The following is a 57671-nucleotide window of genomic DNA, read 5'->3' on the forward strand; positions in this document are numbered from 1 at the left end:
CCGTGGGCGGGCAGCGCCTCGGTGACGTGGTCGGTGCGCGTGCCGAGGTTCTCGCGGTTCCACAGGTCGCGGACTTTCGCCTTGCCGGTGAAGCCGAGCGTGGAGAAGTCGGCGCTCACGGAGGCGGGACGGTCGGCGAGGTTGAACAGGGCCACGGTGTAGGTGCCGTCGTGGTTCTTGGCGGCCCACACCTGCTGCGGGTCGGAGGGGGTGACGGGCGCGGCGGGCGGGTTGGGGCCCTGGTCGACGGCGAGGACCTCGGGGTTGGTCAGCAGGGAGACGCCGTAGGAGTCGAGCTTTGTCAGGTCGTCGCCGGTGTAGAGCGGGGACTTGGCGATGGACCACAGGGTGGCGTAGGTCTGGCGCTCGGCCTTGGTCAGGCCGTCCATCTCGCCGTTGCCGACATCGAGGGAGTCGAGGTCGTTCCAGCCGCCGGAGCCCGCGTGCCGGGTCCAGGCCGGGGTGTCGTCGAAGCGGTCGTCGACAGAGTTCTCCCAGCTCACCAGGGTGTTGCAGTAACACTCGACGTCGGTGTCCACGCGCCAGCCGTTGGAGTACTTCTTCCAGTCGGCGGCGTGGCCGATGTCCAGCGACCAGGATATTTCCAGGTGGATCGGGCGACCGACGGCGGCGATTGCCTGGTGCCAGGCGGCGACATCGGCAACGTTGTCGTAGTTGTCGCCGCTCTTGAAGGAGCCGGGACCGACGCCGTCGAGCTTGAGGAAGTCGTAGCCCCAGTCGGCGAACATCTGCGCCTGGGAGTCGATGTACTTCTGGGCGCACGGATCGGCGAAGTCCAGCTTGTACGCGCTGTCCCAGCCGTTGGTGGTACGCAGGTCGCCGTAGACGATGTCGGCAGTGGTGCAGCCAGGGGCGTTCCAGACCGGCGCCTTGCCGTCGTCGTACGCCTCCTTCTCCAGACCGACCGGCAGGTAGATGCCCGCCTTCAGCCCCTTGGCGTGGATGTGGTCGGCGACGGCCTTCATGCCCCGCGGGAAGCGGCCGGGGTCGGCCTTCTGTCGCGCGTACTGGTCGAACTCGGGTTTCCAGGCGTTGTCCCGCCACCAGCCGGCGTCGATGTTGACGTGGTCGTAGCCGTACTTCTTCAGCTTGAGGGCGAGGGCGTCCGTCTGTTTGAGGACGTTGGCCTCGGTCAGCCAGCTGTAGTCGCCGTCGGTGTTGAGGCCGGGGTACTTGGAGGACTGCATGCTCCAGCTCGACCAGCCCATGTAGGGCTTGGCCGCGAGCGGACCGGTGCTGGTGCCGGAGGTGGTGGGTGCCGCCTCGGCGGTGGTGGCGACGCCGATGGTGCCCGCGCAGAGGGCGAGGGCGGCCAGGGTTCTCAGGACGCGTCGGGGCGTGGCGGAGTACGAGGGTGACCGCATGGGTCGGGCCTCCTGGGGTTTGGGTGGGGGGGTGGGGCGGGGGCGGCTCAGCCCTTGCCCGAGCCGATGGTGAGTCCACTGGGGAACTGGTGGTTCGCGCTGATGAAGGACTGGATGGCGGTCGCGGCGGCGCCGCGTGCCCACTGCTCGAAGGGCAGCGGGCGGGTGTGCACCTCGCACCGGACGGCGGATCCGAAGGCCGCCGCGGCGAAGGCGTCGCGGATCTGGTCGGCGAACAGGTCGTAGGCGGCGAGGCCCTCGCCGGAGATGATCACGCGGGCGGGTCCGAGCAGGTTGGCGACGGTGGCGATGCCCTTGCCGATCGCGTCGCCCGCCGCCGCGTAGACGGCTCGGACTCTCTCGTCGCCCCCGCGGGCGAGGTCGATGGCCTGCGCGATGTCGGCGACATCCACGCCGGTGACCTCTCGTACGCGGGTGAGGATCGCCCCGTCCGCCGCGATCGCCTCCACGCAGCCGCGGTTGCCGCAGTGGCAGAGCGGGCCCGCCGGGTCGACGGTGACATGGCCGATCTCGCCGGCGACGCCGTGCGCGCCGGCGACGACCGTGCCGTGCACCACGAGACCGCAGCCGATGCCGGCGCCCACCGTGACGACGGCGAAGTCCGAGAGTCCGGCGCCGCCGCCGAACCACTGCTCGGCGACGGTGAGCGCACGCACATCGTTGTCCAGGGTGACCGGCAACCCGCAGGACAGGAAGGCGAGTTCGGCGAGTGGCACGTCGCGCCAGTCCAGGAAGGGCGAGTAGCGCACGGTGCCCTCGGCGCGGTCCACGTCTCCGGACACGGCGATCCCGAGTCCGAGTACCGGGACACCGAACTGCGCTGCCTCGGCCAGCAGTTCGCGCACCAGTTCCGCCGCCGAGGAGAGGACGTCCTCCGGGGCGCGGCCGTCGAGCGGAAGGCGCCGGTGGGCCCGTACCCGGCAGCGCAGGTCCGCCAGTACGCCGATGATCTCGTCACCGGTGACCTTCAGACCGATGAAGAAGGCCCGTCCGCCGTCCACCCTCAGGAGGTTGGCGGGTCGGCCGAGTGCGGGGGGTGCCTCCTCGTTGGCGTCCTCCTGGAGATAGCCGGCCTCCAGCAGGGGCCGAACCGCTTTGGTGACGGCGGCCGGTGACAGGCCGGAACGTCCGGCCGCCTCAAGCCGGGTGAGGGGGCCGTGCACGAGAACCGTGGTGAAGACCTGGGCGGCGGCCGGCGTGTTGGCCGGGAACGTCTCCACAGCGGTGGGCGACTGCATGGCCGGGAACCTATGGCTGTTAATTTCCGGTGTCAATGAAAGAAGTCAGATCCGTTGGACCAGACCGTGAAACACCATCTCGGCTTCAAATCTCCTCCGTGCGGGAGGGGTTGACAGCCAATCCAAGGAGGAGCTTGGCTTCGGTGCGCGTTAGCCACCTTCTGAATCGTGAGGCCCATGCCGTCGCCCATCTCCCAGTCCCCGGCCACCGGCGTCTGGCTGCTGACCACTCCGCGCACGTCGTACGCCCTGCGGATCGACGAGACCGGCGCTCCCTGCCATGTGGCCTGGGGGCCCCGTCTGACCATCGAGGAGGCCGACGCGCTGGTCGAGCCGGCCCAGGAACCGCCCAGTAGTTTCGAGGGCCGGCCCACGGTGGGCGAGGAGCTGCCCGTCGACGGAGGCACCCGCTACGGGCCGCCGTCCCTGCAACTCCGCTACGCCGACGGCTCCCGCGGCTTCGAATGGCTGCCGACGGAGCACCAGGTCACACAGGACGGCTCCACCGCAGAACTCGTCCTCGGCTTCCGTGACCGCCTCCACCCGGTCCACGTCGCCCTGCACTACCGGGTGCACGCCGACACGGACGTGATCGAGCGATGGACCGTGGTGCGCAACGCCGGAGGCAGCCCGGTGGAGCTGCTGCGCGCCGACGCCGCGGCGTGGACGCTGCCGCCGCTGGCGGACTACCGCCTCAGCCACGTCACCGGGCAGTGGTCCGCCGAGACCCAGCTGCGTCGGGAACCGGCGCCGTACGGCGAAACGGTGCTGACCAGTCGGCGCGGGATCACCAGTCACCACGCCAACCCCTGGGCCATGCTCGACGACGGGAGGGCCGAGGAGGATCACGGACGGGTGTGGAGCACGGTCCTCGCCTGGAGCGGGAACTGGCGGCTGACCGTGCAGCGCACCCCGGACGGGCGCGCGGGCCTGACCGGCGGCGCGGGAAACGACGGTACGCGCGTGCCGCTGGGGCCGGGCGAGGAGTACACGACGCCCGTCCTCGCCGGACTGTGCAGCGACGGCGGGTTCGGTGCCACGAGCCGCGCCTGGCACGCCTACATACGCACCCGCGTTCTCCGGCACGCGGACGAGACCGCTCCCGTGCTCTACAACTCGTGGGAGGCCACCGGCTTCGACGTGACCGAGGCCGGCCAGCTCGACCTGGCCGAGCGCGCGGCCCGGCTGGGGGTCGAGTTGTACGTCGTGGACGACGGCTGGTTCGGCGCCCGGCGCAGCGACCGGGCCGGCCTCGGCGACTGGACACCGGCGCCGGACCGTTTCCCCGCCGGCCTCGGCCCGTTGGCGCGAGCCGTGCACGACCTCGGTATGCGCTTCGGCGTCTGGGTCGAACCGGAGATGGTCAACCCCGACAGCGACCTGTACCGCGCCCACCCCGACTGGGTCCTGCACGTGCCCGGCCGCGCCCGTACCGAGATGCGCAACCAGCTCGTCCTCAACTTCGCCCGGCAGGACGTGGCCGACTGGGCGTACGGGTGGCTGACCCGCCTGGTCGCCGACAACGCGATCGACTTCCTCAAGTGGGACATGAACCGCGCCGTCGGCGAGGCCGGCTGGCCGGGCGAACCGGGCGGCGACGACCGACTGTGGACCCGGTACGTCACCGGCCTCTACGACGTCCTCGACCGGCTCCGCGCCGACCACCCCGGACTTCGCATCGAAGCGTGCAGCGGCGGCGGGGGCCGCGTCGATCCGGGCATCCTCGCGCGCACCGACCAGGCCTGGGTCTCGGACAACACCGACGCCGTGGACCGGCTGGCGATCCAGCACGGGTTCGGCCAGGTCTACCCGGCCCGGGTGATGTCGGCCTGGGTGACCGACGTACCGAACCAGCTCACCGGGCACTCGGTCCCCCTGAGGTTCCGCTTCCATGTCGCCTGGGCCGGACTGCTGGGCATCGGCGGCGACCTGGCCCACTGGCCGGACGAGGACCTCGCCGAGGCGGCCACGCTCGTCGCTGAGTACAAGGAGGTACGGCATCTGGTCCAGCGGGGACACCAGTTCCGGCTCGGTGAACCGCTCGGGGACGCCGTGTCGGCCGTGCAGTATCTCGCCGACGACGCGGGCGAACTCCTGCTGCTCGCCTACCGGCGCAGCCCGCGCCACGGCGCCCCCCGACTGCCCGTCCGACTGCGCGGCCTGCCCCCGGGCACTCGCTACCGGGACGTCGCGACCGGCACGGTGCACCACGCGACCGTACTCACCGAGTACGGACTGGACATCGACCTGCCGAGCGGAGACTGGGCGAGCGCGGCGCTACGCCTGGTCCGGGTGCCGGACGGGCAGTGAGCAACCTGAGCACGTCGTGCGACCGGTGGGTCGCGCAGGGCTTCGCCACCGGGGGCGGCAAGGACGGCTGGGTCTCCGCGATCCAGGCACCGGGCGGGATCGACGTGAGCGCCACGGCCCGGATGACCGGCATCCAGTCGCGGTACCTCTGGAACAAGGAGATCGACTTCCCCCGCGGGGTGCAGGGCGGATACATCGAGGGCGCGTGCCAGTACCACTGGGCCGGACAGGAGCCTGAGACGAACGCGAACACCTACAAGAACCCGGGCTGCCTCAGGAACAAGCACTTCCGCCCTGCCGAAAACCACCGAGCGGTCCCGGCCCCGTCCCACTGAGAGTGCGCGACGGGACCGGACCCGGCACACACCGGTTCCGGTCGCGCCCGCGTCAATCGGCGGCCAGCAGGTGGGCCGGGGCGATCTGGGACAGTTTGCGGATGGGAACCGTCAGGGCGGCGCTGACCAGGGCTGTGGCGGCCAGCGTGGCCAGGAGCGCGGCGCCGGCGATCGCGGGGAGATGTCCGTGCAGGACACCCTGCCCGAGTGCCAGTACCGCTCCAAGGCCGAGGACCGCCCCCGACAGGCCGCCGAGCAGGGCCAGTCCGATCCCCTCGTAGAGGGTCAGCAGAGCGAGTTCGCGGTTGGTCCAGCCGGTGGCCCGCAGTACCGCGAGATCGGCCGCGCGTTCGCGCTGTGAGAGCACGAGGACGTCGACCGCCCCCGCGGCGCCGAGCACCAGGGACAGCGCGACGCTGAGATAGTCGGCGCCGCGCGCGTGTGCCACCACCGCGTTGCCGAGGAGCGATCCCGCCACTTCCCCCTGGAAGGCCAGGGTCAGGGCGAGCAGGACGGTGAAAGCGGCCACTCCGAGGGCCAGCCCCGCCGCGCCGAGCAGGGTACGGCCCCGAACCCGCAGCAGGTTGAGCATGGCCAGCCCGGCCACTGAGCGCACCGGGCGGCTTCGACGGGCGGCCTTGACCGGCGGCAGGACGGCCTGCATGGGGCCCAGCCGGGTGGCGAGCCAGGCCGGGATCAGACCGGCGACGGTCGCCAGGAGCAGCGCCACGGGAAGAACCAGGAGCGACTTGGCTCCGGCGTCCGGCTGTCCCAGCAGTGTGCCGAGCCCGTACGTGAGGAGCGATCCCGCGACTCCCGCCGCGAGGCCGATCGCGGCCAGCTCGCCCAGGATGAGCCGCAGCACCTCTGTACCGCTCCAGCCCACGCAGCGCAGCGTGCCGATCTCGGTGCGCCGGGAGCGCACCGAGGCCAGCGCGGCCTGGCCGAGGAAGAGGGCACAGACCACCAGGACCAGGGTGAAGAGGATGGCGCTCTTGGTGTCGACCGCTTTGAGGATCCGCAGGGCCACGCCCTTGTCCACCCAACGTTCCGTCACGTGTGCCGTGGCGTTGAGCGCGACGGTCTGAGGCGTGGGTGAGCTGCCCACGGTCACGTCGACCTGGAGCCTGGGGTAGGCGGTACGGATGGCGCCGGCCACGGCGTTGACCCGCGCGCGGGAGGCGGCGTCGACCCCGGTCACTCCGGCCACGCGCAGCCTGATCGCACTGACCGGTGCCTTGTCCTGCAGGCTCGGGGTGCGGCGGCTCTTGATGAGCGCGGTGGCGGAGTCCATCGTCGTGAGCATGGTGGGGGGCGGAGCGAGGTAGCCGCCCAGGTTGCGGTCGGGCCGTAGCGGCTTGTCGTTCAGCGTCGCGCGGGTGGCCTTGTCCTCACCGGTTACCTGAGGAGGCTGGTAGGTCTCCAGCGGGGCCTCGGTCAGCGGTGAGAAGCCGGGCAGTTCGGCGGTGTCGAAGCGGCCGACCACGTGGATGCTCGGGTCGGGCGCGCGACCGTAGTCGAGCTCCTCGCACTGGCCCAGGGGGCCGCAGAAGGTGGAGGCGTGGTTGGTCACCTTCCGGTACTGCGGCCCCGTGTTCTCCTCGGGAACGTCCGGGACCGGCTGTCGGTTCAGGTTGCTCACCCACAGGTCGGGCTTCTGGGGCGGCTGCGGCTGTACGGCCAGCTCGCCGCCGGAGGTCCGGCGGTAGGTCACCGGGCCGACCGTCCAGTAGTTGATGCTGTCGACCCCGAACCTGGGCACCGCCTTGCGGAACCCCTCGCTGAGGTCGGCGGCGACACGGCCCACGGGGGTGCCGCGCAGGTTCTTGACGAAGGTGTCGGCTGTCGGGTTGCCCAGCCGGGAAGGCAGCTCGGCCGGGTCTCCGGTGTCGAGTCGCTCGACGGTGGCGCTGATCTTCCCCGCTGTCAGTGGGCGGCTGCTGAGCACCACCGGCACGATCGTCTCCCGCTGCCCGTTGGGGTTCTTCGAGGGCGGCACCACCGTCGGCTTGTCCTGCTCTGTGAGCATCCGACCCGAGGTGACGGTGCGTCGCAGGCCCACGAGTTGGTCCTCGGCCCGCGGATCGACGGCGGACAGCAGGACCGGATACGCGACGGGGATGTCGACGACGGCTTTCCCCTGCCCGGACCGGCAGGTGAGCCGGGAGTGCAGGTCGGGGTCGAAGGCGGACCTGTCGCTGAGGTCCTCGCCGATCATGTTCTCCATCAACGGCAGTTCGACGTTGAAGTTGGTCTGCCCCGTCTTGTCTCCGTTGAAGTAGAAGCACACGTTGTACTTCCCGTTCATCACGTACTGCCGTGTGCTCTTGTCGATCGCCCCCTTCTCCAGGGTGTCGGACTCGAACAGGTCGTCCTTTCCCGAGGTGATGGGGCTGCGGGTGAGGTAGACGTACTGATCGGCGGCACGATGGGTCTTCAGGCCCGCGGAGAGCGTCGGGACGATACGCAGGATCTGCCGGGGCGCCTTGCTGTCGAGGAAGCGGGACACGTCGACGGAGACCGTGTTGTGGACCATCAGGTAGCCGATGTTGGCGACCGGCGCCGCCACCTCGACGCCGGTCAGCCCCTTGACGTGACGGTACTGCTCCATGGTGATACCGCCGAACGTGCCGGACAGGAAGTTCGGCGCGACCAGGCCGCTCTCCCGCTCGACGTCCGTCTGCGAGTTCGGCGGCCTCACGAGCACGTCGTACGCTGACCTCGCGTTCTCGCGCACCGTGCCCACGGTGGCCGCCTGGCTGGTGTGCACGGTCGACGTGAGCAGGGTGAAGCTGGTCGCCGCCACGAGGATTCCGGCGGCCAGCGCCATCGCGCGTCCGCGCCGACGCCGGAGCTGACCGATGATCATGGCTATCACGGGCGCAGGCCCCCCAGCCGGTCGAGCACGTCGCCGGATGCCGTGATGCGCTGGTCCGAGATGATCCTGCCGTCCTGGAGGCGCACCACCCGGTCGCCGTTCGCGGCGACCTCGGGGTCGTGGGTGGCGATGAGCATGGTCATTCCGTACCGCTCGCGCAGGGACATCAACAGGTCGATGATCTCTCGCCCGATGACGCTGTCGAGGTTGCCCGTCGGCTCGTCGGCCAGCAGCAGCCCCGGCCGGTTGATCAACGCGCGTGCAACGGCGACGCGTTGCTGCTGGCCGCCCGACAACTCTCCCGGCAGCGCGTCCGCCCGCCCGCTCAGGCCGACCGCTTCCAGCAGTTCCATGCCGCGCTCGCGACGGTCGAAGTCGACTCTGCGCGGGAGCACGGGCGCCAGGACGTTGTCCAACACGGTGAGAGCGGGCAGCAGATGGAAGCGCTGGAAGACGAACCCGATGCGCCGCCGATGGGCGTCGAGGTCCCGGTGGAGCAGCTTCTCCCCGTCGATCTCGACGCTGCCCTCGTCGGGCAGGTCCATCCCGCCGGTCACGTGCAGCACCGTGGACTTGCCCGCACCGGACGCGCCGGTCAGCACCACGGCCTCACCGGGCGCGACCTCCAGGTCGACGTCGTCCAGGGCAATCAGCCCCGGGTACCGCCGGCTCACCCCTCGCAAAGCAACACTCACCGCCATAGAAGCAGCCCCCACTCCCCTACATTGCCGCAATTCAACGGTACATTGTCACAATGCAGGAGGGATGTATATGCCGCTTCACCACGCCGTGCTCGCGCTCCTGACGCAGCGACCGAGTCACGGCTACGAGCTCAAGGCCCAGTTCGAGGAGACCATCGGGCCCCAGTGGGGAGGCCTCAACATCGGCCACCTGTACCAGATCCTCGACCGGCTCGTCCGGGACGGATACGTCACGCGCTCGCAGGTCGCGCAGAGCGACCGGCCCGACAAGAACCTGTACACGCTGACTCCCGCAGGCAGCGCCGAGGTGGCCGACTGGGCGACCACCGCTTGTGTACGCACCGGCGGCTTTCGCGACGAGGTCTTCCTCAAGCTCCTCGGAGCCGTCGCCCTGGGGACTCAGGCGCTGACCACCCTGGTCGAGGCCCAGCGGCAGACGTACCTCTCCGAACTCGCGGGCCTCGCACAGCAGCGCAGGGCGCACACCGATGACCCGCTGGTCGCCCTTCTGATCGACGCCGCCATCGCGCACACCAAGGCCGACCTGGGGTTGCTCGACAGCGCCGAGCGGCACCTGAGCCCGCTGGCCGCGGCGCGGAGCGAGCACAACCGGCGGCAGCCGGTGGAACCGGACCGCGGGCCGGAGCACGGTACCGGGACCGGCGGTGGCAAGGATCAGGAGAGAGAGGCGTGGTCGGACTCCGCGTGAGGAGTCCGGGTGGTGGCTGACCTTTCCGACAAGGGGTGACACCCGCGTGGACGTCACCATGCCGATCGCGGAGGGCCGTTCAGGCTGCGCCGCGCTTCAGACGGACCACGACGGGGGCGCTGAAGGGATCGCCGCTCTGATTCACCTCGACCTGGCCCGCGCCCAGCCACTCGTCGGTACCGGGCACCCGGTGGATCTCCTTCAGCCACAGGGACTGGTGCGACCCCTTACCCGCCCCGGTCGACGTCGGCAGGCGGTGCCGCCCGATCTTCACGCAGCGGCCGTCGTCGGTCAGGTACCAGTTGCCGTCCAGGAACAGCCCGTTGCCGTCACGTCCCACGGGCGTCCGCCAGTCGCATCCGCCGGGTGCGGGATCCTGCTCGGCCCACTTCGACCCGTCCCAGCGGAGTTGGATGAACTCGTCCGCGGGTTCGTTGTCGACCTCGCCGTGGTTGAAGCTGTTGCTGCCGTAGGCACGTACGTCGTCCCCCGCGAAGGCAAAGACGTGGAGGAGACCGGCGCCGGGCTCCGGCGGCAGCGGTTCGTCGAAGCGGGCCTGTGGCGTGTCCACCGGTTTCCAGGACGCGCCGTCCCAGTGTGCGGAGGCGGGTTGACTGTAGCGCTCGCCTCCGCCCAGTTCGGTCCCCGGGCCGGTGTCGCGGCCGCCGACCGCCCACACGTCCTTCGGTCCCGCCACGGCGAGGTCGACCATGCCGAACGGCAGTCGGGTCGCCGACCACCGGCTGCCGTCCCAGTGCTGAGCCGACTGCTCACCCACGAGGGTCCAGATGTCGTCCGGACCTGTCGCCTCGAAGTCCCCGACCTTGCCCGGCGGCGGGTTCGGCACGGCGGACCATCGGGTGCCGTCCCACCGTGCCCAGTTCTCGTCGGTGCCGCTTCCGTCGTTCTGCGGCCGCAGCCACAGCTCCCCCTCCCCGACTTCCTCGAACCTGGGCGCATAGAGACTCTCGCCCAGAGCGTCGGGGAGGGACTCCTGCTTCCAGCTCTTGCCGTCGTAGTGCAGCAGGTGGGCCGTGGCCCGACCGTCGTTCTCCGTCGCCACCGCCCAGATGTCGTCCGCGGCGAGACCGGCGACATCCTCGAACTTTCCGCTGAAGTCGGCTATGTGCTCGAACTCCCATGTCAGGGTGCCCGTTGAGACCTTGGACGAGCTGTCCGTGGGTCCGGAGAGCGACGCATGCGCCGAGGCCGTGGCAGCGGGATCCGTCGAGCCGTGGACGCCATCGCATCCGGAGGCCGTGAGCAGGCCGGCCAGGACGACGGCGGTCACCGCTCGCCCGCGCGTCCTGTTTCCGCTTGATACCAGCATGCTCGCTCCCCCTCGCCGCACTGCGTGTCGGCTCCCATCCTCGCCGACCGCACCGGACGGAGCGCACCCGGTGGGCCCGCTGCGTCGCGAACGACCGACCGGCGGCGGCGGCGCGCCCGCGTGCCCCGGCCCGGAGGCCAGGACGCACGGGCACGCGATGGGCGGAACCGGCCCGGTGGAGGGTGGCGCTACCGGCGCCGAGGGCTCACGTCGGCAGCTTCCAGTTCTGGGCAGCTGAGCCATTGCAGGTGTAGAGCTGGAGTTGGGTGCCGTTGGTGGTCGCGGAGTTGGGATCGTCCAGGCACAGCTTGGACTGGGGGTTGACGAGGGATCCGTTGGCTCCTCCGGTCCATTGCTGGGCGCCACTGCCGTTGCACGTCCACAGCTGGATCAGCGTGCCGTTGGTGGTCCCACTGTGGTCGGCGTCCAGGCACTTGCCGAGGGTCCGGATCGTTCCGTCTCCGGCGACGATCCAGTCCTGGGCGTAGGTGTTGTTGCAGCCCCAGATCTGCACATGGGTCCCGTCCGTGGTGGTCGAACCCGCGTCGTCCACGCACAGGTTCGCCGCCACCGCTGAGGTGATGCCGCCGATGCGTGGCGAGGCGGGTGCCGTCGTGTCACCGGCATAGGAGGGCGGCGCCGCGGACGCGGACGCTGCCCAGGAGGTGTTGGCGCTGGTGCCGAGGGTGTAGTTCAGCGTGCCGCCGGCAGTGATCGCCGTGCCGGGGGCGAAGGCGTTGTTCCACGCGGAACCGTTCCACGTCGCCGACTGCACATAGGGGGCGTTGTCGGCGGCGCCGTTGCCGTTGATCGTCAGTGTCTTGCCCGAGGGAAGCGTGACCACGGCCTGGGTGAACAGGGGTGAGCCCAGGGCGAGGTCGGAGGTGCCCGGGGTCTCCGGGAACATGCCGAGGGCGGACCACACGTACCAGGCGCTCATCGCGCCGAGGTCGTCGTTGCCGTCGGCCAGTCCTGCGGGGGTGTTGGCCCAGATCTGGTCCTGGATCGCCCGTACGGTGCCCTGCGTCTTGTACGGCTGCCCGGTGTAGTCGTATTCCCAGGGCAGTTCGATGCTGGGCTCGTTGCCGACCCACGCGTAGCCCTTGTCACCGGTGTAGCTGCGGAGCACGGTGTCCAGGTAGTGGTTCATCGCGGTGTTGCCGCCCTTGGCACGCGCGAGACCGCCGATGTTGAAGGGGACCATCCCGGTGTAGATCCACGAGTCGGCTTCGACCATGTCGGTGCCGCTGGTGGGGTCGAAGCCGCCCGTCCAGGAGCCGCCGGCGTTACGCGGTTCGACGAAGCCGGAGGCGGGGTTGAGTACGTTCCGCCAGCCTTGCGCGCGGTTGGCGTAGGTCTTCTGGTGGCTGGTGTCGCCGAGGGCTCCGGCCAGTGCGGAGATGGCGAAGTCGGCGGTGTTGTACTCCAGTGTCGTGGCCACCGGGCCGTAGAAGTTGCAGCAGCCGTAGTTGCCGTCGTGCGGCATGTATCCGGGTGAGTCCAGGTAGTTGAGACCCGGCCGGTCGTTGTTGGCCGTGCTCGCCTGTTTGATCATGTCGGCGAGTGCGGCCGTGGTGTCGAAGTCCTTGGCACCGAAGGCGTAGTAGTCGGCAATGATGGCGTCCGCCGGGTCGCCCACCATGACGTAGGACTCGCCGTTGTTCTCCGACCACTTGGGGAAGACTCCGGTCTGAGCGTAGTCGTCGACCATCGACTGCGCGGTGTCCGAGGCGACTTGGGGCGCCACGAGGGCCTCGAGTTGGGCCTGCGAGCGGTAGATGTCCCAGCCGGAGTAGTTGGCGTACGCGGCTTTGTGACCGGCGTCCACGGTGTGGGTCCTGCCGTCGAAACCGTAGTACTGGCCGTTGGTGTCGCTGATGACGTTAGGGTGCAGCAGCGAATGGTAGAGCGCGGTGTAGAAGGTCTCCTGCTGCGCGGTCGTCCCGCCGGCTGTCTGAATCTTGCCGAGGGCGCTGTTCCAGGCGTTCTGCGCGGCGGTGCGGGTCGCGTTGAAGTCCCACCCGGGGTTCTCCGCGGCCCGGTTGGCAGTCGCGTTCGCGACGGAGACGTAGGAGACGCCGACTTTGGCCTGCACCACCGGGTTGCTGGTGGTGTTGAAGGTGACGTAGCCGTTCGAGGCGGCGGCGGTCGGGGCCGCGCCGCCCTTCGCCGCCTTCGGAGCCGCCGCCGTGGGGATCTTGCCGTGGAGCACCGGCTTGTTCGGCTTCTCGGCGGCGTTCTTCGATGCAGTGGGAGGCCTCGACGGGGTGGCGGCCGACGTCTTCGTGAGCGAGGCGCCCTGCGAGGTGAACGGCTGGTCGAAGACCATGTCGAAGTAGACGCTGTAGGTGTTGCCCGCACCGCAGAAGTGGCCGCTGGTGACCTGTCCGCTGACCTCGGTGTTCGAGACCTTGGTGAACTGTGTCGAGGTGGCGCCGTTCTGGCTTCCGGCGAGCTTGAAGACCAGGTTGGCCTGACTGCTCGCGGGGAAGGTGAAGCGCCCCATGCCGCTACGGGTCGTGGTGGTCAGTTCCGTGGTCACCTGATTGTTGAGGGCGACCTTGTACGAGCCTGCTGACGCCGACTCGTTGGCGTGCGAGAAGGCGTCGGTCGCACCGGTGTTGACCGTGCCGACCGTGGGCAGCACGGGAATGTCGCCGGCCGCTCCGCAGCCGGGTCCTGCGATGTGGGTGAGGCTGAAGCCGGTGATCGACGAGTCGTTGTACTCGTATCCGCCGCCGGGGGGACGCGACGGTGTGTCCGGGCTCCACTGGACCATGCCGAACGGGACATCGGCCCCGGGGAAGTCGTTGGCCTGGTTCGACGTCCCGATGAACGGGTTGACCACCGTGGCCGGTGAGGTGACGAGCGCGGCCTTCTCGGCCGCCGCCGCGGGGGCGCACAGCCCGACCCCGACCAGTGCCGCGGTCGCGAGTAAGCCGATCATGCTGGTGCCGCTGGATCTCAACCGCCGTGTCATCACGGGGTTTCTCCTCTGGTCGAGAGCGGGAAGCTTGACAACGTTGTCGCACACGCGAGAGCCGACATCTGGGCAAGAAGCGAACCTGACAACGTTGTCGCACACTCACATGAGGCGCCGAACTGTCCGAACGCCTTGAGGGGCCCCCGAAGTTGTGGACCTGGGGGCGCAGACGAGAACTCCCGGTGAAGCTAGCCACAGGGCAGGAACATGTCAACGCATCGCGCAAGGCTTGGGAATCCTTGAACGTTGGGCCGTGAGACCGTCCCACCTCCCACCCCAGCCGTGACGGTCCGAACGGCGCACTACGCTGCCGCACTCGACGCAGTCGTGGCGGCGGCGCGGGAGCGGCAGACATACAACAAGCCCCGCCTCCAGTGTTCTGGAGGCGGGGCCGTGAGAGCGCCGGGCAGGCCTTGCACCTGCATCTCCCCGCAGGAAGCGGGACGTCTTTCCTTGGACCACCAACGCGCGTCGCCCCTACCCGAGTTCAGGCGGACCGCTCAAGATCGATCGTAGCGCACCAAGGGGACCCGTCCAAACTCGCGTGCGAGGGAGCTTCCATGGGCCATCGGCCCGCCAACACCCGTCCGAACCAGCGGCAGTGCGCTCCTGCCTTCTGCAGGCAGGCACACAGAAGGCAGTCACCGTGAAGAGGCCCCTGCCCCGGCGAGGTAGAACTCGCCGGGGCAGGGACCAAGCAGGCATGGCGAGATGAACGCCGCCCAGTGTGTGCTGTATCGGCTGTTCCGGGGGCCGTGGGCGGCGCCGTCGAACCCAGCGGTGCGGAGCTGGCAGTCGCTACCAGCCGACGGCGACCAGCAGCCACTGCGGGCTGCCGTGGGAGATGAAGGAGGACTGACCCGCCACGTCGTCGTAGGGGAAGCCGTAGGCGAGCCCGTTGATGGCGTTGTCGTGCCAGAACTTGGCGTAGTAGTTCGCGGGCGTGGCCTTGTAGTACTGAGCCGGATCGCCTTGCTGCGAGGCCGGCAGGGTGGCCACGTGGCGGTTGAGCGCGGCGCACATGTCGGGGTTGCCGGCCAGGGCGGCCGCGCAGCCGAAGATGTCGGAGGTGGCGGCGTTGACGCCGACGGACTGGGCGTACGCGGTGAAGTAGTTGGCGTTGGCGCCGCCCGCCCGGAAGCTCGGGTCGCTGCCGGGGGCGATGATCCGGTACGGGGCCTGCGTCTGGGCCAGCACCTTGAACGGGGTGGGAACGGCGTCGGTGAACCGTTGGAACGTCGCGGTGCGGTCTTCGGCGAAGGTCTGCCGGTTCTCGCCGACCTCGGCGTCGTACCCGTCCTTGCTGTGCAGCCGCATGGCCAGCTTGAGGCCGAAGGCGTCGACCCGGGTGGTGTTGCCGTTGAACACGTTGCCGCCGACGGTGAACTCGATGAAGTCGTAGTAGGCGCTGTTCGGTGAGCCCAGGTAGAAGTACATGCGCCCTGCGGAGTTGGCCGGCATGTCGAGGTAGGGCTGCTCGGCAATGGAGTGGACCTGACCGTTGAAGCTCCAGTACACCTGGCTGTCCGGGTACTTGCCGTTGGTGCGGTTGAGGATCTTCACCTCCACCGCGTTGTTGGCGGCAGGGATGTCGCTCGTGCTGCCCCAGAAGCTGTCGGGCGGGGTCGTGGCACCGGGGCCGTAGACCTGGAATTCCCAGAGGGAGTAGCCGTAGGGGGTGGCCCGGGTCGTCCCGGTGAGGCGCACGTATCTGCCGCTGCCGGTGATGTTGACGGTCTGGGTGCCGCCAGCGGCGGTCGTCGTGGAGTACACGGTGGACCAGTTGTTGGCGTCGGCGGAGGTCTGGATCTGGAAGGACTTGGCGTAGGCGGCCTCCCAGTTCAGGGAGACGCGCGTGAGTTGCTGGACGGATCCGAGATCGACCTGGAGCCACTGCGGGTCGGCGAAGGCCGAGGACCAGCGGGTTCCGGAGTTGCCGTCGACGGCGGCGCTTGCGGGGAAGCTTCCGTTCTCCGTCGACGAGGCGGTGGCGGGCCGTCCCTGGGACAGCAGTTGGTCCGCGGCGTGCGCCGGTGACGGATTCAGGGCGGCGAAGCAGGCGACGAGCAGGACGAGTACCAGACCAAGAGCGGTGCGTGTTCGGACGGTTGCTCTGGCTGGTCTGGAAATGGGCACGCTGGCGCTGGACTGCATGCGGGTTCTCCTCAGGCCGAGGCGGCGTGGTGGGGGTGGAGCAACAGCAGACTGAGAGCGCTCTCCCGGGTTGTATCCCCGCTCGTTGCGGGCGTCAACAACTGAAGCCGAATTGGGGGAGATTCAGGCACCGGAGTCGGTACGGGGCTGCCGCCGACGCCTGTGGCACCACTCAAGGGTTGGCTTGTTCGGACCTTGATCGGTCGGGAACCCTCGCGCCGAGGCTCGCATTCAACACTTGACGAGCTGGAGTTCACCCGTGGGCCGGGTGCACGCGACGACGGCCGGCGGAACAGCGCTGGCGGCCTGGGCAGTTGATCGCCCCGACTCGGGCCGTTCGGTGTCCTGGCTCGCCGCGGCGGACGGATTCAGGACCGAGGACGTCCATGACTTCCGAGCCGAGCGAACCGCGGTCGCGTCGACGCCCCCTGCCGGCACGAAGGCGTACTCGTGAGTCCGTCCGGCCCGGTCTCGCCCCTCCGCCGCACCGCGACGGCCGGGTCACACCTGTCGAACGGTTACCCCCGCCGCGACCAGGGCCTCTGTCTGCTCCCGGGGCGCGCGCTCGTCCGTGACGACCGCGTCGAGTGCGGAGACCGGCGCGACGACGGCCAGGGCCGTGCGGGCCAGTTTGGACCCCTCGGTGACGGCGATGACCCGACGTGAGGCGGCGATGGCCGCGCGTTTGACGGCGGCGTCGTCCAGGTCGTAGGCGGTCAGGCCGTTCACCGCGTCGAGTCCGCAGCAGCCGATGAGGGCGGTGTCGAAGCGGAGCGAGGCCAGCGACGCCTCGGTCAGGGGACCGGTGAGCGCCAGTTCGCCCTGTCTCGGCCGGCCACCCGGAACCAGCAGTGTCAGCTGGGGAGCCTCGGTCAGGGCGTTGACCGCGTGCAGCGACAACGGCATCACCGTGATCCGCCGGCCCTTCAGCGCGCGGGCCACTTCGAGGCAGGTCGTCCCGCTGTCGAGGACGACCGACTCGCCGTCCGTGATGAGCTTCGCCGCCTCGGCGGCGATGCGCCGCTTCACCTCCAGGCCGTCATGGACGCGCATCGCGAACGGCGGCTCGTCGCCGCGCAGCAGCAGACTGCGCGCGCCACCGCGGTAGCGCTCCAGTACCCCCTGGGCCGCCAGAGCCTCCAGGTCCCGACGGATGGTCATCTCCGATGCGCCCGTCAGCTCGGCCAGCTCGGCGACACCCACACTGCCCGCGGCCTGTACGGCGTCGGTGATCTGCCTCAGTCGGTCGATGCCAGCCATGCCAGCTATTGAACACGATGATTGTTCGAATTGCCACCTTTCGAAAGCAGAAATTGTTCGTTACGTTTGAAACGTGGAAAGACATCTGCGGGCCGCTCGGCTGGCCACCTTCGCCTACTTCGTCCTGAACGGCTTCCTCATGGGGATGTGGATCGTCCACATCCCCACCGTCGAGCAACGCGTCGGGATCGATCACGCCATGCTCGGCTGGCTTCTGCTGCTCCTCGGGGCGGGAGCCTTCGCGGGCATGCAGGCCGTCGGGCCACTGACCGATCGCTTCGGCGCCCGCACGGTCGTTCCGCTCAGCGCGGCGCTGTGCAGCGCCACCGTCGCTCTGCCCGGACTGGCCGGGAACGTGTGGACCCTCGGCGCGGCGCTCCTCGCGCTCGGCGTCGGCAACGGCTGTCTGGACGTGAGCATGAACGCCCACGCCGTCCAGGTGGAGCACGCCTACCGGCGGCCCGTCATGTCCGCGTTCCACGCCACCTTCTCCATAGGCGGGGTCTTCGCCGCGCTGGCCGGCGCCGGCACGCTCGGTTGGGGATGGAGTCCCGCGACCACCTTGTCGGCCGTCGCGGCCCTCGGCCTCGCCGCCTCCGTCCTGGCGGCCCCCCTGCTCCTGGCCTCTGAGCGGCGGCAAGCCCCGGAACCCGCCGCTCACGTAGCGAAGTCCAGGCGCAGGACGCCCCGGCACATCTGGATGCTCGCTGCACTGGCTCTGATGATCATGCTGTGCGAAGGCGTCGCCAACGACTGGAGCACGCTCCACCTGCGCCGGGTCCTGGACGCGCCTCCGGCGACGGCTGCCCTCGCGTACGGAGCCTTCGCCACCGCCATGACCGTCGGCCGCCTGCTCGCCGACCGGTTCGCGGCGCGCTACGGCCCCACGGCCATCCTCCGGTACGGAGCGTCCATCGCGGCTCTCGGGCTCTCCACGGCCGCGCTGTCCGACTGGATCCCGCTGGCACTGGCCGGCTGGGCCGTGTTCGGCGCGGGACTGTCCGGCTGCGTACCGCAGCTCTTCAGCGCCGCCGGGCACGCCGACACGGATGCCGCGGGCGTCAACGTCTCCCGTGTCGCGGGCCTCGGCTACCTCGGCATGCTCGCCGGCCCGGCCGTGATCGGGCCGCTGACCCGGTTCGTGCCCCTCGACGTCACCTTCTTCCTCCCCGTGGCGTTCTGCGTCGTCGCCGCCTGCTCGGCCGGCATCGTCCGGCCGCGCCCGCGCGTCTCCGGGCGGGTCGAGCTGGAGACAGCGGGGTGACGCGGCCCCCAAGGGGGTTGGCGCGCAGGGCAAGGTGAAGGTGCGGCCCCGCGTTCACCGTCCGGGCGCCGGCTCCCCGGCGCCGGACGTCGGCAGGGCGTGCACCGCTCCGTGGGAGGCGGTGGCGTAGATCGTGCGGCCGACGGGCGCGTAGGTGGTCGCGAGGATCTGGCCGCCGAGGTCGAGGCTCTGCAACGAGGAGCCGTCCTGGGCGTCGAGGAGTTGCAGCCGTCCGTTCCAACCACCGGCATAGATGGCCGATCCGTCGGTGCACAGCGCGAAGAACTCCTCGCCCTCGGCGTGTTCGACACGCCAGAGCATCTCTCCGGTGGCGGCGCTGCGGCAGTGCACGACGCCCGCGCTGTCTCCGATGATCAGCCTGTCGCCGATACGCAGGGGCGGGGTCACGACCGGCGCGCCCAGTTCCGTCTCCCACCGGGTGGAGCCGTCGGCCGCCGCCAGGGATCGCAGGCCGCCGTCCGCGTCGGCGACGACGAGCGCGTCCTCCAGGGCGAGGGGCGTGGTGAGGAGAGCGGCGGGGAGTCGTACGGCCCGCTTCCAGCGGACGCTGCCGTTCTCGTCGTCGACCGCGAGGAGTTCGCGGCCCTCTCCGGCCGAGAGGTAGACCTGGCGGGCATCGGCCGCGACCGGCTCGGCCGGGCCGCCTCCGTCGTCGGTGAGCGGCTCGGTCCGCCACCAGACGCGCCGGGTGACGGCGTCGAAGTGGTGGAGACAGCCGGTGCTGTCCCCGAGGAACACGCTCTGTCCGCGCAGGAGTACTCGGGCGTCGGTGAGACTGCCCGCGGGGACGGACCACCAGCGGGTACGGGAGCGGGTGTCCCACGACTCCACCCGGCCTCCGGAGTCACTGATCAGCAACAGGGCTCCTTGGGCGTGCAGTTGAACGGGCGCGGTGAAGTCACGCAGATGTTCCTCCTGCTTTCCCGTCGCCCCGTCCAGCCAGCGCACGCCACTGTTGTCCGCGACGACCACGCCGCCCTGTTCCGTGGCGACCGCCGAGTGCGGCCACTCCCCCACGTCGGTGCGCCAGCTGCGTCGGCCGGGACGGAACGGGACCGTCAGGTCCGCCGCGTTGCCGACACCGGCGAGGAACTGACCCAGTTCGGAGCGGTAGCCGGCGAGAGTGCGGCCGATGCCGTCCGGGAGCCGCAGCGTGCCGGGTTCGCCGAAGCATTCGGCGACCTGGCCGAGGGTGGGACGGTCCGCCGGATCCTCTGCCAGGCAGGACCGGATCATCCCGCCCGTCGCGTCGTCCGGCAGTCCTGTCAGGTCGGGTGCTGTGCCGGACACACGGCGCATGAGCATCGCGCGCGCGTTGTTCTCGCCGGTGTAGGGCGGGTGCCCGGTGAGTGCGTAGAGGACGATCCCGCCGATGCCGAAGACGTCGGTCGCGCTGGTCGTCTTCGAGAGCCCGAGGATCTGCTCGGGTGCGCAGAAGTGGGGATGGCCGATCACCGTGTCCAGGGAGACCGTGACCCGCTGGCCGCGGATGCGCGTCAGTCCGAAGTCGATGATCCAGGGGCCGTCCGGGGTGAGCAGGACGTTCCCCGGATGCAGGTCGCGGTGCAACAGGCCTTTCCCGTGCGCCGTGTTGAGTGTGTCGACCAGTTCGGCGGCGATGGCGTGGACCGTGTGGCGGGGCAGTCCTCCGTCGTGCGACTCGATGATCTGGTGCAGCGACAGCCCGGGAATGAATCGGGTCGCCAGGGTGGGTTGGCGTCCGCTGCCGAAGTCGAAGACCAGCAGTTCGGGGATGCGGGCGCCCTTGCAGCGGTCCAGGGCCTTGCTCTCCTGGTGGAAGCGCTGCAGGTGCTGGGTGTCGTCGGCGAACTCGGGTTTGAGGAGTTTGACGGCCCCCAGCGTGTCGAGTCCGCGGTGTTCCCCGACGGGCCGACCGAGGTAGACGGTGCCGAACCCGCCCGCGCCCAGCTTGCCCAGGAGACGGAATCCACCGGCCTCCGCCGGGTCCACGGCCGGGTCCAACGGCTTCACCATGAAGAGTCCTTTCCTGGGCGGGCGGGGACGCGGCCGTGAGCCGGGCCGCCGGCGACACAGCGGCCTGCGCCCCGACGTTCGGGCGGGGCGGATCTCAGTGCAGGGCGACAGCCGGTTGGCTCTGTGTCTCGTGGGAGAAGCCGATCCCGCACAGCACCGTCGACTTGCCGATTTCGCAGGTGCCGCTGTCGCGCAGCCGGTCGTCGCCGGGCCTCGGTGCCTCCCGGACGCATTGCAGGGCGAGGACGAGACGGCCTCCCTCGTGCCGGCCGCGCACGGAGATCCGGGCCCGCACGTTTCCGGCGTCGGTGTCCTTGCTGACCTCCCTGCCGCCGAGCAGGATCGTCTGTCGCTCGCCGGAGCGCAGATCCGTCACGACCAGCGCCCCGGACAGCTTCGGGTTGCGTCGCTTGTACGAGCGCCAGGCGGCCGCCGAGCCCAGCAGGACGACGAGCAGGATCAGCGGGTACAGCCAGCCGGGGGTGCGGGCGGGGACCGTACCCACCAGGTCGACGTCGGTGACGGTGGGACGGCCGGTGGTGAACTTCGCGTACCCGATCGAGCTGCGCACGGTCCGTGTCCACGGCGAGGTGACCTCCGCGCGGATCCTCACTCCGGCGCGAAAGTCCCGGGTGCCCGGCAGCAGGCCGAACTCGGCCTCCTGGGGCCAGGTCAGCGTCGCCTCGACGGTCCGGCTCCGTCCGGGCTGGACCGTCACCGGCGCGGTCGGAGCGGCGAGGTGGACCGTCGCGTCCCCCGGAGCCGCTTCGGCCTCTAGGTCGACGTGCAGCGGTACGTGCCGGGCGTGCGAGGTCAGCGTGACCCGCACGGTCGCGGACCGCTTTCCGGTGTCGCCTCCGGCAGACAGGGTGACCTTCCCCGCACCGCGCCGTTCGACGCCGTCGCCCTGGACGGAGACCGCGATCTGTTCGCCCTGGTCGGCACGGAGCACGCTTTCGGCCTTCTCCGCGCGCACCCGTTCCTTGGCGTCGTTGAGTTGCGAACCCAAAGCTGCGGGGTCGACGGGCAGGATGCGCGGAGCCCCGAAGGCGCTGCCGAGGACCTGCGACACCTGGGTGCCGTCGGCGAGAGGCAGACCGTAGCCGATGACGTCGCGGTTGGCCCCCAGGGCGTCGTATCGCTGTCTGAGCTGTTTCCAGGCGGGAGTGCCGAGGCGGGCGTAGGGACTGTCGGGTGCGTTGACGGCGCCGTCGGTGAGCATGAGGACCGCTCCGACGGGCGCCGTGCTGCGGTCGAGCTGGTCGGCGGCGACGTCCAGGGCGGCTCCGTGGTCGCTTGCCGTCTCCTCGGCGGAACGCGGGAGTTCCTTGCTCAGCAGCTTGTCCGTCCGGTTCGCCGGGGACATGGGGTGGACGACGCTCGTGGCGCGCCCGAAGGTGACGACGGCGACCTCGTCGGCGGGAGTGAGGGTCTTGAGAAAGGAACCGAGGCGCTTCTTGACGGTTGTGTAGAGCGGCTCTCCGTCGGGGCCTTTGTCCTGCATGGAACTGGAGGTGTCGACGAGGACGACGTATGCCGCGGGGACGTCGTCGACCTTGAGTGACCGGTAGATGCCGTCGCGGGGCAGGGGCTTGTCGGAGGCGGCGGCAGATGTGGCGCCCGGGGCGGCGAGGACGCCGGCCGTGGCCAGCAGCAGGGCGAGGCGCGCGGAGGCACGGAAGGTGTGCATGAAGTGTCCCCCCAAGGACGTGCGTGTACGGGTTCGGATTCGAGGTCCTGGCGAGCTCCGGCGCTCCGGAGAGGAGTTCCAGGAATGCCGTCGGAGCGGGGTCAGTGCCTACGGACGGGTGTGGGAGGCACCGGCGTCGAGTCTTCGCAGCCGTTCCACCTCCAGGTCCATTTGCTTCTGTTGGCCGGCCAGATCCTGGATCTGACGGGCGTTGTCGGCCCGTCGCCTCTTCAAGCAGTCGAGGGCGTGGCGGATGTAGGCCTGCCACAGTTCGGGGTCCGGGCCCCGGCCGAAGGCCAGTTCGAGTCGGCGGGTTTCCTCGCCTGCCAGGTGTGGGCCGGCCTGCGCCGTCCACGTGGTGCGGTAGGCGGTGAGGATGCCCAGAATCCGTTCGCCGACCGGGCCCTTGGCGGCCCAGGACCGCAGGGGTGCGCAGAGTTGGTCGGAGTCGGCGCCCGCACGGTGTGCGTCGAGCAGTTGGACGGCGAGTGTGCGGCGGTCCTCGACGGAGTTCCCGACCACGCGAGCGGTGCGGTACAGCGTGCGCAGTGAGAGAGCCGGCACGAGTTCCGGCCGATGGCGGGCGATCCGGTCGAGCCAGTGGGTGTCCTGGTCCGTCTCCTTCCAGAGGGGATTCCGCGTCAGCCGTCCCACGGCCTCGACGACTAGGTGGGTGTGCGAGCCGGGCCCCTCCAGTAGCCGCAGGGTGAGTTCGCGGCCGGTGTCCTCGGGGCCCTCGCCTGTTTCCTGGTCGACGGAGAGAATCTCCTCCAGCAGCCCTTCCACGATCGTGGGCACGTGCTCGCGGACGAGGGGCAGGCCGAGTTCGGCCTGCAGGGTCGAGGCGTAGCCCGCGAGCCGGGTGGTGACGCCCGCGGAGCCGGGCAGCTCAGGAGTGCGCGTCAAGGCGAAGAAGGCCTCGGGAAGTCGGCCGGTGAGCGCGCACAGCATGTCCCAGCGTGCGGCTGTCTCGGCTCGCACCTGGTACGGCGGACGGTCCAGTGCGCGGTGGAGCAGTGCCGCTGGGGTCTCTTCGGACAGGTCGGTCGGAGTGCTCCGGCACGCGCAGGCCACGAGTCCCTCGAAGAAGCCGCCCCTCAGGAGCCGGTCGGCGTACCCGCACGCTGCGGCGGCCGCCAACAACCGTGTGGCCGGACCGGGGTGAGCCTCGGTCCACTTCCTCGAGGGGTCCACGGTCGCGTTCCCCGATGCCAACAGCCCGTACAGCGGCGTGAGTTCCGGGCCTCCCGCGACATCGGGCACCGAGTCGTCGCAGAGCCAGCGCAGCCAGGCGAGGACGTGCGGGGCGGGGTCGCGCCGCTGTGCGCACACGGCCTGAACCAGCCGCCCCGCCAAGCCCGGGATGTCCAGCAGTTGGGACTGGGTGAAGGCCATCGTGCCAGGGCTGAACGCGGCGATGGTGGGCAGCAACCGGTCGACGACGGGATCCTGCGCGTCCACCGCGGAGCGCTGCCGCACCTCGTCGCCCACGCAGGCCAGGGCGCGGTCGAGTGGATCGCGGCCTTCACGCGTGTCGGGAGTCGCCTCGCGCAGGGACTCGAACCGGCCGCGGGCGCTGTCGAAGCGTCCGTCGAACAGGTCCTCCACGAGCTGGTTCCAGAACGCCTGGGACACATCGGGCTGAGGGAGATGGCGGGCCATGGCACTCAGGTCGGTGGACCGTCCGGCCAGTTTGGCCGCGGAGAGCACGGCGACGGACTGGGCGTCGAAGACGTCGTGGCGCAGGGCGTCGTCGATCAGCCGGTCGTCCACCGTACGTCCCTGGAGCACCTCCTGTGCGAGAGCCAGCCCCGGGTTGAGCCCGGACAGAATGTGCAGGGCGTCGGCGTGCACGTGCGCCGAGTCGAGGTCGAGCGGTTCGCGGGAGCGCGCGAGGTGCGCGACGACGGTCTCGCCTCCGTGGGTGTGCCATGCCTCGATGAGGAGGTCGAAGTAGGCACGGGCCCCTGGGGACAGCCGGTCGAGGTCGGGGAGGCCGCCGTCCCAGACCAGGGCGGTGACGCCCGGCGACTCATCGGCGACGCCCCAGTACAGGCGCATGGGCACCTGCGATCCGGAGGAGCTGCCTGTCGCGGCGGACAGCGTGGCGCGTACCCCGAAGGGGAGCATCGCGGCGACGCAGTCCAGGACCTGGAGCAGTTCGAGGGGCTTGTAGTCGCGGGCGCCCGTCACCACGACGGGGCCGTCGAGGAGACAGGCCGCGGCTGCGGCGAGCCAGTGACTGACCGCGGTCACCCGGTCGGAGATGCCGCTGTCCACGTGGGCGAGGAGGCCGCCGCCTTCCCCGACGGGCAGGTGGACCGGCCCGACGCCGGACGCCGGAACGAGCGGTACGGCGTCGAGTGCGGCCCTGGCCAGACCGCACCAGCCGAGGGAGAGTTCACCGATCCGGTCGGTGGCGACGGCGAAGTGGTGGATCCGGTGGATCGGCCGGTTCGTCCGGTCCACACCGTCGGTGCTGTCCAGCACGAAGATGCCCACGGTGTCGGTCCCGTCCGGAGCCCGCCCGGGTCCGATGGTGATCCAGGGGAGTTGGTCCCCACGCGCAGGCGTGCCCGGCGACCAGTGGAGGATCGAGGCGTTGTAGTCGGCGCTCCGCTCGGGCGGATAGGCCGCCAATACCTTGTAGCCGCTGTTGGTCCGGGGCGCTTTGCCCCACAGGGCCCAGTGGGCGGTCAGTCCCGGTGGCATGGCGTGTGGTCTCCTCTGGTGCGGTCGTGCGGTGCCGGGGTCAGGATTGCTGGGGGCCGACGCCCCGCAGGAAGAGGAAGGGCTCGAGGATGTTCACGGGCCGGGGCGGCGCGACGAGCCGTACGTCGTCCTCCACGGGATTCACCAGCGACGGGTTCTCGAAGTCGAAGCCACGCTCGGGGTCGATCCAGAACCCGACGGCTGAGCACACGAAGTACCCGACCCGCTCAGGGGCGAAGAACAGCTCGATCTGCTGCTGGATCTCGCGCAGACTTCCGTGCGGGAAGGCCTGGCACAGTCCGTCGAACAGCCGCTTGGCGTCCATCACTTCGGGCTGGCCGGTACGGGGGTTGAGACGGACGTTGCCCTGCTCGCAGGCGAACCGGAACACCCGGTCGTCGTCGAACTTGCCGAGGCAGACGGCGATGCTGTGCGGCAGCTTGTTGCCGTGGCGTTCGCCTCGCATGTTGATCTCGGTGGCCACACCGCCGAGGACGTCGGAGAAGAAGTCCGCGCTCTGGCGGACGTCCTCGCCGAGCGGCCCCTCTTCGCCGTTGACCTGCCACTCACGGACGGGGTCCACCACGTACACCATGGCCCGGGCCTCTCCCAGGTCCTTGATGAGTTTGCCGCCCAGCGCCGCACCGGTCTGCGACCGCAGGTCGAACGCCTCGCCCGGCACGTCCCGAAGCGTCACCTTGAACTCCGTCAACTCCCGCCGATCGCCGCCCCGCCACCACCGTCTGCCGCCCCCGCGGGAGAACCGTGTGCCCGTGAGGTCGCCGGCCAGCGTGAAGCGAACCGGCCGCTGCTCGGTCAGCGTGGCGGGCGGGAACGTCCGGTCGCGGTAGAGGGTGTGCGCCAGGTCGCTGAGGAACTTCTGCGAGGCGTGGTCCTCCGGCCACATGCTCCACTTTCCGTACATGGGGTCCTGCACGGCTCGGGACAGCGCCGCGAGCAGCGTCGACTTGCCGCTTCCCATGCCGCCCCAGAGAGTGATCGTCGATTCGGGTACGGATCCGGCGTTCTCCGCCCCCTGCCGGGCCACCTCTTTCCGGGAGGCCTTTCCCGTGGGTGTTTTGGCCCCGGCCTTCGCCCGTTTCTCGTTCGGGGAGGGCTCATCGAGCTTCTCCACGAAGACGGGCGGCGGGGCCTCGGCCCTCTGCCCGGGGTCCGTAAGGGGTGCGCCGGGTGCCCTGGCCTTGTCGTCGTACGGCGAGGTGGGCGCAGGGACGGGCGCGGCAGGAGTCGCCCCGTTGAGCGGCGCGGTGCCGGGGGCGCTGCGGGGGGATCCGACCGGGGCCTGGACGGGCGCCGGTGGCAATGCTGCCCGGCCACCTACCAGGGTGGAGGGGTCGAAGACGGCGAACGGCCCCTCACCCGCCCTGTCACGTCCCTTCCGTTCCGGCCTCTCGTCGCCGCCACGCTCGGCTCGCTCGTCGTCCATGACCATGGTGGTCTCCCCCAGGTGTCGGCGGCGGTACGGTCCCGCCGCGCGGTTGCGGTGTCGCGCACCCCCCCCGGTGCGCGCTTACGTCGTGGAGCCGTCAGCCGACGGCCGCGGGCAGCCAGTCGGCCCCTGCTCCGTCGGACACGACCAACCGGATCGGTGTGCCGTCCTCGGGCAGGCCGAGGGCCGGTGCCGCTACGACGGAGGCGATGGAACGGGGATCGTGCCCCGCCGCGAAACGGCCTTCGGCGCCGAACAGGTCCCAGGCTCGGTCCGCCCACTGCGCGAGATGCGGCTCGCCCGCCAACCGGTCCATCCACGTCGGTTCGTCGACGACCGCGACGCAGGACACGCCGTCGTAGTGGCGCACCGACCGCAGCGCGACCTCCCACTCCAGCCGGTCCGGACAGATGCGTACCGCCGCACCACGCCGGAGGACCTGTGGTGGCCGGCTCTGCGGATGCGGAGGCCGGGAACCGATGACCAGGAGGACCCGATGGCTGTCCGGGCGCCATGCGTCGCGCCAGGAGGACAGTTCGTGCGGCACGTGTTCGAGGCCCGTGGCGAAGTCGTGCCGCAGCGGGTTTCGGTGCCAGCCGCCGAGTGCCTGTTCGGCGGCCCGCGGATTCGACAGGGCCATCCGATGCACGACGGGATCGCTGTGGTGGGGCCGGTCGAGGGGAGCGTGGTCGCGGTACCCGATCAGTCCGACCCGGAGCGTGTTCTCATCCCCGACGGCGACCCGTACGGCCGCGACGACGGCCGCGGCCTCCTGAAGCCGCTCGTCCACGGCCACCCCTCCGTCGGCCTGGGGTCCCGCGATCTCGACGGCGAGCACCAGGTCGACCGGACGGGGCCGGGAGAGTCGGCGTGGCGTGTGGAACGCGAGTGCGGCCCACGGTGTCGTCTCGGCCTCGTGGCGGCCGTCGTACCGAAGGTCCACCCGGTCCGGACCGATGAGCCGGTAGCGCAGTACGGCCCGTGCGCCCGGCGGCAGTTCGAGGCGGTCGGCCCGGAGGGGCCGCCAGTGCGACGGCGGTTCCTCCCGCCCGGCCGAGACGACCGCCGCGACGCTCTGTCCGACGGCGGCGCCGCCGGGCGGAGCCGCCACGGACACCCGGACGACGGGACCGCCGGCGGTGTCCGTCGGATCGCTCAGCCGGCTGCCCGCCGGGAACAGCACCCGTCGCACCAGCCCGACCGTGCCGGACACGCCGTCGACGTGGGCGCCCGCCAGCCAGACGGAGTGCCGCAGGGGCAACCTGGCGAAAAGGTCGTCCGGTGTCTCGGGCCAGTGGACGGGCAGCCGCAGACGGAGCACCGGCTCGTCGTCGGCGCGCAACGACTCTGCCGCCTGCTCGACGAGCGGCCAGCCGGCGGCACGTACGAGGAGCACGAGCGGCCCGGTCAGAGGCGGAGCCTGGCGGGCGAAGGCGCGAAGGTGCCGTCCCAGTGAAGCGACGACGTCAACTGACTCACCGGCCGGACCGGAGTTCGCCCCGCCCAGCACAGAGGCCGCACCGTCGCCCACGGTGTGAAGTCCCCCAGCGGCTCCGGCCGTTCCGCCCGCGAGCAGGAAAAGGCGAAGAAGCCGCGCAGAGGGAAGTCCCTCCGCGGCGGATGCGGGATTGGCCCAGTCCGTTTCGGCGAGCTGACGGATATCCGGCCCCGGGCGATCCGCGTCGTAGGACACGCGCGACAGACGGAGTCGCTCGCAGCCGACTTCCAGAATGCGCAGCGCCGGATAACGTCCGGATGCCAATGACGTGAGAATCCAGCCGAGCCCCGACCGTGTGCAGCGAGCCCGCCCCGAGACCTGTACGTCGTGCCAGGCGCGCCGCCAGACCTCAGGATCCGGAGGGGAGCTCGCCAACAGGTCCGCCACAAAACCCTGTTCAGGTTCCGGCGTAACGGATCCGGCCTCCGCGCGCGCCGCGTCCAGTACGTCCGCGACGCGCAGCGCGGCACGCAGGTTCCCGTTCTCGCCGCCTCTCCCGGTATCCGCCCGCACGAATTCCCCCGTCCCACCGCAATCGCCGGTGTGTCAACGACACGATGAATAACCGTTGTTCACCAAGCTCCAGACATGGCTGTGCCCTGGTGAAGAGCACGCAGGTCTGATCACACAGTCCCCCGGAGTCCCCACTCCGCTTATGCGTCACACTAATAGTCACGCGAGGGCCATCGCAGCAATTTCGGCAGCATCTCGACGACATTCGGCCAGGTCGATTCGACGCCCTCCATTCGAAGCGAACAGAATGCCTAATCATTCGAACGCGCCCTATTTCCCTGGCCTTCACGGCCCGGGACCGGCGTCGGCTGATACTTCATGGCGCCGGTCCCCCCATGGGGGGAGAATGCCCGGCATGACTACTTGAAGAGCGCTCCGCAACCCGCGAGGTTGGTCGAAGGTCGAGACGTGGGACACGACCTTCGACGGGGATCAGCGGATCTGCGCCGCTTGCGGGACGCCTGTCCGCTCGTACCAGTACCGTCGCCATCCGCCCGAGTCGCCGATGTTCGAACGATGCGTCGGGTTCGCGTGGTGTTCGGGCTGCCGGATCTACACCGGCTCGATGGTGCACGTTCCGAGAAAGCGCATCCTTGTGGATGCCCTGGCTTCGCTGCCCAGAAATGAGCGGGAACGGGTCGATCGAAGCGAGACCAGGCTGGTCGAGTTCCTGGCCCGTCACACCCGGAGCGAGGCCGCGTCCCAGGATTCCTGATCGCCTGCCGGATGCGCCGGGGCGGCGGGCGCCGGCTCCCCCAGATCCGCCCCATCAGGGAAGCCGGCATCCCTAGATGCGCCTAGACCGCAGCCGGGGCCGCCGCGATCAAGACCGGAACGGCGGATTCCGCAACCGCGACCCCGCGTACAGGAGTCAGCCAGGCCGAGACCGCCTCGTCGATGCGTTCCACTTCGTCGATCGTGTCCGCCGCCCAGGCGACATAGCCGTCCGGGCGCAGAAGCAGAGCGGCACGAGGGAGGCCCGCAACCGGCGTCGACCGCACCACCCGCAGCGCACCGCGCAGCCCCGTCGGCGGAGCCCATTCCGGCGCCGTGGATCCGAAGCACACCAGGGTCATGCGCCCGTCCGTCAGGAGCCTGATCGCGTCGACGGGCCCCTCGTCCGTGGCCAGTTCGAGATTGTGGAGGAACTGCCCTTCCCAGGGGGACGGCCGCCGCGATCGCGGCGGGAGCACCGTGTCCTGCCCGCTGATCATCAGGGCCAGTCGCTCCACCTCGGGACCAGCGTCCGCCGTCCCTCCCGTGGATGCGGCCAACTCCGCCAGTGAGGCAGGCGTGTTGCCCGGTCTCATCAGGTCCACCTGCCTCCGCACCTGCTCCAGCAGACGCGCGGCAGCAGGCCTTCGCTCCTCGTCGTAGGAGTCCAGCAGACCTTCGGCGGCCACTCCTCGCACGGTGAAAGCAAGCTTCCATCCGAGGTTCAGGGCATCGAGCAGACCCGTGCTCAACCCCTGTGCGCCGATGGGGAAATGAACGTGGGCAGCGTCCCCGACCAGCAGAATCCGGCCCGAGCGGTAGGAGCGGGCCAGCCGGGAGAAGTCACTGAAGCGGCTCAGCGAGCGTGGCTCGTCCATGCCGATGTCCCGGCCCATGACCTTCGACGTCTCGCGCCGGAACTCCTCCAGTCCCAACGGAAGCCGGTGATCCGCAGGGGGCCTCAGACAGTCGACCACCCGCAGGTGCCACCGGCCCTCTTTCGTCTCCTTGGCGACCGCCCAGCCACGCGGCGTGCGATGCCATCCCGGCTCGGGGGCCCCCTCCCCAGCGCACCGCACGACCCCCACCATCGCCGCCACGGTCGGCGCGGACGCATCGGAAGAGATCCCTCCGAGAGTCCGCACAGCACTACGGGCACCATCGGCCCCGATGACGTATGCGGCCTCGAACTCGCCTCTCCCTGCGGGGTGTTCAGCCGTCACCACGACGGATTCCTCGCCGCGTTCAAGGCCGACCATGCGGTGCTGACGCAGCACCTGTGCGCCTGCGGCCCGAGCCCGCTCCTCGAAGTACCGTTCAAGCGAGGCCTGCGGCCGCTTGAGCAGCGGCTCCGGTTCACCGGCCGGAACGGTCAGCTCCAGACCCCACATCCCCGCGAAATGGAAGGGAGTGGAAACCGTCCCCTCACTCAACGGAAGCGCGGGAGCGGGCAGATACCCCCGGCGTGCCAGGACCTGGGTCGTACGAGCGTGCAGGGTGGTGGCCCTGGGGCGCCCGGACACCTGGGCCCGTTCCTCCAGCACCACCGTCCGCACTCCGTAGCCGGCAAGTTCAGCCGCGAGCAACAGGCCCACCGGGCCGCCACCCACGATCACCACATCCATGCGGACACACTCCATCAACGTCGCCCCCCAGCGGTCACACAACACCGACGTCTTCATCACCGGACGCACAAAAATATACCGGTCGCCTGGTTGTTTTTTCACGGGCCCGCAGGGGTCTGTTCAAGCCAACTCTGGACCGTCCTCACCTCCGAGATGCTCGGCATGAGCTGAGCCCGGAGGAGCTGCGCCGAAGCCGTCCCGGTTCAACCCAGCCTTCAACACTCCGCCATACGCGTAGGCCCCACCGGAACGTCCCTCTCGATGATCACTAGCCATGCGCCTGCCTCAGCCCTCGCGACCGACACCCGCGCTTGGCCGTCGTCGGCACCGATTGCCCCTCGCGACCGGCGGCCGGGAGCGGCCGGGTGGTGGTCCGTTCAGCTCTCGAGTACCCAGTCCGGCACCCACGTGCCGGCGGCGCCGTGCCCGGCGTCCGAGGCGGCGAGGTGGGCGCGGAGGGTGGCCAACGCGGGGTGGGGGTTGTCGCGGTGCCACAGCAGCGAGTGCGGATAGACCGGCATCGGGTCGGTCACCGGGATCATGCGGAGCCCGTACCCCGCGGGCCAGACGTGGCGGGTGTGCTCGCCCATGAAGGTGGCCAGGGCCGGGGTGTCGGCGATGGTGTCCAGAAGCGCGTCCGAGCCGAAGTTGGGGCCGGTCGCCTCAATGGTGAGACCGAATTCGGCGACAAGGTCGTCGTAGAAGACGGCCCACTCGGTACCAGGGACGATGCCCGGCATCCAGATCCGGTGTCCGACGAGCTGGGCGACGGTGACCGACCGGGCGCCCGCCAGCGCGTGAGCGGGTCCGGTCATGAGCTGGAGCGGCTCGTCCAGCACTCGGACGGATTCGATGTCCGGGGGCAGGGGCCGGTCCGGCACGGCGACGGCGCGAAAGGACGCGTCGATGGTGCCGGAGCGGATGGCGGCGACGGCGGTCTCGATGCCGAACAGCATCACCACGTCGAGGTCGATCTCGGGATGCGCGCGATGGAAGGCGCGCAGCAGGCCCGCCGCCGCTCCGCGCGAGGCGATCACGTCGACGCGCAGCGCACGGCGACCGGTGTGGACCGAAGCGAGCGCGCGTTCGGCGACACGCAGGAGTTCGCGCGCGTGAGGCAGGAACGCCTGGCCGTCGATGGTGAGCTCGGCACCGCGCGGGGTGCGGGTGAACAGCCGCACCCCGAGGTTCCGCTCCAGTACCGCGATGCGCTTCGAGACGGCCTGCTGGGTGATCGCCAGCTCCGCTGCGGCCTCCTGGAACTGTCCCGCTTCCGCGGCGGCGACGAAGGTCCGAACGGTTTCGAGGTCCATTCCACCACCCTACTTTCACAACCATTGGTTGTGCCTGAGCGGGCTTCCGGTTGTTTGATCCAGGCGAAGCCGCCCGCTTTGATGCTTCCGATCGCGCAATGGTTGTACGGACGGGAAGCGAGGAGCTCCGGGTATGAAGAGTGGGCAGCAGCCCCGCGGGCCGTTCGGACGCCTGCTCGGGCACCGGCTGGGGCGGCAGTTCGGCTGGCTCTGGGGCGCGTACGGAACCAGCGCGCTCGGCACGTGGCTCGCTTTCGGCGCGTTCCCTTTGATCGCCATCCAGGTGTTGCACGCCGGCCCGGCCCAGGTCGCCGCACTGTCCTCCGTGGGAGCGGCGGTGGGCGCGGCCGTGGCGGTGCCGCTCGGCCCGTGGGTGGAGTTCCGCCGCAAGCGGCCTGTGCTGATCACCATGGATCTGGTGCGGTTCGCGGCGCTGCTGACGATCCCGGCGGCCTTCGCGTTCGGCGTGCTCACCTTCGTTCAGCTGTTGCTGGTGTCGGTCGTGGTCGCGGCGGGCGACATCACCTTCCGCGCCGCCTCGGGCGCCTACCTGAAGTCACTGCTGCCTTCGGAGGACCTGCTCGTCGCCAACGCGCGATTCGAGTCCACGGCCTGGACGACCACGATCATCGGACCGCCGTTGGGCGGCGCCGCCATCGGGCTCCTCGGCCCGGTGGCCACCGTTGTGGCCGACGCGGTCACCTACCTGCTCTCGGCCCTGGGTATCCGCGCGACGGGCGGCCGCGAACCCCGGCCCGCACAGCCGGAGGCACAGCGCATGCGGGCACGCGACCTGCTCGACGGGTGGCGTTACATCCTCGCCGACGCGACCCTGCGCCCGCTGTTCTTCAACACCGCCTTGTTCAACGGCTTGGTGATGGCCACCGAACCGCTGCTCGCCGTCCTCATGCTCAGCCGACTCGGCTACGAGCCCTGGCAGTACGGTCTCGCCTTCGCCGCACCCGCGATCGGCGGCCTGCTCGGCTCACGTCTGGCCCGGCCGCTCGCCGCCCGGTTCGGCCGGCACCGGATCCTGCGCGTGGCCGGAACGCTGCGCGCGATCTGGCCCATCGGACTGGCCTTCATCGGGCCCGGAACCGCCGGACTGCTGCTGGTGATGGGCGTCGAACTCGGGCTGATCTTCTGCTGCGGGCTCTTCAACCCCGTCTACGCCACCTACCGCCTCCAGCGCACCGCGCCCGACCGGGTGACCCGGACCCTGACGGCCTGGACCGTGACGACCAAGGCGACGACCGCGCTTCTCACCGCCCTCTGGGGAGTACTCGCCGCCCTGCTCGGCCCGCGCACCGCCCTCGCCCTGGCCGGCGGGCTCCTCCTGACGACGCCCCTGCTGCTCCCGCGCCACGCGACCGCCCCGGCCGACAGGCCAGTACCGGCACCGGCTGGTCCCTGAGCGCCGACCACTGTAGGTACGACCGTCAGAGGGATGGGGCTACGTGCGTCCCTCCCCCGCGTCGGGGAGGGACGCAACGGACACTGTCGCCCGAGCTGTTGTCCGATCCGTATCAGGATGCCGTCGGCGGGCTCAGATCGAGCCGACCACCTTGCGCGGGGTCACCCGGACGACGACGCGCTCGGCGTCGTCCTTCGAGTTGGGGTTGAAGTCCGCGTAGTCCTTGCCGGTGTACTTCCGCGACAGCTCGTTGATGAGTTCCTGACCGCCCTCGGTGCTCAGGGTGGCCGTGCCGCGGATCTCGGCGTAGGTGTAGGGCGCGTTAGGCGGGTTGATCATGACGGTGATCCGCGGGTCGCCGCGCAGGTTCTTCTCCTTGCGGCGGCCCACGGTCGTGGAGACCAACAGGTCGTCTCCGTCCCGGCCGAGCCAGGTGATCGTCACCTGCGGACTGCCGTCCGGCTGGATCGTGGCCACGGTGGCGAAGACCGGGTTGTCGTCGATGAGCTTCTTCAGGTCGTCGGAGAGTTCGGCAGACACGGAACAGGTTCCTTCCCTCGGCTGGTTGCTGTCCCCAGGCCAACTGCCCTCGGAGGAGATCAGCAACGGACAGCCTGCAAAATCCCGGACGTGCCGAGCACATCCCGACGACTCGCCGCGCGGGGTTCACCCGTCCGACCCAGTCCGGACCCGATCTCGTCGAACCTGCGAGCGGGTCGGCGCCAGCAGTGAGGTTCGCCCCAAACGGCGTGGCGAACCCGCTCGGCAGCCGCCGGTCAGGGGAGCGCCGTGGCGGTACGGCCACCTGTGACGCAGTTTCCCCGCGTCGCTGCTTCCGGTCGCTGCCGTGCAGGTGACCATGCGCAGGTCTGCGCCGGGGACGATGAGGAGGTCGCAGTCGAGCAGGACGTCGCCGATCTCCGGATGCCGGATCGTCTGGCCTCCGCAGGCAGCGCACCGGCCGGAGACTCGCACTCCCTGGGTGATCACGGGCCTCCTCGGTTTCATGGGCCGGGGCCTGTCCGGCGACGGGACGCTTCACGTCTCGGCGCGGCGGGACCTACGGTTTGTGGGTCACCCAGAGCAGTTCCGCCGGCCAGCGGTGTGCCCAGTCGGGTGGGTCGGTTTCGTTGTAGCCGTTGGGTGTTCCGCGTTCGGGCCGCGGCTCGATGAGGTCGTCGATGATGAGACCCGCGCCGCGCAGGACCTTGACCCACTCGCCGTAGGTGAGCTGATAGCTGGTCGCGCCGTCGTCTTCGGCGATGGTGTCCAGCCCGAAGTAGTCCTGCTGCAGCGTCGTGGTCACGCGGCCGGCGGCTTCGTCGTAGCAGGCTTCGAACCATGGGCTGGCGACGTTGAACACCAGGCGCCCGCCTCGGCCCAAGACGCGTGCTGCCTCCGGGACGGCCAGGTGCGGGGGCGCCCAGCTGAGCCCGCCGAAGTCGCAGAACACCAGGTCGAAGCTGTCGGCGGCGAAGGGGAGTTGTTCGGCGGCGCCCTGCACCAGCGCGTAGCGGGCCGCTCCCATCGCGCCCCCCGCTGCGGCGAGTTGGGCTTCGGACAGGTCGACCCCGACCACGGTGGCGCCCTCGGCGGCGAGCGCCCTGGACCACTGGCCGGCGCCGCAGCCGAGTTCGAGGACGCGCTTGCCGGTGACGTCGCCCAGGGCGTGCAGGTGCGCGTCGGGGATGGAGTACATGCCCCACAGCCGGGGTGTGGCGCCGATTTGCGGGTCGTGCTTTTGCTGGTAGGCGCTGCTGATCTGGTTCCAGAGCCGCCGGTTGGCGGGGATGCTGTCCACGTGCCGACTCCAGCACTGCCTGCCGGGGGTGGTCAACACGATTAGGGCACTGGCCGCCCCTCCTCTCGGTCCGGCCCTGACGCGGACGAGCCCTGGTGCTGGTCGAATCCTCTCGGTTGAGCTGCTCGGGCCGCACGGATTCATTCGGTGTGCTCCGGCGTCCCGCCCGAAGCCGTCCGCGTCCCGCACCGACGCAGCGCCACCGTGAGCAACGTCCCTGCGGCGCTGCGACGGGCTGCACGCGTGTCAAGCGCGGCCGGGCACTCGACGGAGCTCCCGCGGCAGCGGCGGCCGGTGTCGGTTCACGGCCTCAGGCAGTTTCGTTGCTTACCGGGATGATTCGGCTGATCGCCCAGAATTCGTCGGCAGACGCGTACAACCCAAGTGCCGTCTCGACGGTCATGCAGTCGTCAGTGGTATCTGCCCGTTGTCCACGGAGGCTCGACAGTGCGCCGTTCTCTTACCATCGCAGTCGCTGTCGCGGCGCTCGTCACGGGTGCCGTGTGCGCCGCCGGCCCGGCCGGAGCCGCCCCGGTGGCGCCTGCGCCGGTCACGGACTTCAACGCCGACGGGTACGCCGACATCGCGGTCGCGGCGCCCGGTGGCACCGTTGGCGGTAAGGACGACGCCGGGTACGTCACCGTCCTGTACGGATCCATCGGCGGTGTCGACGCCAAGCGCCCCCAGGTCATCAGCCGGGCCTCCGCGGGCATACCCGGTGACGCGGTGAACTACGACTCCTTCGGCCGCGTGAGCGCCGCCCGTGACTTCGACGGTGACGGGTACACCGATCTCGTCGTCGGATCGGAGAACGGACCGACGATCATCCTCTGGGGCTCCCCCACAGGTCTGAAGGACTCCGTGGCGCTCTCACTCCCTCCGCACAACGGCCCCTTGGCCGCCGGTGACATCAACGGTGACGGGCACGCCGATCTGGTGGTCGGCACCGGTCTGGTGGGCGTGGAGTTCGGCCCGATCTCCCGGACAGGAACATCGTCGGGCCGCACGATCGTCCCCTTCGAAAACGAGGACGACGCGCGCTACGACTTCATCGTGGGCGACGTGACCGGTGACGGAGCCGACGACATCCTCACCACCCACGGCTTCGAGGACATGGGACACGGCACCCGTCTCTGGAAGGGCGGCAAGGACGGCTCCGTCACCCGTATCCCGGGAGCCATCACCCCGTCCTCGGAAGGAGTGGTCGCCGACTTCGACCGCGACGGGTTCGGTGACTTCGCCACCTTCAAGTTCGGCACGAGCCAGGAGGACATCAGCATCCGTCCCGGCACGGTCGAGATCCGCTTCGGCTCGCCCTCCGGCCTCTCCACCCGGACGACGACGATCACGCAGAACACTCCGGGAGTGCCCGGCGTGAACGAGACCGGGGACGAGTTCGGCCTCGCACTGGCCGCGGGCGACGTCACCGGCGACGGCTACCCGGATCTCGCCGTCGGTGTGCCCGGGGAGGACATCGGCAGTACCGACTCGGCGGGAAGCGTCGTGCTCCTCAAGGGCGGGCCCAAGGGGCCGACGGGCAGTGGAGCGCTTGCGTTCTCCCAGTCCACCACCGGTGTCCCCGGCGCCTCGGAGCGGGGCGACCGTTTCGGTGAGGAGGTGCAGCTCGCGGACGTCAACGACAATAACCGCGCGGATCTGATCGTCTCCGCCCCGTGGGAGGACGCCCCGAAGGTCGACTCCGGAGCCGCCTGGGTCCTGCGCGGCTCGAAGAACGGTCCGGTCACCGGCAACATCGCGACCTTCAACCCCGCCGGCCTCGGCACGCCGCAAGAAGACGCCCACTTCGGCTCCTCCTTCAGCCACTGAGACCCGCACGTCTCCCGTGGGGCGCGGGTAAGACCGGTACTCGTACCGGCACCGCGCAACCCGCATCGGCATCCGCATGCGGAAGAAACAGGAACCCACCCGGAGCAGTCAGCCAACCCGCTGGGTGCAGGCGGGACTCCCCAGTCTTTGGACCGGGGAGGATGTCAACCGACCAGCCATGACCGTTCGTTTGGGCAGCTGGCTCGAACTGGCCACGTTCGAGCTAACCGCCAAGAAGGTCCCTCCCCCGCACCGTTGGCGTTTGAAGCGCCCGAGGGTGGCGAATACCCCGACCGCCGTGGCGACAGTGGCCATCAGGATCGGAGCCATCGATCCCGCACCCGGCGAACCCGTCGTTCCCGCCGACGAGTTCGTGTGTCCGGGGCACGGAGCATGGCCGTTGGTTCGGTACTGGTGGAACTCAGCTCGCTCGACGCGCGACGGCTCCGTCCCGCGCCTCCGAGACGTCTTTTCGCGTCACCGCCAGATAGACGACCATGCCGAGGATGACGGCCAGGAACAGCACACTGGTCACCACGGTGCCGAGGCCGAGGCCTCCGTCGCCGGTCGGCTGCGAGAGGTAGTCGCCCATCGAGGCACCCAGCGGCCGGGTGAGCACGTACGCGATCCAGAAGCTCCAGACCGCGTTCAGTCCCAGTGTGAAGTGGGCGAGTGCCACGGCGGCGATGGCCAGGGCGAACAACAGGGCGGAGAGCCAGTATCCGAGGTTCATGCGCTCGGCGACGAGGTCGCCCGCCGCCGTTCCCAGGGCGAAGGTGAACAGGACCGCGAGCCAGTAGAAGGACTCACGGCCGGTGGTGTCGATGCTGTGGATCGACAGCGTTCCCTCGCGCCGGTACCAGACGACGAAGACGACCGCGAGGGCCAGCGCGAAGACCGTGGTGCTGGTCTCCAGCGGGACGCCCATGTTGTCGGTGAGGTTGTCGCTGATCAGCGTTCCGACGACGCTGATCAGGGCCACGGCCAGCCAGTACACCGCGGCGCTGTAGGCCTTCGTACGGAACTGGACCACCAGGACGACGGCCAGCAACGCGCTCATCAGGAGGGACACTCCTGTGAGGCCCAGGCCCGCCTTCTCGTTGAGCAGGTCGGCCGCGGTCTCGCCGACCGTCGTGCACAGCACCTTGATGATCCAGAAGTACGCGGTGACTTCGGGCACCTTGTTCCAGCGCAGCCGGGGTGCTCGCCGGGTTGCGCCCACGCCCCGCTCGGCCTCGGGTGTCTCGGAGATTTCGTAGGTCATGGAGCCGACGGTGTCAGCGGAAACCTGAACGCATCCTGACTGCCCGGTGGCGCGTCCCCTTCGTCGCCCCGCCGGACCCTGCTCCCTGCGCGGCGACTCGCCCACCGTCTCAGCGTCGGAGTCGGCGCAGGGCCCTTCCCGCGCGGCCTCGCCACACAGCTCGGCCGCGTTGCCAGGCACGAGCCCGACGGCTGGCAGTGAGGCCGGTGAAGAGTTCGTCGTAGGTGAGCGACAGTGCGGCGGGGTCGAAGCGGCGCGCCGAGGCCAGGGCCGCCTCACCCATCCGACGTCGGGTCGCCGGGTCGGCGATCAGGTCGAGCAGGGCGGCGGCCAGGGCGCCCTCGTCGTTCATGGGGATCAGCAGGCCGTCGATGCCGTCCTGGATGATCTCGGCGGGGCCGAGCGGACAGTCTGTGGCGACCACCGGTACACCGCAGCGCATCGCCTCGACGATGGTCATGCCGAACGACTCGGCGTCCGAGGCACTGGCGACGATGGACGCCTGGGTGAACGCCGTCTCGATCGGTGACACGACGCCCATCAGCGTCGCCCGGCCGCCCAGGTCCTGGTCGTCGATGAGCCGTTGCAGTCGTTCCCGGTCGGCGCCTGCGCCGTAGAGGCGCAGACTCCAGTCCGGGTGCTTGGCGGCAACCGTGGAGAACGCCTCGATGAGCAGGTCGAACCGTTTGGCACGCACCAGCCGGCCGGCCGCGGCGATGACCTTGGCGGTGCCGTCCGCGGGCGGGAGGTCGGGTTCGGGCACCCCGTTGGGTATGGCGAGGATCCGCACGCCGGGCAGGCGCATCTTCGACCGGTAGACCGCCGCATCGGCCTCGGTGGTGGTGACGACCGCGTCCAGGGCTCGGTAGTGGCGCGCCAGTTGGGCTCGTAGCCTCTTGTTGTGGGTGTCGTGGGTGAGGTGTTCCTGGGCGATTCGCAGGGCTTGCGGCGAGCCGAAGCGGGACAGGTAGACGTTGATGCCGGGTCGGGTGCCGATGATGACGTCCGCGTCGCAGCCGCGCAGGAGCTCCTCGGCCCGACGGTCGGTGAGGCGGCTGTACTGCTTGTACCGCCCTTCGGCGACGGGGAAGACCTCGGCGGGCTGCTGATGCAGCGGGTCGGTCGCGTCGGCCGCGCCCGGGCGGGTGTCGACCAGGGGCACGACGGTCACGCGGGGGTCGATGGCGAACCGGGGGCGGTCGCGGTGCCGCAGCATGGAGACGACGGTCACTTCGTGCCGGTCGGCCAGGGCGCCGGCGAGGTTGAGGGTGGTGCGGATGGTTCCGCCGATCCCGTAGACGTTGTGGATCAGGAACGTGATCTTCATAGGGGTTCTTTCTGGTTTCACGGGATCGGCGGCGACGGTCGCGGGGCGCTCCCGTGGCGGCCGGGCGTGGCTGCGGTCCGCGGAGACAGTCAGTGCGCGTGGCAGCCGTGCTTCTGAGCCGGGGCAGCCCGGGCCGGGAGCGGCTCGGGCCACCATGAGGAAGCGCTGTGCGACCGCCCCGGCGCCGTGGCGGGGCTCTTCCGCATCAGGGCGTAGGTCATCAGGGCATGGGTCATCAGGCCGATCAGGTGGGCGACGAGAGCAGCCGGGTGTTCGGCTGTGTCGGGGATCGGTCCCCCCGCGTGGTCGTGACGCGGTCCTCGGGAAGGGCGCACGCCACATCGCGGTCGGTGAGGGCTTCCGGGTTCTCCAAGGTCGGACACTCCTGATCCTGCGCAAGAGGGAGGCGGCCGCCCGAAGACGACCGCGGTCTTCCGACCTTGTCAGCGCCTGCCTGAACGCTTCCTGAACACCTGACCGCACTGCCGGAAGCGTGCGTCCGGGCTCCGGCGTCGTCAGCGTTCGGCGCGGAGAGTGGCCGACACCGCCGTCCCCGTCCAGGACGCCGACCTGGCATACGGCGCGGCATGTCCCTGCCCGCCGGACCTCTAGGGCGTGTATCCGGTTGTGATCAATTGTCCCGTGTCACCGAACCTTGATCGCGCGCCATCGAACCTTGACGGACGCGAGTTCGTGTCGTCGAAGTTTGAGCACGGTGTCAAGGTTCGTGGGCAGCTGAGCAGCGCCGAAAACAGCGAAACGGCCGCGCGATGAGTTCGCGGGCCTGGAACGGTCTACCCCAGTGGTGAATGGATCAGGCGACGCACCGCGAAGGCGACGGAAGGTCGCCACCAGGAGGACGGCACAGTGACCAAACGTTTGGGCAGGGTGACCTGCGACCTCTCGATCTCCGTCGACGGGTACTCGGCCGGGCTCAACCAGGCCGAGCAGCGCCCGTTCGGCGACGACGCCGGTGATGGCTGGGGCGACAGGATGCACGCATGGATGTTCGAATCCGCGGAGCAGCAGCAGGCCGAACTCGACCGGCTGACGGCAGTCGGCGCCTTCATCATGGGGCGTAACATGTTTGGCCCCGTACGCGGCGCGTGGGATCGACAGTGGAAGGGCTGGTGGGGCGATAGTCCGCCGTACCACGCGCCGGTCTTCGTCCTCACCCACCACCCGCGCGACCCCCAACCGATGGACGGCGGCACCACGTTCCACTTCGTCACCGACGGCATCGAATCCGCACTGCGGCAGGCTCGCGAGGCGGCCGGGGACCGCAACGTGTCGATCCACGGGGGCGCGACCACCATCAACCAGTACCTAGCCGCAGGCTTGATCGACGAGCTGCGGCTGCACATTGTGCCGTTCACGCTCGGCGCCGGCACACGGCTGTTCGACGGAGTGCCGTCACTGAATCTTGAGCAGGTGGAGTCGCGAGCGGCGAACTCGGTTACACACGTGACTTATCGCGTGCTGCCCTGAGAAAAGGGCGGTGTCCGTCACAAGTACCGCTCACACTTCCCTACGTTGTTCTGCGGGACGTGGTGAGCCCTTCGTATGGTTCATCCACCCAGGGGCGTCGGGTGTGGCTTTCAAACTTCTGCCACTTGTGGCTTCCATCGATTGGCCGCCCGACGCCCCACGACGACTCGGCTGCCAATTAGGAATTGCGAATGATCGCTACGTAGGGAATCGACAGCGAGGTCGTCCGTGGGAGGCACCAGCAACACCACCGCACGGAGGCACCACATGGCCGCGATCTGGGCTGGCATCGACGCAGGCAAAGCCCACCATCACTGCGTCGCGATCGACGAGAGCGGCCGCCGGCTGCTGTCGCGACGCGTCGCTAACGACGAACCCGAACTGCTCGAACTCCTCGCCGACATCCTGGCCCTGGGGGACGAGGTGACCTGGGGCATCGACCTGGCCGACGGCGGAGCCGCCCTGGCCATCGCGCTCCTGGTCAACCGCGACCAGCCGGTCCACTACATCTCCGGCCGGGCCATCCACCGCGCTTCCGAGAGCTACCGCGGCGAGGGCAAGACCGACGCGAAGGACGCCGCCGTCATCGCCGACCAGGTCCGCGTCCGCCGCGATCTGCATCCGCTGCGGGCCGGCTACGACACCGTCATCGATCTCAAGATCCTCACCGGCCGCCGCATGGACCTGGTCGCCGACCGCACCCGCACCGTCAACCGCCTCCGTGCCCAGTTCACTGGCATCTTCCCCGGCCTGGAGCGGGCCCTGGACCTCACCAACATCGGCCCGCTCACCCTGCTGACCGGCTATCAGACCCCCGCGGCTATTCGCCGGATCGGCGTCAAGCGGCTGGAGACCTGGCTGCGCAACCGCCACGTCGTCCGCCCCGACCGGCTCGCCGAAACCGCTGTCCAGGCCGCCGAACGGCAGCACACGAGCCTGCCCGGCGAGAAGCTGGTCGCCACGTTGGTACACACGCTGGCGAAGGAAGTGATGAGCCTCAACCAGCAGGTCGCCGAGCTCGACAAGGCCATCGAGGCCCGGTTTCGCGACCACCACACCTTCGAGGTGATCACCAGCATGCCCGGCCTGGGCGTCATCCTCGGCGCCGAGTTCCTGGCAGCCACCGGCGGCGACATGACGGCGTTCGGCACCGCCGACCGCCTCGCCGGCTTCGGCGGCGTCGCCCCGGTGCCCCGCGATTCCGGGAAGCTGAGCGGGAACCTGCGCCGCCCGCAGCGATACAACCGCCGCCTCCAACGCGTCTTCTACACCTCGGCGTTGTTCAGCATCCGCCACTGCGAGGAATCCCGGCGCTTCTACGATCGCAAACGTGCTGAGGGCAAGCGTCATACCCAGGCCGTCCTGGCTCTCGCTCGCCGCCGCGTCAACGTCCTCTGGGCCCTTCTGCGCGACGGACGGCGCTATGAGCCAGCTCCGCCGGCAAGGGCTGCCGCATAGGAAGGGACGCGACACGCTGCGCGCGGCCAGTTGGCCTGACCGACCCCGTCAGACCAGGCAAAACTCGTTACCTTCCGGGTCTGCCATCACCACGTGATCCGGCCTGCCCTGCAACTCGTCCTCGCGGACCACGGTCGCGCCCGCAGCGGTCAACCGCTCCACCGCCTCGACCACGCGCGGCCAACGCACCTCCCACGGGGTTTCACGGCCGCCACCAACTTGCACGTCGATATGCAGCCGGTTCTTCGCCACCCTCGGCTCCGGCACCTTCAGGAAGGACAAGGTAGGGCCCACGCCGTCCGGATCTGAGAGGTACGCCCCGTCATCCCACTCGTCCTCCGGAACCTCATGATGCGAGAACCACTCCTCCCAGCTCCCGAACCCTGCGGGCGCGGGCTTCTCCTCGTAGCCCAACGCCAGCGCCCAGAACGCGGCCAGTTTCGCCGGGTACGCGCAGTCGATCGTCAAGCTCCACTTGGTCGCCATGAGCCCTCCCCAGTCGGATGAACGGACTGTACCGCGCACCTCCGACACCTCCTGCCCGCTACCTCAAGCGTGCGCCGCGGCTTGACGAACGGCATTAGGAATCGATGGCACAGGACATCGATCTGTGGGACTCGCCCCCCGTGACGCGATCTGGTAGATCGTCGTTCATGACGCGGGCGCAACTGACAGACCAGGAATGGGAGTTCGCCGGGCCGTACCTGCCGGTCGGCATGTACGGCCCGTACCCCGAGCGGCTGCGGCAGCAGTTCGAGGGCGTGATCTGGAGGTTCAAGACGGGCGGGCAGTGGCGGGAGATGCCGGCGGAGTTCGGGGCCTGGCCGACCGTCCACAACCGTTTCCGGCAGTGGCGGGATGCCGGCGTCTTCGAGGCCCTGCTGGAGGGGATGATCGCCGAGACCGCACATCGGGGCGAGGTGGACATGTCCCTGGTCAGCGTGGACTCCACCACCGCCCGTGCCCACCACGATGCCGCCGGGATCCACCTGGACGAGGATGTCCTCACTGCCCTGGAGAAGGCCGCCGCCGAGGAGGAGAAGGCCCGGCAAAAGGGGGCGAGGCTGAAGGACAGGACGGGCGATCTGTCGAAAGTGACCCCGTCCGCGAAGAGCGGCGCCGCATCCGGCGCCGACGCAAACTCCGCTTGAAGGTCGCCCTGCTCGGACGTTCGCGAGGCGGGCAGACCAGCAAGGTTCATCTCGCCGCCGACCGCAAGTGCCGCCCGCTGGCGCTCGTGCTGACCGCCGGGCAGGCCGCCGACAGCCCACAGTTCATCCCCGTGCTGGCCAAGGTCCGCGTCCGCGGACCGGTCGGCCGTCCCCGCACCCGGCCGGACGCGGTCGCCGGAGACAAGGCGTACTCGTCCCGCGGCAACCGCGCCTACTTGCGTAACGCCAGATCAAGGCGGTCATCCCGGAGAAGAAGGGCAGCAGGGGCGGCCGACCCGTCGGCCATCACACCGACCTCTACAAGGAGAGGAACACCGTCGAACGCCTGATCAACAAGCTGAAAGCCTGGCGAGGCATCGCCACCCGTTACGACAAGACCCCTGAGAGCTACCTCGCTGGCCTTCATCTCCGCGCCTCTATGATCTGGATCAAGGACCTCACACGAACCGCTTGATCACGACTAGATACGCCCCCTAGTACCGCGGTACCGCTCGGCGCTGGCGGTTCGGGCCCTCAGTACCACCGAACTGCGCGAATCGGACCTTAGCGTGGTCGGTGAGGCGTCGGATGCGACGAACGCCGGGAGTCCGAGAGGAAGGGCGCGAATGATCGACGCACAGCAACTGACCAAGAGGTACGGCGAGAAGACCGCCGTCGACCAACTGGACTTCGTCGTCAAGCCCGGGACCGTGACCGGCTTCCTCGGTCCCAACGGCGCCGGCAAATCGACGACCATGCGGATGATCGTCGGACTGGACGCCCCCACAGGCGGCTCGGTCAAGGTGAACGGCAGCCACTACGCCCAGCACCGGGCTCCGCTCCAGGAGGTCGGTGCCCTCCTGGAGGCGAAGTCGATCCATCCCGGCCGTTCGGCCCACAACCATCTGAGGGCGCTCGCGCTGACCCACGGGATCCCGCGCCGCCGCGTCGACGAGGTCATCGAACTCGCCGGACTGGGCACGGTGGCGAAGAAGCGCGCCGGAGCCTTCTCCCTGGGCATGGGCCAGCGGCTCGGCATCGCCGCCGCCCTGCTCGGCGATCCACAGACGATCATGCTGGACGAGCCGGTCAACGGCCTCGACCCCGAGGGCGTGCTGTGGATCCGCAACCTGCTCACGACGCTCGCCGGCGAGGGCAGGACCGTGTTCGTGTCGTCCCACCTCATGAGTGAGATGGCCCTGGTCGCCGACCACCTCATCATCGTCGGACGCGGCCGACTGCTGGCCGACACCTCGGTGAGCGAACTCATCCGCGAAGCCGGGGGCGACACCGTCAAGGTGGTCACGCAGGACCCGGCACGACTCCGGGACGTGCTGGCGGGCCCGGGTGTGGACATCACCGGACGCATCGGCTCCGAGGAGCTTCAGGTCACCGGCCTCAGCGCCCGCGACATCGGGCTGACGGCGGCCGAACACGGCATCCCCCTGTTCGAGCTGAGTCCTCGGGCGGTTTCTCTGGAGGAGGCGTTCATGGAACTGACCAGGGAGTCCGTGGAGTACCACGGGTCCACGGGAACCGACGCGCTCGAGTCCCTCGGGAGGCCGGCATGAGCACCTTCACCGAGACGACGGAGCCGCCGAGAACCGCTCCCGCCGTCGCCCGTCCGGCGTACCGGGTCACGGGGCGGCGCGTCCTGTCCTCCGAGTGGGCCAAGCTGTGGTCGCTGCGCTCGTCGTGGATCACGCTCGGGGTCGGGCTCCTGTTCCTCGTCGCGTTCGGGCTGATCGCGTCGAGCCGCTACAAGTCCGGCATCGGGTCCGCTCACATGGATCCGGACTTCGCCCGGTCCACGGCGGTGAGTCTCTCCCTGTTCGGCACCAACTTCGCCCAGTTGGCGCTGGGCGTCCTGGGTGTGCTGGTCACGGCCGGCGAGTACTCCACCGGCATGATCCGTTCGACGCTGGCGGCCGTGCCGCGCCGGCTTCCCGTGCTGTGGTCGAAGGCCGCCGTGTTCGGGCTCGTCGCCCTGGTCGTCGCGACGGTCGGCGGGTTCGTCGCCTTCCTGATCGGCAGCGGGATCGTGTCGGGCACGCCCGCCGCCATGGGGCTCTCCCACCCCGGAGTTCTGCGGAGCCTGCTCGGAGCGGGGCTCTACCTCGGCCTGGTCGGCGTGATCGGTACGGCGTTGGGTGCTCTGCTGCGCTCGGTGGCGGGCGGCATCTCCGTGCTCGTGGCGGTCCTGATGCTGATTCCCGGACTGATCTCCCTGCTCCCCAGCTCGTGGCGGGACGACATCGGCCCCTACCTGCCGAGCAACGCGGGCGAGTCGATGTTCGCGCTGACCCACGACAGCACCGCGCTGTCACCGACGGCCGGGCTGGTGGTCTTCCTCGGCTGGACCGCACTGGCGCTCGCCGGCGCGGCGTACCGCCTGCTGCGCAGCGACGTCTGACGCCCGGCACCATGGGCAGGTGAGCACTGTGGCCGGTATCGACGAACTCGGCGGGATGGGACCGCTGACCGCCCGGCTCTCCCGGGGCGGTCAGCGGTTGCGTGAGGCCGACCGCGCGCACCCGTGGGTGCTGGACACCGCGGTCGTACTGATGGTCTTCCTCCTGTTCTGTCTGCCGGAACTGCTGCACGCCGACAGGGACGGCGACGGCGACGGACCCCAGCGGTTCCGTCTGGCGTTCATGTCCCTCCCGACGGCGGGTGCGCTGGCTCTCCAGGCGGGGCTGGTCCTGCCCCTGCTGTGGCGCCGCCGCAAACCGCTGGAGGCCTTCGGTGTCATCGTCACGGTGTTCGTCGTCCAGTGGGCGCTGGGTGCGGCGCTCCGCGCGGACGTCGCGCTCTTCATCGCCGTGTACAGCCTGGCTCTGCACGGCCGGCTGCGCCAACTGCCGTGGGCCTGCGGGGTCATGGCAGCGGCGATGGTGCTCGTGGCCGTGCGCGTCAGGTCGGTGGTGTCCGTCTGGGACGCGCTGTTCTTCCTCCTGAGCACGGCGACCGCGGCCGTGGCCCTCGGGCTGATGGTGCGGATCCGCCGGGCCCAGCTCGCCGGCCTCCGGGAGAGAGCGGCGCGGCTGGAGATCGAACGTGATCAGCGCAGCAGGCTGGCGGCCGCGGGAGAACGAGCCCGGGTGGCCCGCGAGATGCACGACATCGTCGGACACAACCTGTCCGTCATGATCACTCTCGCGGACGCGGGCGCGTACGCCAGCGATGCGGCTCCCGAGCGGGGCAAGGAGGCGTTGCTGCTCATCGGCGACACCGGGCGGACCGCGCTCGGAGAGCTCCGGCGGGTGCTCGGTGTGCTGCGTGACGCGACCGAGGGGACGTCCGAGGCTCTTCAGCTGCGCCCGCAGCCCGGCGTCGCCGAGATCGACGAACTGTGCGAGTCCGTGCGCGCCGCCGGTCTCGAGGTCGTCTACCGGACGGCCGGCGACATGGACGCCATGGACAAGGGCGTGCAGCTGACGGCCTACCGTATCGTCCAGGAAGCCCTCACGAACGTGCTGAAGCACGCCGGAACGGGTACGCGCGTCGACCTCTCCCTGATGGTCCGGGACACCTGGCTGGTCGTGCGGGTCGAGGACAACGGCTCGGCGGAGCACATTGCCACGCCGGACGACGAGGGACACGGGCTGGTGGGCATGCGCGAGCGAGTGGCCCTCTACGGCGGCACGGTCAGCGCCGGGCCGGCGAGCGACGAAGGATGGACAGTGGAAGCGACCCTCGACCTGAGGCCCCAGGGCGGTGCCCGGTGACCACCGTGCTCATCGTGGACGACCAGCCACTTCAGCGCTTCGGCTTCCGTATGCTGCTCGACTCGGTCGCCGAGACCGAGGTGATCGGCGAGGCGGCCAACGGGACGGAAGCCGTCCGGCGGGCAGCCGAGTCGCGGCCCGACGTGGTGCTGATGGACGTCCGTATGCCCGGCATGGACGGCATCGAGGCGACCCGCCGCATCGTGGCCACCGGCGGCCGCTCCCGTGTCCTCGTGCTGACGACGTTCGACCTCGACGAGTACGTTCACGCCGCCCTGCGGGCCGGAGCCAGTGGGTTCCTCCTGAAGGACGCGCGCCCCGAGGAACTCCTGGCCGGCATCCGTGCCGTCGCCGCAGGTGAGGCCGTGATCGCTCCGGCACTGACCCGCCGTCTCCTGGACGAGTTCGCGCAGCACCTGCCGCTGGGCGACAGCGGCTCCGACCAGGCGCAGAAGCTCGGTTCCCTCACGGAGCGGGAACGCGAGATCCTCCTGGCCATCGGCAAGGGGTGGAGCAACGGCGAGATCGCGGCCCACTTCGTCCTCTCGGAATCCACCGTCAAGACGCACGTCGGCCGCGTCCTCGCCAAGATCGGGGCCCGCGACCGGATCCAGGCCGTGATCTTCGCCTACGACCTGGGCCTCGCCCGCCCCAAACCCGGCTGAGCCGGGACGGTCCCCCTGCGGCCCGGGGCGTCGTCTCGAAGACCGTCCGGAGAGATCCGCTCGACGCGGGGACCTGGCCCAGGTCGCTTCTGAGCCGACCCAGGGTCTCCGTCTGCCTCGCTCCTGACGGCGTCAGCGCGTTCCTGAACACAACCTGACCGCCACGTGGCGTCCCCGTCCTTGGCGCGCGCGGAGCAGACAGCATGAGCCCATGTACACGTTGCGGCCACGCATAGCGGACTTCCGTCCCGCCCTCGTTCCACCGACGGAAGAAGACCGCTTTGACCCCGCCGACCGCTGTACGCCGCACCGCTGAGCCCCGCTCCCGCACGGAACGAGCCACGACGTGGCTGCGCGCCCGGCTCGGCCGCGCTGTCGTTCTCGCCTACATCGCCGCATTGTTCGCACCCGGCCCCGGGTTATGGCTCCGTGAACCACATCCCCTGCCCGCGGCGCACCTGACACTGAACATGGGGCCGTTCCTTCTCTGCCTCCTGCTGTTCTCCGCCGGGCTCCAGGTCCGCCTGCGTGCCCTCGGCCGCCTTGTGCGGCGGCCGAGGGTTCTGGTCGCGGGGCTCGCCCTGCATCTCGCGATCCCGCTGGCGGTCGTGCCCTTCGTCGCCCACCTGCTGCGGTACACGCCCGACTCCGACGGCGGCAGCGGCCTGCTCACCGCGATGATCCTCACGGTGGCGATGCCCGTCGCCGCCGGAGCGACCGTGTGGACGGACACGGGTGACGGCGATCAGCCGGCCATGGTGGGTCTGGTCCTGATCTCCACGCTGGCCAGTCCGCTGACCACGCCATTCCTGTTGGGGACCTTGGCGCCCTTGCTCAGCGGTGGATACGGTCATGCTCTCGCGGCCTCCGGCCGTGTGGCGCAGGACGGTTTCGCCCTCACAGCGGTCGTGCTGCCCTGTGCCGCCGGCCTGGTGGGCTCCCTCGTCCTGCCTGCGCAGTGGCACGGCCGCCTTCTCAGGACGATCGTGCCGGCCGCGCTGGCCGGTTCGCCCGCTCTGACCTACGTCAACGCCAGCGGCGCGCTCAGTTCTGTCCTGGCCCGACCCCGTCCCCTGCTGATCGCCGCAGCCCTGGGCGTGGCCGCCCTGATCTGCGGGCTCTCGTTCGCGCTGGGGCGCATCGCCGCGCGTGCCTTACGGCTCGAGGCAGGCACGGCCTCGTCGCTGACGCTCGCCTGCGGCATGAACAACAGCAGCGCGAGCGCGGTTTTGATCACGACGTCGCTGCCCGGGAAGCCACACCTCCTGCTGCCGGTCCTCGCCTACGGGCTGCTCCAGAAGACGGCAGCGAGCCGGGTCGTCGCCCGGTCACAACCCGTCCGGCCGCCACAGTCGTGAACGCACCGGCCTGTGTCGTGCAACTCCGCGCCGCGGGGAACTTCCCACTCCTCAACATCGTCTACAGTTCAGTAGACCGACTACGGAACTGTAGTCGCCTGTCGACGTCGCCTCGTCACGCCGGGCGGCCAACGGAAACGAAGGGCTCCCGAACATGATCACGGACGTGGCCTCCCAGCTCGCCGTCAACGTGCTCGACGCGAAGTCACTGCTCGCCGCGTTCGGCGTGATCGGTGTGGGCGTGATCCTCTTCGCCGAGACCGGGCTGCTGATCGGGTTCTTCCTGCCGGGCGACTCGCTGCTGTTCACCGCGGGTCTGCTGTGCACCGGCAGCGCGGACCGGGGCCTGCAGCTGTCCCTCGCTCCGCTGCTCGTATCCGCGGCGGTCGGCGCGCTGGCCGGCTCCCAGTGCGGATATCTCCTGGGCAGAAGAGCAGGCGGCGCCCTGCTGGAGCGCAGCCGCTCGACACGGCTCCACGAGGGTGCAAACCGGTCACAGGAACTGCTCGAGCGGTACGGCTACGCGAAGGCGATCACGCTGGCCCGCTTCGTACCGGTGGTGCGTACGGTACTGAACCCGATGGCGGGTGCCCTGGGAGTGCCGGTGCGGACCTTCACCCTCTGGCAGGTGGTCGGCGGACTCGTCTGGAGCATGGGTCTCGTTCTGGCGGGCTACGCCCTGGGCTCCTCCGTGCCGAACGTGGACCGCTATCTGCTGCCCATCGTCGCGGTGATCGTGATCGTGTCGCTGGTTCCTCTCGCGTCCGAGGTGTACCGCTCGCGCCGCGCTGCCAAGGCTCGGGAGTCCAACGGATGATCCTGGCGTTCGGCGGCTCCTCGATCGATGGCTCCGCCTACACCGACGTCGTGGACCTCGCCCGCGAGTCCCCCTCGTGGCTGGACAGTGCCGTGTCCGCCTGGTCGACGTACGGACTCCTGCTGTTCGCAGTCCTCATGGTGGCCGGCTGGTGGGGAGCTCGCCGTGTGAGCCCTACAGCCGCGGTGCGGGCGCTCGCCGTGCCGCTCGTCGTGGTCCTGGCCTTCGGCATCGACATGGTGGTGAAGTCGCTGGTGCGCGAGGACCGCCCCTGTCGGGGGCTGAAGGTGAGCACGCTGGAGGCGTGCCCCGCGCCCGGCGACTGGTCCTTCCCCAGCAACCACGCCGCCATCGCCGCCGCGGCAGCCGTAGCCCTGCTCTTCGTCGGCCGTCGGCTCGGCGCCCTCGCCGTGGTGGGCGCCTGCGCGATGGCCGTCGCACGGGTCTGGGTCGGTGTCCACTACCCGCACGATGCGATGGCCGGCTTGCTGGTGGGGTCGCTCGTGGCCCTCCTCTCCATGTGCGCGCTGCGGCGGCTGCCGGAGTCCCTCGCGCTGCACATGACGGCCACACGTCTGCGACCGCTGGTGATGGCGTCATGAAGCGCGGCGAGGTGGCGGAGGTGTGCGCAGGCTGCGCTCTGGGTGCCTTGATCGCCCTCGGCGTGCTGACCATGGTCGTCGTGGGGCATGACGGCGCGCCGCTGCTCTGGGACAGCGGCCTGCTCAACTGGTCCGTCCACCACCGGCCGGACGTGGCGGTGGCACTCGCCCGCGGGATCACCGGCACGGGAACCGGCATCGTTCCCTACGTGCTGGCCGTAGTGGCGGGTGTGGTCGCAGGGCGCACCAGCCGGCAGCGATTGTTGGCCGTCTCCCTCTGTGTGGCCTGCCTGGGGATCGGGCAGGCCCTGCGATACGGGTTGATGGCGACCGTCGCGCGGCCCCGGCCTCCGAGTGCCGTCTGGGAAACACATGCCTCGGGGTGGGCGTTCCCCTCCGGTCACACCACCACGGCCGCCCTCGCCGCCGGTCTGCTCGTCGTCGCCGTGTACCTGCGCAGACCTCCCGGCAGAACCCTCCTCGCCGTGGCCATCGGAATCTGGGGCGCCCTGGTCGGGCTCACGCGGATCTATCTCGGAGTCCACTGGTTCACCGATGTCGTCGGCGGCTGGCTGTTCGCCCTGGGGTGGCTGGGCGTGTGCGCGGCCGCTGCCGCCCGGTGGCTTCCCGACCGGCCGACTCCCGGTTCGACCGTCACAGAACCACCGCGGAAGGAGGACCATGCGCCACACGATCCTGATCGTGGAGGACGATCACGCCCTGCGTGACGTCCTGATGCGCGGCCTGCGCGAGGAGGACTTCCACACGGTCCCCGCGCCGGACGGTGCCACCGCCCTTCGGCTGGCGACGGACGACGTCGCCGCCGCGGTCCTCGATGTCGGTCTGCCCGACGCCGACGGCAGGGATGTCTGCCAGGCGATGCGGGCCAACGGATTCGTCTCTCCCGTCATCTTCCTGACCGCCCGTCACCGGCTGCCCGACCGGCTGGCCGGATTCTCCGCCGGGGGCGACGACTATCTGCCGAAGCCGTTCCACCTCACCGAACTGGCGGCCCGGCTGCGAGCGGTCATCAAGCGGGCGGTCCCCTCGGCACCGGCCACCGCGGGCGACCTGATCCTGGACGCGGTCCGCCACATGGTGAGCGTCCGCGGCGTCCGGGTCGAGCTGACACCGACCGAGTTCCGCATCCTGGCCGCGCTCCTCGCCGCTTCGGGCGGCATCGTGCGACGGCGCGAACTCGTCCGGGCGGCCTGGCCCGAGGGTGCCCAGGTCCACGACAACACACTCGACCAGTATCTGACGAGGCTCCGCCGCAAGCTGCGCGCGGCGGGCAGTGACCGGACGATCGGCACGGCCCGCGGAGTCGGGCATCACCTGTCATGAGGGAGGCGAACCACCCACCCAGGCGTGCCGCGCGCGAACTGCTGCGCTTCCTGACACCCCGAACGCTGCGGGGCAGGTTGTCCCTGGTGGCGCTCACCACGGCCGCACTGCTGATGGCAGTCCTCACGCTGGCCTTCAACGCCGTGGCTCAGCAGCGCCTTCAGCACCAGGCGGACGACGAACTTCGCACGCGCGCGGCAGCTGTCGCCACGACGGTCGACACGACGGGCACGGCCGTGCACGTCGTGGAGTCGTCGCACGACAACCTGCTGGACACCAACGTGTGGATCTACGCGGGCCGGCACCTGCTGGAGGCACCGCCGGGCACCGCAAGCCCACTGACCCACGTCGCCGACCGACTGGCGGCACGCGGGGACCGCCTCTGCGTCACCACCTCATCCCACAAACCATTCCGGCTGTGCGCACTCCCGGTGGCCGGGGGCCGCGCCGAGGCGACGGTGATCACCGCCCTGGACCTCTCCCCGTACCGAAGTTCGGCCGACACCCTGCTCCTGGGATCGCTCGCTCTGGACGCCGTCATGCTCGCCTCCACGTACGCGCTCACGCGGCTGGCCGTGGGACGCGCCCTCCGCCCCGTCGGCGCGATGACCGACCAGGCCGCCCAGTGGAGCGCCGTGGCCTCGGCGGAACGCTTCGGCAGCAAGGGGCACCCCGCCGAACTCACACGTCTCGGCACGTCACTGGACTCCCTGCTCGACCGGATTCGCACGCTCCTGCGTCACGAACAGCAGCTCACCGGGGAGCTGTCGCACGAGCTCCGTACCCCGCTGAGCCGCATCATCGCCGAACTCGACTGGTGGCAGGGCCGTCCGCGCACCGCCGATCAGACCCGCGCCTCCCACCGGGTCATCACCGATGCCGCCGTGTCCATGCGAACGATCTGCGACACGCTCCTGGACGACGCCCGCGACGGCGCCACCGCCACTCCGGGCACGGCGGAACCCCTCATCGCCCTGCGCCAACTCGCCGAACTCTCCTGTCCGCCGGCGCACTTGACGATCACTGTCGACGGGTCCTGCCCGGCGGTCGGCGTCGCGCCCGCTCTCCTCGAACGCATCGTCAGCCCGCTCCTCGCGAACGCCTGCCGCTACGCCCGCACCCGCGTCACCGTCCACGTGGACGGGACATCCGACGGCGTACGGATCGACGTCACCGACGACGGACCCGGCGTACCGCCCCCGTTCGTCCCCCACCTCTTCGAACCCGGCCGGCGGGCCGACACCGCCGACGGACACACCGGCGCGGGCCTGGGACTGCCGCTGGCCAGACGCCTCGCCCGTTCCGCCGACGGAGACCTGCGATTCGACCACCGCCATACCGCCGGGGCCAGATTCGTCGTGAGCCTGCCTGCGGGATGACCGCGTCATGCCGTCACACCCTGCCGAACCCCGCCGTCAGGCGGCTTCCTCGACGGCGTCCTCGACGGCGGCTTCCTCGTCCGCGGCTTCCTCGACGGAGTGGGAGTCGGTGAGGCTCAGGGCGCCGGTGGCCGCGATCAGTCCGACGACGACCGCGAGGACGGCGTAGGTGATCCGTTCGCCGTGGAAGAACGACGCGACGAGGTCGCTCGTCCAGGTTCCGGCGGGGAGCTGGGTGGTGACCAACGCGGCGATCAGGGTACCGACGACTGCGGTGCCGACGCTGGAACCGACCTCCTGGGCCGTGTCGTTGAGTGCCGCGCCGATGGAGGTGCGGTTGCTCGGCATCGCGTCGACGAGAGCGACCGCGCAGATCGTCATCACGGTACGCAGCCCCACCGTCATGAGCACCATGCAGACAGCGATGGCCGCGTATCCGTGGTCGACCCCCCAGGAGAGACCCGCCAGCGACCCGGCCAGGCAGGCCGCGCCCACCAGGCAGGCGATGCGGTGGCCGAACCGGCGTCCGAGCCACTCGGAGAGGGGAGTCGCGGTGAGCATGGTCACGATGATCGGCAGGTTGGCCAGGCCGGCCCGTACCGGGCTCCAGCCGTAGGCGTACTGGAAGTGGAGGATCAGTCCGAACATCACGCTGGCCATCGCGATGGACGTGCCGATCTGCGCGATGACGGCGCCGCGGACGGTGCCGTTCGTGAAGAGACCCAGATCCAGCATCGGTGCCGGGCTGCGCCGCTCGTGCCGTATGAACGCCGTCGCCGCCACGACGGCGCCCGCGATCGACGCGAGGGTGATCGCGGAGAGCCAGCCGTGCTCGACACCGCTTGTCAGCGAGTAGCAGGCGAACCCGATGGCGCTGACGCTCAGGACGGCGCCCGGCACGTCGAGCGCGTCCTTGGTCAGGTCCTCCGGGCGGTCGGCCGGGACGCCGAGCCGGACGCCGATGCACGCGATCAACGCGATCGGGGCGTTGACGACCAGCAGCCACTCCCACCGCACGTGGGCCAGCGCGGTGCCCCCGAGCAGCGGCCCGAGGACGAAGCCGGACATGCCGACGACGATCATCACCGTCATGGCGCGCATCCGCAGGGCTTTGTCGTCGAACAGGCGGAAGACCAGTGAGTTCGTGATCGGGGCCATGGCCGCGGCGGCGATGCCGAGTGCGGCTCGCAGGGCGATGAGCTCCCCTGCCGTGGTGACCAGGACGACGCACAGGCTCAGCGAGCCGAACACGGCGAGTCCGATCAGCAGCACGCGACGGCGGCCGAGCCGGTCGGCCATCGACCCGGCGGTGAGCAGCAGGCCGCCGAAGGTCAGTGAGTAGGCGCCGGTGACCCATTGCAGCGCGGTCGTGCCGCTGCCGAGGTCGCGGCCGATCGTGGGCAGCGCGATCGACAGCAACGTGTTGTCGACCATCTCGACGAAGAAGGCCAGGCAGAGGGCGGCCAGGGGAATCCACGCCGCGCGTAGGGACGGATAGGTGGTGCGTGACGGAATGTGAAACGTGGCAGTGGTCATGACGGTCCTCCCGATCGAACGTCGTTCGGCTATCGAACAACGTACGATGCGCTACGATAGAACAACGTTCGATACGACGCAAGACGTGATGGGATGGAAGCCATGGCACGCCTGCAAGACCGCTCAGGCGCGGGCCGTCGACGGGCCTCGCACTCGATGGAGTCCGTCCTCACCGAGGCGGTCGCCCTGCTCGACGAGGCCGGCGCGCCGGCTCTGACGTTCCGGGCACTCGCGCAGCGCCTCGGCGGTGGCGTCGCCAGCATCTACTGGTACGTCGCGAGCAAAGACGAACTGCTCGACCGCGCCACCGACCACGTGATGGGCGCGGTGCTGTCCGACGTGGAGAAGCTCCCGGGCAGCGACGACCCGATCGCCGACCTTCGCGGAATGGCCGTGACACTGTTCGACGCGATCGTGGACCGGCCCTGGCTGGGCGCGTACTTCATGCGCAACACCAACGTGCAGAGCAACTCCTTGCGCCTGTACGAGAGGCTCGGCCAACAGACCCTTCGCCTGGATCTCAGTGCGCACCAGCGGTTTCACGCCGTGTCCGCGATCGTGGGGGTCGTCGTCGGTTCCGCCGTCGACATGGGCCAGGAGCCGCCGCAGGAGATCCTTGACGGCGCCGTGGACCGCGACGAGTTCCTCGGCCGCTATGCCGAGGCGTGGCGGGAGCTCGACCCCAAGGACTTCCCCTTCGTTCACGAGATCGTCGACGAGTTCGACGGCCACGACGACGTCGACCAGTTCCGCTCCGCACTGGAGCTGACGTTGACGGGCCTCCGCCTGCAAGCGGGAGCCTGAGGGGTCAGCTTCCCCCTTGATCAGGGACGAGGAGCGCAGCGCAGGGCGACCGACCGCTGCGGCGGCAGCCGGTATCCCGGATACGCCCCCGGCGGGTGCATACAGGACGTCCGGATCCGGAGGGTGGGCTCGCTGCGGTTGCGGCGGTGCGGCTGGTTCGCCCCGTCAGCCGGTCGGGATGCGTCGCAAGGGGGAACCCTGTGGGCTGTACCGCCGAACGCGCCCTACTCGGCTTGCTGTTCAGCCGGTCGCGCGAGGTCCGCCGTCCACTTCTCCTCGATCCGTCCGAACTTCCACACCAGCAGGGCGACGATCCAGGTGGCGAAGAACAGGCCGACGATGACGTACCCGATGACGTTCAGGTCGAGGCCGGCGATCCAGTCCCAGAAGACACCGTGCAGGCCGGCCTTCTCGGCGACCAGGCCGAGGAGTTCGACGGTGCCGATGATGAGGGCGACAGCGACCGACAGGCCGGTGATGGTGAGGTTGTAGTAGACCTTGCGGACCGGCTTGGAAAAGGCCCAGCCGTAGGCGAAGTTCATGAACGATCCGTCGATCGTGTCCAGAAGCGACATCCCGGCCGCGAACAGGACGGGCAGGCAGAGGATCGCGTACCAGGGCAGCCCGGAGGCCGCGCCCGAGCCGGCGAGGACCAGCAGCGCGATCTCGGTGGCGGTGTCGAAGCCGAGGCCGAACAGCAGACCCAGCGGGTACATCTGCCAGGGCTTGGTGATCGACTTCATGAGGCGGCCGAGGATCCGGTTCATGAAGCCCCGGTTGTTGAGCTGTTCCTCCAGCGCGGCCTCGTCGTAGTGGCCGGAGCGCATCTCGCGGAACACTCGCCAGATCCCCACCATGATGAGCAGGTTGATGGTCGCGATGACGTAGAGGAAGACGCCGGAGACGGTGGTCCCGATCCAGCCGGTGATGCTGTGCAGCTCGGAGTCGTCGTTCTCCACGGGACCCGCCAGGGCCTTGACGCCGAGGGAGAGCAGGAAGGCGAGCGCGAAGACGATGCTGGAGTGGCCGAGGGAGAACCAGAAGCCGACGGACAGCGGACGCTGCCCCTCGTTCATCAGTTTCCGGGTGGTGTTGTCGATCGCCGCGATGTGGTCGGCGTCGAAGGCGTGCCGCATACCCAGGGTGTAGGCGGTGATACCGATGCCGATGCCGAAGGTCTTGGTGCCCAGGCTGTAGTTCTCCGGAGCGACGATCGCGACCAGCGTGAACCAGCCGATGACGTGCAGCGCCAGGATGAACGCGGCCATCCCGCCGACACTGACCCACTCCTTGCGGGTCATCGACGTACGGATGCGGTGCCATCTCGATCGATTGTCCTCAGCCACACCATCCAGCTTGCTGCATATCTGTTGCAGGTACTACTTGAGTGCAGCAAAGCAAGGGTCAGGTTTCCACCACCGTCGAGAAAAGCGCGCCGCCGGAACAGGAAGCGCTGCTGCCGTCCGGTCGCCACCGGCCACCGGCCACCGGATGACGCCTCCCCATCCACCTCAACAACACGATGCAGCCCTCAGCCCCGCCCCTCGGCCTTGTCGACACCGTCCACGTACGCCAAGGCGTACTGGGTCTCGCTGAGTGACTTGCATAC

The 57671-nt window shown here is 69.9% G+C and carries 42 protein-coding genes and 1 pseudogene (2 of these 43 running past the window's edge); 20 read left to right on the top strand and 23 right to left on the bottom strand.

The features are described from left to right. Positions 1 to 1385 carry the 5' portion of an alpha-galactosidase D gene (locus ACIRQH_RS00735; RefSeq protein ID WP_388880636.1) on the bottom strand. 427 nt of this gene lie to the left of the window's left edge, so only the first 1385 of its 1812 coding nucleotides appear in the window; the start codon lies at positions 1383 to 1385; its stop codon lies beyond the left edge, outside the window. 47 nt (positions 1386 to 1432) lie between these two features. Then, positions 1433 to 2644, bottom strand: coding sequence for an ROK family protein (locus ACIRQH_RS00740; protein ID WP_404223384.1), 1212 nt, complete (start codon positions 2642 to 2644; stop codon positions 1433 to 1435). Positions 2645 to 2821: 177 nt separating this feature from the next. On the opposite strand from ACIRQH_RS00740, the gene ACIRQH_RS00745 reads away from it, so the two are divergent. Both ACIRQH_RS00745 and ACIRQH_RS00750 read left to right on the top strand, forming a co-directional pair. After that, the gene (locus ACIRQH_RS00745; protein ID WP_404223386.1) at positions 2822 to 4954 is read left to right on the top strand and encodes an alpha-galactosidase; all 2133 of its coding nucleotides are present in this window, start codon (positions 2822 to 2824) and stop codon (positions 4952 to 4954) included. Beyond that, the gene (locus tag ACIRQH_RS00750) at positions 4951 to 5289 is read left to right on the top strand and encodes a hypothetical protein (RefSeq protein WP_404223388.1); all 339 of its coding nucleotides are present in this window, start codon (positions 4951 to 4953) and stop codon (positions 5287 to 5289) included. The genes ACIRQH_RS00745 and ACIRQH_RS00750 overlap by 4 nt, the downstream gene beginning before the upstream one ends. A gap of 52 nt (positions 5290 to 5341) precedes the next feature. Here ACIRQH_RS00750 and ACIRQH_RS00755 read toward each other — a convergent pair whose 3' ends face one another. Beyond that, a complete protein-coding gene (locus ACIRQH_RS00755) occupies positions 5342 to 8158 on the bottom strand; it encodes an FtsX-like permease family protein (RefSeq protein WP_404223967.1) in 2817 nt (938 codons plus the stop codon). Between the two features lie 5 nt (positions 8159 to 8163). Then, positions 8164 to 8841, bottom strand: a complete 678-nt coding sequence (locus ACIRQH_RS00760) for an ABC transporter ATP-binding protein (protein ID WP_404223390.1) — start codon at positions 8839 to 8841, stop codon at positions 8164 to 8166. A 97-nt stretch (positions 8842 to 8938) separates the two neighbouring features. On the opposite strand from ACIRQH_RS00760, the gene ACIRQH_RS00765 reads away from it, so the two are divergent. Further along, entirely contained in the window at positions 8939 to 9577 is a 639-nt protein-coding gene (locus tag ACIRQH_RS00765) for a PadR family transcriptional regulator (RefSeq protein ID WP_404223392.1), read from the top strand. A 79-nt stretch (positions 9578 to 9656) separates the two neighbouring features. On the opposite strand, the gene ACIRQH_RS00770 is transcribed toward ACIRQH_RS00765, so the two are convergent. The 4 genes from ACIRQH_RS00770 to ACIRQH_RS00785 form a co-directional block, all read right to left on the bottom strand. After that, positions 9657 to 10907 carry a hypothetical protein gene (locus tag ACIRQH_RS00770; protein WP_404223394.1) on the bottom strand — a complete coding sequence of 417 codons (1251 nt, stop codon included), beginning with the start codon at positions 10905 to 10907 and terminating at the stop codon, positions 9657 to 9659. A 205-nt stretch (positions 10908 to 11112) separates the two neighbouring features. Continuing rightward, a complete protein-coding gene (locus ACIRQH_RS00775; protein WP_388934465.1) occupies positions 11113 to 13854 on the bottom strand; it encodes a lectin in 2742 nt (913 codons plus the stop codon). An 834-nt stretch (positions 13855 to 14688) separates the two neighbouring features. After that, positions 14689 to 16044 carry a beta-1,3-glucanase family protein gene (locus tag ACIRQH_RS00780; protein WP_388880021.1) on the bottom strand — a complete coding sequence of 452 codons (1356 nt, stop codon included), beginning with the start codon at positions 16042 to 16044 and terminating at the stop codon, positions 14689 to 14691. 501 nt (positions 16045 to 16545) lie between these two features. Continuing rightward, complete coding sequence (locus ACIRQH_RS00785) at positions 16546 to 17304, bottom strand: DeoR/GlpR family DNA-binding transcription regulator (RefSeq protein WP_358816369.1); 759 nt, start codon at positions 17302 to 17304, stop codon at positions 16546 to 16548. A 73-nt stretch (positions 17305 to 17377) separates the two neighbouring features. Here ACIRQH_RS00785 and ACIRQH_RS00790 point away from each other — a divergent pair, with 73 nt between their 5' ends. Further along, positions 17378 to 18568: an MFS transporter gene (locus tag ACIRQH_RS00790; protein WP_404223398.1), complete on the top strand. Its 1191-nt coding sequence runs from the start codon at positions 17378 to 17380 to the stop codon at positions 18566 to 18568. 54 nt (positions 18569 to 18622) lie between these two features. Here the strand turns inward: ACIRQH_RS00790 and ACIRQH_RS00795 are convergent, their stop codons facing one another. The 7 genes from ACIRQH_RS00795 to ACIRQH_RS00825 form a co-directional block, all read right to left on the bottom strand. After that, entirely contained in the window at positions 18623 to 20584 is a 1962-nt protein-coding gene (locus ACIRQH_RS00795; protein WP_404223400.1) for a protein kinase, read from the bottom strand. 94 nt (positions 20585 to 20678) lie between these two features. Continuing rightward, positions 20679 to 22274: a VWA domain-containing protein gene (locus ACIRQH_RS00800; RefSeq protein WP_404223402.1), complete on the bottom strand. Its 1596-nt coding sequence runs from the start codon at positions 22272 to 22274 to the stop codon at positions 20679 to 20681. Between the two features lie 108 nt (positions 22275 to 22382). Beyond that, positions 22383 to 24986, bottom strand: coding sequence for a hypothetical protein (locus tag ACIRQH_RS00805; RefSeq protein ID WP_388880033.1), 2604 nt, complete (start codon positions 24984 to 24986; stop codon positions 22383 to 22385). A 40-nt stretch (positions 24987 to 25026) separates the two neighbouring features. Further along, positions 25027 to 26433 (bottom strand): hypothetical protein, encoded by a 1407-nt coding sequence (locus ACIRQH_RS00810; RefSeq protein WP_404223405.1) that lies wholly within the window; start codon positions 26431 to 26433, stop codon positions 25027 to 25029. 100 nt (positions 26434 to 26533) lie between these two features. After that, entirely contained in the window at positions 26534 to 27832 is a 1299-nt protein-coding gene (locus ACIRQH_RS00815) for a hypothetical protein (RefSeq protein ID WP_404223407.1), read from the bottom strand. A 1412-nt stretch (positions 27833 to 29244) separates the two neighbouring features. Then, the gene (locus tag ACIRQH_RS00820) at positions 29245 to 30843 is read right to left on the bottom strand and encodes an FAD-dependent monooxygenase (protein WP_404223969.1); all 1599 of its coding nucleotides are present in this window, start codon (positions 30841 to 30843) and stop codon (positions 29245 to 29247) included. A 320-nt stretch (positions 30844 to 31163) separates the two neighbouring features. Further along, on the bottom strand, positions 31164 to 32099 hold the full coding sequence (locus tag ACIRQH_RS00825) for a LysR family transcriptional regulator (RefSeq protein WP_404223409.1): 936 nt from the start codon (positions 32097 to 32099) through the stop codon (positions 31164 to 31166). A gap of 133 nt (positions 32100 to 32232) precedes the next feature. On the opposite strand from ACIRQH_RS00825, the gene ACIRQH_RS00830 reads away from it, so the two are divergent. Next, positions 32233 to 33513 carry an MFS transporter gene (locus ACIRQH_RS00830; protein WP_404223411.1) on the top strand — a complete coding sequence of 427 codons (1281 nt, stop codon included), beginning with the start codon at positions 32233 to 32235 and terminating at the stop codon, positions 33511 to 33513. Between the two features lie 132 nt (positions 33514 to 33645). Here the strand turns inward: ACIRQH_RS00830 and ACIRQH_RS00835 are convergent, their stop codons facing one another. Both ACIRQH_RS00835 and ACIRQH_RS00840 read right to left on the bottom strand, forming a co-directional pair. Next, positions 33646 to 34053 (bottom strand): PPOX class F420-dependent oxidoreductase, encoded by a 408-nt coding sequence (locus tag ACIRQH_RS00835; protein ID WP_358816380.1) that lies wholly within the window; start codon positions 34051 to 34053, stop codon positions 33646 to 33648. A 520-nt stretch (positions 34054 to 34573) separates the two neighbouring features. Next, positions 34574 to 35314, bottom strand: coding sequence for a class I SAM-dependent methyltransferase (locus ACIRQH_RS00840; protein ID WP_404223414.1), 741 nt, complete (start codon positions 35312 to 35314; stop codon positions 34574 to 34576). Positions 35315 to 35761: 447 nt separating this feature from the next. Here ACIRQH_RS00840 and ACIRQH_RS00845 point away from each other — a divergent pair, with 447 nt between their 5' ends. Beyond that, positions 35762 to 37141: an FG-GAP-like repeat-containing protein gene (locus ACIRQH_RS00845; RefSeq protein ID WP_388934486.1), complete on the top strand. Its 1380-nt coding sequence runs from the start codon at positions 35762 to 35764 to the stop codon at positions 37139 to 37141. Positions 37142 to 37562: 421 nt separating this feature from the next. Here the strand turns inward: ACIRQH_RS00845 and ACIRQH_RS00850 are convergent, their stop codons facing one another. Together ACIRQH_RS00850 and ACIRQH_RS00855 are read right to left on the bottom strand one after the other, a co-directional pair. Next, positions 37563 to 38405: a hypothetical protein gene (locus tag ACIRQH_RS00850; RefSeq protein ID WP_358816383.1), complete on the bottom strand. Its 843-nt coding sequence runs from the start codon at positions 38403 to 38405 to the stop codon at positions 37563 to 37565. A 109-nt stretch (positions 38406 to 38514) separates the two neighbouring features. Further along, the gene (locus ACIRQH_RS00855; protein WP_404223417.1) at positions 38515 to 39732 is read right to left on the bottom strand and encodes a glycosyltransferase family 4 protein; all 1218 of its coding nucleotides are present in this window, start codon (positions 39730 to 39732) and stop codon (positions 38515 to 38517) included. Positions 39733 to 40599: 867 nt separating this feature from the next. On the opposite strand from ACIRQH_RS00855, the gene ACIRQH_RS00860 reads away from it, so the two are divergent. Together ACIRQH_RS00860 and ACIRQH_RS00865 are read left to right on the top strand one after the other, a co-directional pair. Beyond that, positions 40600 to 41220, top strand: coding sequence for a dihydrofolate reductase family protein (locus ACIRQH_RS00860; RefSeq protein ID WP_404223419.1), 621 nt, complete (start codon positions 40600 to 40602; stop codon positions 41218 to 41220). Positions 41221 to 41487: 267 nt separating this feature from the next. Then, entirely contained in the window at positions 41488 to 42678 is a 1191-nt protein-coding gene (locus ACIRQH_RS00865) for an IS110 family transposase (RefSeq protein ID WP_404223421.1), read from the top strand. Positions 42679 to 42726: 48 nt separating this feature from the next. Here the strand turns inward: ACIRQH_RS00865 and ACIRQH_RS00870 are convergent, their stop codons facing one another. Continuing rightward, a complete protein-coding gene (locus ACIRQH_RS00870) occupies positions 42727 to 43164 on the bottom strand; it encodes a VOC family protein (protein WP_404223423.1) in 438 nt (145 codons plus the stop codon). A gap of 167 nt (positions 43165 to 43331) precedes the next feature. On the opposite strand from ACIRQH_RS00870, the pseudogene ACIRQH_RS00875 reads away from it, so the two are divergent. The 11 genes and pseudogenes from ACIRQH_RS00875 to ACIRQH_RS00925 all read left to right on the top strand — a co-directional run bounded on the left by ACIRQH_RS00875 (position 43332) and on the right by ACIRQH_RS00925 (position 53722). Continuing rightward, positions 43332 to 44304 (top strand): annotated as a pseudogene (locus tag ACIRQH_RS00875) (IS5 family transposase). A 151-nt stretch (positions 44305 to 44455) separates the two neighbouring features. After that, positions 44456 to 45400, top strand: coding sequence for an ATP-binding cassette domain-containing protein (locus ACIRQH_RS00880; RefSeq protein ID WP_388880073.1), 945 nt, complete (start codon positions 44456 to 44458; stop codon positions 45398 to 45400). Beyond that, positions 45397 to 46242 carry an ABC transporter permease gene (locus tag ACIRQH_RS00885; protein WP_404223425.1) on the top strand — a complete coding sequence of 282 codons (846 nt, stop codon included), beginning with the start codon at positions 45397 to 45399 and terminating at the stop codon, positions 46240 to 46242. The genes ACIRQH_RS00880 and ACIRQH_RS00885 overlap by 4 nt, the downstream gene beginning before the upstream one ends. A gap of 55 nt (positions 46243 to 46297) precedes the next feature. After that, complete coding sequence (locus ACIRQH_RS00890; protein ID WP_404223971.1) at positions 46298 to 47557, top strand: sensor histidine kinase; 1260 nt, start codon at positions 46298 to 46300, stop codon at positions 47555 to 47557. Beyond that, positions 47554 to 48222 (top strand): response regulator, encoded by a 669-nt coding sequence (locus tag ACIRQH_RS00895; protein WP_388934502.1) that lies wholly within the window; start codon positions 47554 to 47556, stop codon positions 48220 to 48222. The genes ACIRQH_RS00890 and ACIRQH_RS00895 overlap by 4 nt, the downstream gene beginning before the upstream one ends. A gap of 470 nt (positions 48223 to 48692) precedes the next feature. Further along, complete coding sequence (locus ACIRQH_RS00900) at positions 48693 to 49580, top strand: sodium-dependent transporter (protein ID WP_404223427.1); 888 nt, start codon at positions 48693 to 48695, stop codon at positions 49578 to 49580. Positions 49581 to 49734: 154 nt separating this feature from the next. Then, complete coding sequence (locus ACIRQH_RS00905; protein WP_388880089.1) at positions 49735 to 50397, top strand: DedA family protein; 663 nt, start codon at positions 49735 to 49737, stop codon at positions 50395 to 50397. Beyond that, positions 50394 to 50999 carry a phosphatase PAP2 family protein gene (locus tag ACIRQH_RS00910; protein WP_388880092.1) on the top strand — a complete coding sequence of 202 codons (606 nt, stop codon included), beginning with the start codon at positions 50394 to 50396 and terminating at the stop codon, positions 50997 to 50999. The genes ACIRQH_RS00905 and ACIRQH_RS00910 overlap by 4 nt, the downstream gene beginning before the upstream one ends. Beyond that, entirely contained in the window at positions 50996 to 51727 is a 732-nt protein-coding gene (locus ACIRQH_RS00915; RefSeq protein ID WP_358816391.1) for a phosphatase PAP2 family protein, read from the top strand. Before ACIRQH_RS00910 ends, ACIRQH_RS00915 begins: the two co-directional genes overlap by 4 nt. Further along, the gene (locus ACIRQH_RS00920; protein ID WP_358816392.1) at positions 51681 to 52343 is read left to right on the top strand and encodes a response regulator transcription factor; all 663 of its coding nucleotides are present in this window, start codon (positions 51681 to 51683) and stop codon (positions 52341 to 52343) included. Before ACIRQH_RS00915 ends, ACIRQH_RS00920 begins: the two co-directional genes overlap by 47 nt. Next, on the top strand, positions 52340 to 53722 hold the full coding sequence (locus tag ACIRQH_RS00925) for a sensor histidine kinase (protein WP_388934509.1): 1383 nt from the start codon (positions 52340 to 52342) through the stop codon (positions 53720 to 53722). Before ACIRQH_RS00920 ends, ACIRQH_RS00925 begins: the two co-directional genes overlap by 4 nt. A 36-nt stretch (positions 53723 to 53758) precedes the next feature. Here the strand turns inward: ACIRQH_RS00925 and ACIRQH_RS00930 are convergent, their stop codons facing one another. Next, complete coding sequence (locus ACIRQH_RS00930; RefSeq protein ID WP_404223430.1) at positions 53759 to 55258, bottom strand: MFS transporter; 1500 nt, start codon at positions 55256 to 55258, stop codon at positions 53759 to 53761. 156 nt (positions 55259 to 55414) lie between these two features. On the opposite strand from ACIRQH_RS00930, the gene ACIRQH_RS00935 reads away from it, so the two are divergent. After that, complete coding sequence (locus ACIRQH_RS00935; protein WP_358816497.1) at positions 55415 to 56062, top strand: TetR family transcriptional regulator; 648 nt, start codon at positions 55415 to 55417, stop codon at positions 56060 to 56062. Between the two features lie 224 nt (positions 56063 to 56286). Here the strand turns inward: ACIRQH_RS00935 and ACIRQH_RS00940 are convergent, their stop codons facing one another. Both ACIRQH_RS00940 and ACIRQH_RS00945 read right to left on the bottom strand, forming a co-directional pair. Then, a complete protein-coding gene (locus ACIRQH_RS00940; RefSeq protein WP_388880099.1) occupies positions 56287 to 57363 on the bottom strand; it encodes a HoxN/HupN/NixA family nickel/cobalt transporter in 1077 nt (358 codons plus the stop codon). Positions 57364 to 57593: 230 nt separating this feature from the next. Next, positions 57594 to 57671, bottom strand: partial view of a hypothetical protein gene (locus tag ACIRQH_RS00945; RefSeq protein WP_388879791.1) — the 3' portion only. The gene runs 201 nt beyond the window's last position; 78 of the gene's 279 nt are visible here — the last part of the coding sequence; its start codon lies beyond the right edge, outside the window; it ends in the stop codon at positions 57594 to 57596.

This window comes from Streptomyces sp. NPDC102279, from assembly GCF_044766365.1.
Taxonomy (GTDB): domain Bacteria; phylum Actinomycetota; class Actinomycetes; order Streptomycetales; family Streptomycetaceae; genus Streptomyces.

What these genes read in the sequence shown, in the direction of transcription:
- ACIRQH_RS00740 (WP_404223384.1), bottom strand. Translation starts at nt 2,644, where the DNA reads ATGCAGTCGCCCACCGCTGTGGAGACGTTCCCGGCCAACACGCCGGCC.
- ACIRQH_RS00745 (WP_404223386.1), top strand. Translation starts at nt 2,822, where the DNA reads ATGCCGTCGCCCATCTCCCAGTCCCCGGCCACCGGCGTCTGGCTGCTG.
- ACIRQH_RS00755 (WP_404223967.1), bottom strand. Translation starts at nt 8,158, where the DNA reads ATGATCATCGGTCAGCTCCGGCGTCGGCGCGGACGCGCGATGGCGCTG.
- ACIRQH_RS00765 (WP_404223392.1), top strand. Translation starts at nt 8,939, where the DNA reads ATGCCGCTTCACCACGCCGTGCTCGCGCTCCTGACGCAGCGACCGAGT.
- ACIRQH_RS00770 (WP_404223394.1), bottom strand. Translation starts at nt 10,907, where the DNA reads ATGCTGGTATCAAGCGGAAACAGGACGCGCGGGCGAGCGGTGACCGCC.
- ACIRQH_RS00775 (WP_388934465.1), bottom strand. Translation starts at nt 13,854, where the DNA reads ATGATCGGCTTACTCGCGACCGCGGCACTGGTCGGGGTCGGGCTGTGC.
- ACIRQH_RS00780 (WP_388880021.1), bottom strand. Translation starts at nt 16,044, where the DNA reads ATGCAGTCCAGCGCCAGCGTGCCCATTTCCAGACCAGCCAGAGCAACC.
- ACIRQH_RS00785 (WP_358816369.1), bottom strand. Translation starts at nt 17,304, where the DNA reads ATGGCTGGCATCGACCGACTGAGGCAGATCACCGACGCCGTACAGGCC.
- ACIRQH_RS00795 (WP_404223400.1), bottom strand. Translation starts at nt 20,584, where the DNA reads ATGGTGAAGCCGTTGGACCCGGCCGTGGACCCGGCGGAGGCCGGTGGA.
- ACIRQH_RS00800 (WP_404223402.1), bottom strand. Translation starts at nt 22,274, where the DNA reads ATGCACACCTTCCGTGCCTCCGCGCGCCTCGCCCTGCTGCTGGCCACG.
- ACIRQH_RS00805 (WP_388880033.1), bottom strand. Translation starts at nt 24,986, where the DNA reads ATGCCACCGGGACTGACCGCCCACTGGGCCCTGTGGGGCAAAGCGCCC.
- ACIRQH_RS00810 (WP_404223405.1), bottom strand. Translation starts at nt 26,433, where the DNA reads ATGGACGACGAGCGAGCCGAGCGTGGCGGCGACGAGAGGCCGGAACGG.
- ACIRQH_RS00820 (WP_404223969.1), bottom strand. Translation starts at nt 30,843, where the DNA reads ATGAAGACGTCGGTGTTGTGTGACCGCTGGGGGGCGACGTTGATGGAG.
- ACIRQH_RS00825 (WP_404223409.1), bottom strand. Translation starts at nt 32,099, where the DNA reads ATGGACCTCGAAACCGTTCGGACCTTCGTCGCCGCCGCGGAAGCGGGA.
- ACIRQH_RS00830 (WP_404223411.1), top strand. Translation starts at nt 32,233, where the DNA reads ATGAAGAGTGGGCAGCAGCCCCGCGGGCCGTTCGGACGCCTGCTCGGG.
- ACIRQH_RS00850 (WP_358816383.1), bottom strand. Translation starts at nt 38,405, where the DNA reads ATGACCTACGAAATCTCCGAGACACCCGAGGCCGAGCGGGGCGTGGGC.
- ACIRQH_RS00855 (WP_404223417.1), bottom strand. Translation starts at nt 39,732, where the DNA reads ATGAAGATCACGTTCCTGATCCACAACGTCTACGGGATCGGCGGAACC.
- ACIRQH_RS00865 (WP_404223421.1), top strand. Translation starts at nt 41,488, where the DNA reads ATGGCCGCGATCTGGGCTGGCATCGACGCAGGCAAAGCCCACCATCAC.
- ACIRQH_RS00870 (WP_404223423.1), bottom strand. Translation starts at nt 43,164, where the DNA reads ATGGCGACCAAGTGGAGCTTGACGATCGACTGCGCGTACCCGGCGAAA.
- ACIRQH_RS00880 (WP_388880073.1), top strand. Translation starts at nt 44,456, where the DNA reads ATGATCGACGCACAGCAACTGACCAAGAGGTACGGCGAGAAGACCGCC.
- ACIRQH_RS00885 (WP_404223425.1), top strand. Translation starts at nt 45,397, where the DNA reads ATGAGCACCTTCACCGAGACGACGGAGCCGCCGAGAACCGCTCCCGCC.
- ACIRQH_RS00890 (WP_404223971.1), top strand. Translation starts at nt 46,298, where the DNA reads ATGGGACCGCTGACCGCCCGGCTCTCCCGGGGCGGTCAGCGGTTGCGT.
- ACIRQH_RS00900 (WP_404223427.1), top strand. Translation starts at nt 48,693, where the DNA reads ATGGGGCCGTTCCTTCTCTGCCTCCTGCTGTTCTCCGCCGGGCTCCAG.
- ACIRQH_RS00905 (WP_388880089.1), top strand. Translation starts at nt 49,735, where the DNA reads ATGATCACGGACGTGGCCTCCCAGCTCGCCGTCAACGTGCTCGACGCG.
- ACIRQH_RS00910 (WP_388880092.1), top strand. Translation starts at nt 50,394, where the DNA reads ATGATCCTGGCGTTCGGCGGCTCCTCGATCGATGGCTCCGCCTACACC.
- ACIRQH_RS00915 (WP_358816391.1), top strand. Translation starts at nt 50,996, where the DNA reads ATGAAGCGCGGCGAGGTGGCGGAGGTGTGCGCAGGCTGCGCTCTGGGT.
- ACIRQH_RS00920 (WP_358816392.1), top strand. Translation starts at nt 51,681, where the DNA reads ATGCGCCACACGATCCTGATCGTGGAGGACGATCACGCCCTGCGTGAC.
- ACIRQH_RS00925 (WP_388934509.1), top strand. Translation starts at nt 52,340, where the DNA reads ATGAGGGAGGCGAACCACCCACCCAGGCGTGCCGCGCGCGAACTGCTG.
- ACIRQH_RS00930 (WP_404223430.1), bottom strand. Translation starts at nt 55,258, where the DNA reads ATGACCACTGCCACGTTTCACATTCCGTCACGCACCACCTATCCGTCC.
- ACIRQH_RS00935 (WP_358816497.1), top strand. Translation starts at nt 55,415, where the DNA reads ATGGAGTCCGTCCTCACCGAGGCGGTCGCCCTGCTCGACGAGGCCGGC.
- ACIRQH_RS00940 (WP_388880099.1), bottom strand. Translation starts at nt 57,363, where the DNA reads ATGACCCGCAAGGAGTGGGTCAGTGTCGGCGGGATGGCCGCGTTCATC.